General features: G+C 37.8%; 75 protein-coding genes and 11 tRNA genes (1 of these 86 cut by a window edge). 2 read left to right on the forward strand and 84 right to left on the reverse strand.

Going from position 1 to position 56,076, the window contains the following annotated elements; translation table 11 throughout:
• Positions 1–670: 670 nt before the first annotated feature.
• The 62 genes from RUMCAL_RS06470 to RUMCAL_RS06780 all read right to left on the reverse strand — a co-directional run bounded on the left by RUMCAL_RS06470 (position 671) and on the right by RUMCAL_RS06780 (position 33,781).
• Positions 671–757, reverse strand: a tRNA-Ser gene (locus RUMCAL_RS06470).
• A gap of 191 nt (positions 758–948) precedes the next feature.
• A tRNA-Ile gene (locus RUMCAL_RS06475) sits at positions 949–1,025 on the reverse strand.
• Positions 1,026–1,492: 467 nt separating this feature from the next.
• Positions 1,493–1,568, reverse strand: a tRNA-Lys gene (locus tag RUMCAL_RS06480).
• Between the two features lie 47 nt (positions 1,569–1,615).
• Positions 1,616–1,693, reverse strand: a tRNA-Pro gene (locus RUMCAL_RS06485).
• Positions 1,694–1,773: 80 nt separating this feature from the next.
• Positions 1,774–1,849, reverse strand: a tRNA-Gln gene (locus RUMCAL_RS06490).
• 46 nt (positions 1,850–1,895) lie between these two features.
• Positions 1,896–1,971 (reverse strand) — tRNA-Asn (locus RUMCAL_RS06495).
• A gap of 139 nt (positions 1,972–2,110) precedes the next feature.
• Positions 2,111–2,197 (reverse strand) — tRNA-Ser (locus RUMCAL_RS06500).
• A gap of 107 nt (positions 2,198–2,304) precedes the next feature.
• A tRNA-Gly gene (locus RUMCAL_RS06505) sits at positions 2,305–2,379 on the reverse strand.
• A 469-nt stretch (positions 2,380–2,848) separates the two neighbouring features.
• Positions 2,849–2,936, reverse strand: a tRNA-Tyr gene (locus RUMCAL_RS06510).
• A 3-nt stretch (positions 2,937–2,939) separates the two neighbouring features.
• Positions 2,940–3,025, reverse strand: a tRNA-Leu gene (locus tag RUMCAL_RS06515).
• A gap of 77 nt (positions 3,026–3,102) precedes the next feature.
• Positions 3,103–3,693, reverse strand: coding sequence for a sigma-70 family RNA polymerase sigma factor (locus RUMCAL_RS06520; RefSeq protein WP_021681873.1), 591 nt, complete (start codon positions 3,691–3,693; stop codon positions 3,103–3,105).
• 26 nt (positions 3,694–3,719) lie between these two features.
• Positions 3,720–3,790 (reverse strand) — tRNA-Leu (locus tag RUMCAL_RS06525).
• A 136-nt stretch (positions 3,791–3,926) separates the two neighbouring features.
• Positions 3,927–4,232, reverse strand: coding sequence for a hypothetical protein (locus RUMCAL_RS06530; RefSeq protein WP_021681874.1), 306 nt, complete (start codon positions 4,230–4,232; stop codon positions 3,927–3,929).
• Between the two features lie 18 nt (positions 4,233–4,250).
• On the reverse strand, positions 4,251–4,619 hold the full coding sequence (locus tag RUMCAL_RS06535; RefSeq protein ID WP_021681875.1) for a S1 RNA-binding domain-containing protein: 369 nt from the start codon (positions 4,617–4,619) through the stop codon (positions 4,251–4,253).
• A complete protein-coding gene (locus tag RUMCAL_RS06540; protein WP_021681876.1) occupies positions 4,607–6,451 on the reverse strand; it encodes an AAA family ATPase in 1,845 nt (614 codons plus the stop codon). Before RUMCAL_RS06540 ends, RUMCAL_RS06535 begins: the two co-directional genes overlap by 13 nt.
• Positions 6,438–7,076: a DUF1653 domain-containing protein gene (locus RUMCAL_RS16495; RefSeq protein ID WP_021681877.1), complete on the reverse strand. Its 639-nt coding sequence runs from the start codon at positions 7,074–7,076 to the stop codon at positions 6,438–6,440. The genes RUMCAL_RS06540 and RUMCAL_RS16495 overlap by 14 nt, the downstream gene beginning before the upstream one ends.
• Positions 7,077–7,097: 21 nt before the next feature.
• Entirely contained in the window at positions 7,098–7,994 is an 897-nt protein-coding gene (locus RUMCAL_RS06550; RefSeq protein ID WP_021681878.1) for a DNA-methyltransferase, read from the reverse strand.
• Positions 7,991–9,352 carry a helicase-related protein gene (locus tag RUMCAL_RS06555; RefSeq protein WP_021681879.1) on the reverse strand — a complete coding sequence of 454 codons (1,362 nt, stop codon included), beginning with the start codon at positions 9,350–9,352 and terminating at the stop codon, positions 7,991–7,993. Before RUMCAL_RS06555 ends, RUMCAL_RS06550 begins: the two co-directional genes overlap by 4 nt.
• Positions 9,349–9,876: a helix-turn-helix transcriptional regulator gene (locus tag RUMCAL_RS06560; protein WP_021681880.1), complete on the reverse strand. Its 528-nt coding sequence runs from the start codon at positions 9,874–9,876 to the stop codon at positions 9,349–9,351. Before RUMCAL_RS06560 ends, RUMCAL_RS06555 begins: the two co-directional genes overlap by 4 nt.
• 157 nt (positions 9,877–10,033) lie before the next feature.
• Entirely contained in the window at positions 10,034–10,381 is a 348-nt protein-coding gene (locus tag RUMCAL_RS06565) for a nucleoside triphosphate pyrophosphohydrolase family protein (RefSeq protein WP_021681882.1), read from the reverse strand.
• The gene (locus RUMCAL_RS06570) at positions 10,359–10,604 is read right to left on the reverse strand and encodes a hypothetical protein (protein WP_040647329.1); all 246 of its coding nucleotides are present in this window, start codon (positions 10,602–10,604) and stop codon (positions 10,359–10,361) included. The genes RUMCAL_RS06565 and RUMCAL_RS06570 overlap by 23 nt, the downstream gene beginning before the upstream one ends.
• Positions 10,597–10,803 carry a hypothetical protein gene (locus RUMCAL_RS06575; protein WP_021681883.1) on the reverse strand — a complete coding sequence of 69 codons (207 nt, stop codon included), beginning with the start codon at positions 10,801–10,803 and terminating at the stop codon, positions 10,597–10,599. Before RUMCAL_RS06575 ends, RUMCAL_RS06570 begins: the two co-directional genes overlap by 8 nt.
• Positions 10,804–10,916: 113 nt before the next feature.
• Positions 10,917–11,387 carry a YopX family protein gene (locus RUMCAL_RS06580; protein WP_021681884.1) on the reverse strand — a complete coding sequence of 157 codons (471 nt, stop codon included), beginning with the start codon at positions 11,385–11,387 and terminating at the stop codon, positions 10,917–10,919.
• A gap of 2 nt (positions 11,388–11,389) precedes the next feature.
• On the reverse strand, positions 11,390–11,803 hold the full coding sequence (locus RUMCAL_RS06585; protein ID WP_021681885.1) for a YopX family protein: 414 nt from the start codon (positions 11,801–11,803) through the stop codon (positions 11,390–11,392).
• 15 nt (positions 11,804–11,818) lie between these two features.
• On the reverse strand, positions 11,819–12,043 hold the full coding sequence (locus tag RUMCAL_RS06590) for a hypothetical protein (RefSeq protein WP_156902486.1): 225 nt from the start codon (positions 12,041–12,043) through the stop codon (positions 11,819–11,821).
• Positions 12,044–12,077: 34 nt separating this feature from the next.
• Complete coding sequence (locus tag RUMCAL_RS14545) at positions 12,078–12,998, reverse strand: YopX family protein (RefSeq protein ID WP_021681887.1); 921 nt, start codon at positions 12,996–12,998, stop codon at positions 12,078–12,080.
• A gap of 8 nt (positions 12,999–13,006) precedes the next feature.
• Positions 13,007–13,699, reverse strand: coding sequence for a YopX family protein (locus RUMCAL_RS14550; RefSeq protein WP_021681888.1), 693 nt, complete (start codon positions 13,697–13,699; stop codon positions 13,007–13,009).
• 14 nt (positions 13,700–13,713) lie between these two features.
• Positions 13,714–14,169 (reverse strand): hypothetical protein, encoded by a 456-nt coding sequence (locus RUMCAL_RS06605; protein WP_021681889.1) that lies wholly within the window; start codon positions 14,167–14,169, stop codon positions 13,714–13,716.
• A gap of 1 nt (position 14,170) precedes the next feature.
• Positions 14,171–14,878 (reverse strand): hypothetical protein, encoded by a 708-nt coding sequence (locus RUMCAL_RS06610; RefSeq protein ID WP_021681890.1) that lies wholly within the window; start codon positions 14,876–14,878, stop codon positions 14,171–14,173.
• A gap of 16 nt (positions 14,879–14,894) precedes the next feature.
• Positions 14,895–15,539: a DNA cytosine methyltransferase gene (locus RUMCAL_RS06615; protein WP_021681891.1), complete on the reverse strand. Its 645-nt coding sequence runs from the start codon at positions 15,537–15,539 to the stop codon at positions 14,895–14,897.
• A gap of 219 nt (positions 15,540–15,758) precedes the next feature.
• A complete protein-coding gene (locus RUMCAL_RS06620) occupies positions 15,759–16,115 on the reverse strand; it encodes a hypothetical protein (RefSeq protein WP_021681893.1) in 357 nt (118 codons plus the stop codon).
• Positions 16,116–16,133: 18 nt separating this feature from the next.
• Entirely contained in the window at positions 16,134–16,712 is a 579-nt protein-coding gene (locus tag RUMCAL_RS06625; protein WP_156902453.1) for a hypothetical protein, read from the reverse strand.
• Entirely contained in the window at positions 16,702–16,926 is a 225-nt protein-coding gene (locus RUMCAL_RS06630; RefSeq protein WP_040647331.1) for a hypothetical protein, read from the reverse strand. Before RUMCAL_RS06630 ends, RUMCAL_RS06625 begins: the two co-directional genes overlap by 11 nt.
• A gap of 19 nt (positions 16,927–16,945) precedes the next feature.
• Positions 16,946–17,125: a hypothetical protein gene (locus RUMCAL_RS06635; RefSeq protein WP_021681895.1), complete on the reverse strand. Its 180-nt coding sequence runs from the start codon at positions 17,123–17,125 to the stop codon at positions 16,946–16,948.
• A gap of 21 nt (positions 17,126–17,146) precedes the next feature.
• Positions 17,147–17,326, reverse strand: a complete 180-nt coding sequence (locus RUMCAL_RS06640) for a hypothetical protein (RefSeq protein WP_040647332.1) — start codon at positions 17,324–17,326, stop codon at positions 17,147–17,149.
• Positions 17,327–18,201: 875 nt separating this feature from the next.
• Positions 18,202–18,582 (reverse strand): 50S ribosomal protein L32, encoded by a 381-nt coding sequence (locus RUMCAL_RS15025; protein WP_084194365.1) that lies wholly within the window; start codon positions 18,580–18,582, stop codon positions 18,202–18,204.
• A 13-nt stretch (positions 18,583–18,595) separates the two neighbouring features.
• Positions 18,596–18,820, reverse strand: coding sequence for a hypothetical protein (locus RUMCAL_RS06650; RefSeq protein WP_040647333.1), 225 nt, complete (start codon positions 18,818–18,820; stop codon positions 18,596–18,598).
• 348 nt (positions 18,821–19,168) lie between these two features.
• Positions 19,169–19,486 (reverse strand): hypothetical protein, encoded by a 318-nt coding sequence (locus tag RUMCAL_RS06660; RefSeq protein WP_040647337.1) that lies wholly within the window; start codon positions 19,484–19,486, stop codon positions 19,169–19,171.
• Positions 19,487–19,627: 141 nt separating this feature from the next.
• Positions 19,628–19,906 carry a hypothetical protein gene (locus RUMCAL_RS06665; RefSeq protein WP_040647338.1) on the reverse strand — a complete coding sequence of 93 codons (279 nt, stop codon included), beginning with the start codon at positions 19,904–19,906 and terminating at the stop codon, positions 19,628–19,630.
• A 21-nt stretch (positions 19,907–19,927) separates the two neighbouring features.
• Positions 19,928–20,167 (reverse strand): hypothetical protein, encoded by a 240-nt coding sequence (locus RUMCAL_RS06670; protein WP_040647339.1) that lies wholly within the window; start codon positions 20,165–20,167, stop codon positions 19,928–19,930.
• Between the two features lie 239 nt (positions 20,168–20,406).
• Entirely contained in the window at positions 20,407–20,805 is a 399-nt protein-coding gene (locus RUMCAL_RS06680; protein ID WP_021681900.1) for a hypothetical protein, read from the reverse strand.
• Between the two features lie 50 nt (positions 20,806–20,855).
• On the reverse strand, positions 20,856–21,107 hold the full coding sequence (locus RUMCAL_RS06685; protein WP_040647341.1) for a hypothetical protein: 252 nt from the start codon (positions 21,105–21,107) through the stop codon (positions 20,856–20,858).
• Between the two features lie 20 nt (positions 21,108–21,127).
• A complete protein-coding gene (locus RUMCAL_RS06690; protein WP_021681902.1) occupies positions 21,128–22,726 on the reverse strand; it encodes a UvrD-helicase domain-containing protein in 1,599 nt (532 codons plus the stop codon).
• The gene (locus RUMCAL_RS15935) at positions 22,716–22,934 is read right to left on the reverse strand and encodes a hypothetical protein (RefSeq protein WP_040647342.1); all 219 of its coding nucleotides are present in this window, start codon (positions 22,932–22,934) and stop codon (positions 22,716–22,718) included. Before RUMCAL_RS15935 ends, RUMCAL_RS06690 begins: the two co-directional genes overlap by 11 nt.
• A 297-nt stretch (positions 22,935–23,231) precedes the next feature.
• Complete coding sequence (locus RUMCAL_RS06700) at positions 23,232–23,600, reverse strand: hypothetical protein (RefSeq protein ID WP_021681904.1); 369 nt, start codon at positions 23,598–23,600, stop codon at positions 23,232–23,234.
• Between the two features lie 454 nt (positions 23,601–24,054).
• Positions 24,055–24,708, reverse strand: coding sequence for a hypothetical protein (locus tag RUMCAL_RS06705; RefSeq protein WP_021681906.1), 654 nt, complete (start codon positions 24,706–24,708; stop codon positions 24,055–24,057).
• A gap of 12 nt (positions 24,709–24,720) precedes the next feature.
• Positions 24,721–25,506, reverse strand: a complete 786-nt coding sequence (locus RUMCAL_RS06710; RefSeq protein WP_021681907.1) for a hypothetical protein — start codon at positions 25,504–25,506, stop codon at positions 24,721–24,723.
• Positions 25,507–25,555: 49 nt separating this feature from the next.
• The gene (locus tag RUMCAL_RS06715; protein ID WP_021681908.1) at positions 25,556–25,933 is read right to left on the reverse strand and encodes a hypothetical protein; all 378 of its coding nucleotides are present in this window, start codon (positions 25,931–25,933) and stop codon (positions 25,556–25,558) included.
• 14 nt (positions 25,934–25,947) lie between these two features.
• A complete protein-coding gene (locus RUMCAL_RS06720; protein ID WP_040647343.1) occupies positions 25,948–26,403 on the reverse strand; it encodes a hypothetical protein in 456 nt (151 codons plus the stop codon).
• A 10-nt stretch (positions 26,404–26,413) separates the two neighbouring features.
• Positions 26,414–26,773, reverse strand: a complete 360-nt coding sequence (locus RUMCAL_RS06725; RefSeq protein ID WP_021681910.1) for a hypothetical protein — start codon at positions 26,771–26,773, stop codon at positions 26,414–26,416.
• A 37-nt stretch (positions 26,774–26,810) separates the two neighbouring features.
• The gene (locus tag RUMCAL_RS06730) at positions 26,811–27,431 is read right to left on the reverse strand and encodes a hypothetical protein (RefSeq protein WP_156902457.1); all 621 of its coding nucleotides are present in this window, start codon (positions 27,429–27,431) and stop codon (positions 26,811–26,813) included.
• Between the two features lie 189 nt (positions 27,432–27,620).
• The gene (locus tag RUMCAL_RS16500) at positions 27,621–28,490 is read right to left on the reverse strand and encodes a hypothetical protein (RefSeq protein ID WP_021681912.1); all 870 of its coding nucleotides are present in this window, start codon (positions 28,488–28,490) and stop codon (positions 27,621–27,623) included.
• 74 nt (positions 28,491–28,564) lie between these two features.
• On the reverse strand, positions 28,565–29,254 hold the full coding sequence (locus RUMCAL_RS06740) for a hypothetical protein (protein ID WP_021681913.1): 690 nt from the start codon (positions 29,252–29,254) through the stop codon (positions 28,565–28,567).
• 7 nt (positions 29,255–29,261) lie between these two features.
• On the reverse strand, positions 29,262–30,179 hold the full coding sequence (locus RUMCAL_RS06745) for a hypothetical protein (RefSeq protein ID WP_021681914.1): 918 nt from the start codon (positions 30,177–30,179) through the stop codon (positions 29,262–29,264).
• Between the two features lie 92 nt (positions 30,180–30,271).
• Positions 30,272–30,700, reverse strand: coding sequence for a hypothetical protein (locus tag RUMCAL_RS06750; RefSeq protein WP_040647344.1), 429 nt, complete (start codon positions 30,698–30,700; stop codon positions 30,272–30,274).
• A 74-nt stretch (positions 30,701–30,774) separates the two neighbouring features.
• Positions 30,775–31,239, reverse strand: a complete 465-nt coding sequence (locus tag RUMCAL_RS06755) for a hypothetical protein (RefSeq protein WP_021681916.1) — start codon at positions 31,237–31,239, stop codon at positions 30,775–30,777.
• 90 nt (positions 31,240–31,329) lie between these two features.
• Positions 31,330–31,455 carry a hypothetical protein gene (locus tag RUMCAL_RS16690; protein ID WP_278245036.1) on the reverse strand — a complete coding sequence of 42 codons (126 nt, stop codon included), beginning with the start codon at positions 31,453–31,455 and terminating at the stop codon, positions 31,330–31,332.
• Positions 31,456–31,524: 69 nt separating this feature from the next.
• On the reverse strand, positions 31,525–31,758 hold the full coding sequence (locus tag RUMCAL_RS06760; RefSeq protein WP_040647345.1) for a hypothetical protein: 234 nt from the start codon (positions 31,756–31,758) through the stop codon (positions 31,525–31,527).
• Between the two features lie 209 nt (positions 31,759–31,967).
• Complete coding sequence (locus RUMCAL_RS06765; protein ID WP_021681918.1) at positions 31,968–32,411, reverse strand: hypothetical protein; 444 nt, start codon at positions 32,409–32,411, stop codon at positions 31,968–31,970.
• Entirely contained in the window at positions 32,408–32,839 is a 432-nt protein-coding gene (locus tag RUMCAL_RS06770; RefSeq protein WP_021681919.1) for a hypothetical protein, read from the reverse strand. The genes RUMCAL_RS06765 and RUMCAL_RS06770 overlap by 4 nt, the downstream gene beginning before the upstream one ends.
• A 91-nt stretch (positions 32,840–32,930) precedes the next feature.
• Entirely contained in the window at positions 32,931–33,521 is a 591-nt protein-coding gene (locus RUMCAL_RS06775; protein WP_021681920.1) for a hypothetical protein, read from the reverse strand.
• Between the two features lie 26 nt (positions 33,522–33,547).
• Complete coding sequence (locus RUMCAL_RS06780; protein WP_021681921.1) at positions 33,548–33,781, reverse strand: hypothetical protein; 234 nt, start codon at positions 33,779–33,781, stop codon at positions 33,548–33,550.
• A gap of 295 nt (positions 33,782–34,076) precedes the next feature.
• Here RUMCAL_RS06780 and RUMCAL_RS14560 point away from each other — a divergent pair, with 295 nt between their 5' ends.
• Together RUMCAL_RS14560 and RUMCAL_RS14565 are read left to right on the forward strand one after the other, a co-directional pair.
• Positions 34,077–34,427: a helix-turn-helix domain-containing protein gene (locus tag RUMCAL_RS14560; protein WP_051343711.1), complete on the forward strand. Its 351-nt coding sequence runs from the start codon at positions 34,077–34,079 to the stop codon at positions 34,425–34,427.
• Between the two features lie 46 nt (positions 34,428–34,473).
• On the forward strand, positions 34,474–34,812 hold the full coding sequence (locus RUMCAL_RS14565) for a helix-turn-helix domain-containing protein (protein WP_021681923.1): 339 nt from the start codon (positions 34,474–34,476) through the stop codon (positions 34,810–34,812).
• A 71-nt stretch (positions 34,813–34,883) separates the two neighbouring features.
• Here the strand turns inward: RUMCAL_RS14565 and RUMCAL_RS06795 are convergent, their stop codons facing one another.
• The 22 genes from RUMCAL_RS06795 to RUMCAL_RS06910 form a co-directional block, all read right to left on the reverse strand.
• Complete coding sequence (locus tag RUMCAL_RS06795; protein WP_021681924.1) at positions 34,884–35,264, reverse strand: hypothetical protein; 381 nt, start codon at positions 35,262–35,264, stop codon at positions 34,884–34,886.
• Complete coding sequence (locus RUMCAL_RS06800; RefSeq protein ID WP_040647347.1) at positions 35,261–35,728, reverse strand: Holliday junction resolvase RecU; 468 nt, start codon at positions 35,726–35,728, stop codon at positions 35,261–35,263. The genes RUMCAL_RS06795 and RUMCAL_RS06800 overlap by 4 nt, the downstream gene beginning before the upstream one ends.
• Before the next feature lie 93 nt (positions 35,729–35,821).
• Positions 35,822–37,042 (reverse strand): hypothetical protein, encoded by a 1,221-nt coding sequence (locus RUMCAL_RS06805; protein WP_021681926.1) that lies wholly within the window; start codon positions 37,040–37,042, stop codon positions 35,822–35,824.
• A 246-nt stretch (positions 37,043–37,288) separates the two neighbouring features.
• Complete coding sequence (locus tag RUMCAL_RS06810) at positions 37,289–37,567, reverse strand: hypothetical protein (RefSeq protein ID WP_021681927.1); 279 nt, start codon at positions 37,565–37,567, stop codon at positions 37,289–37,291.
• 19 nt (positions 37,568–37,586) lie between these two features.
• Positions 37,587–37,799, reverse strand: a complete 213-nt coding sequence (locus RUMCAL_RS06815) for a hypothetical protein (RefSeq protein ID WP_021681928.1) — start codon at positions 37,797–37,799, stop codon at positions 37,587–37,589.
• 6 nt (positions 37,800–37,805) lie between these two features.
• Entirely contained in the window at positions 37,806–39,611 is a 1,806-nt protein-coding gene (locus RUMCAL_RS06820) for a DEAD/DEAH box helicase (protein ID WP_040647349.1), read from the reverse strand.
• A 126-nt stretch (positions 39,612–39,737) separates the two neighbouring features.
• A complete protein-coding gene (locus tag RUMCAL_RS14570; protein WP_021681930.1) occupies positions 39,738–40,766 on the reverse strand; it encodes a peptidoglycan recognition protein family protein in 1,029 nt (342 codons plus the stop codon).
• Between the two features lie 111 nt (positions 40,767–40,877).
• Positions 40,878–41,330, reverse strand: a complete 453-nt coding sequence (locus RUMCAL_RS06830) for a hypothetical protein (RefSeq protein WP_021681932.1) — start codon at positions 41,328–41,330, stop codon at positions 40,878–40,880.
• A 397-nt stretch (positions 41,331–41,727) separates the two neighbouring features.
• On the reverse strand, positions 41,728–42,666 hold the full coding sequence (locus RUMCAL_RS06840; RefSeq protein ID WP_040647351.1) for a hypothetical protein: 939 nt from the start codon (positions 42,664–42,666) through the stop codon (positions 41,728–41,730).
• 96 nt (positions 42,667–42,762) lie between these two features.
• Positions 42,763–43,104: a hypothetical protein gene (locus tag RUMCAL_RS06845; protein WP_021681935.1), complete on the reverse strand. Its 342-nt coding sequence runs from the start codon at positions 43,102–43,104 to the stop codon at positions 42,763–42,765.
• Between the two features lie 23 nt (positions 43,105–43,127).
• Positions 43,128–43,838, reverse strand: a complete 711-nt coding sequence (locus tag RUMCAL_RS06850; RefSeq protein ID WP_021681936.1) for a hypothetical protein — start codon at positions 43,836–43,838, stop codon at positions 43,128–43,130.
• A 50-nt stretch (positions 43,839–43,888) separates the two neighbouring features.
• Positions 43,889–44,281 carry a hypothetical protein gene (locus RUMCAL_RS06855; RefSeq protein WP_021681937.1) on the reverse strand — a complete coding sequence of 131 codons (393 nt, stop codon included), beginning with the start codon at positions 44,279–44,281 and terminating at the stop codon, positions 43,889–43,891.
• A gap of 47 nt (positions 44,282–44,328) precedes the next feature.
• A complete protein-coding gene (locus tag RUMCAL_RS06860; protein ID WP_021681938.1) occupies positions 44,329–45,765 on the reverse strand; it encodes a hypothetical protein in 1,437 nt (478 codons plus the stop codon).
• A gap of 34 nt (positions 45,766–45,799) precedes the next feature.
• Entirely contained in the window at positions 45,800–47,191 is a 1,392-nt protein-coding gene (locus tag RUMCAL_RS06865) for a hypothetical protein (protein ID WP_169725995.1), read from the reverse strand.
• A gap of 11 nt (positions 47,192–47,202) precedes the next feature.
• Positions 47,203–47,541, reverse strand: coding sequence for a hypothetical protein (locus RUMCAL_RS06870; RefSeq protein ID WP_021681940.1), 339 nt, complete (start codon positions 47,539–47,541; stop codon positions 47,203–47,205).
• Positions 47,542–48,939, reverse strand: coding sequence for a hypothetical protein (locus tag RUMCAL_RS15455; protein ID WP_156902459.1), 1,398 nt, complete (start codon positions 48,937–48,939; stop codon positions 47,542–47,544).
• A 15-nt stretch (positions 48,940–48,954) separates the two neighbouring features.
• Positions 48,955–50,481 (reverse strand): hypothetical protein, encoded by a 1,527-nt coding sequence (locus RUMCAL_RS06880; RefSeq protein ID WP_040647355.1) that lies wholly within the window; start codon positions 50,479–50,481, stop codon positions 48,955–48,957.
• 26 nt (positions 50,482–50,507) lie between these two features.
• A complete protein-coding gene (locus tag RUMCAL_RS06885; RefSeq protein WP_156902461.1) occupies positions 50,508–51,485 on the reverse strand; it encodes a Rossmann-fold NAD(P)-binding domain-containing protein in 978 nt (325 codons plus the stop codon).
• Positions 51,486–51,501: 16 nt separating this feature from the next.
• A complete protein-coding gene (locus tag RUMCAL_RS15460) occupies positions 51,502–52,911 on the reverse strand; it encodes a serine-rich family protein (protein WP_021681944.1) in 1,410 nt (469 codons plus the stop codon).
• Positions 52,912–52,925: 14 nt separating this feature from the next.
• Positions 52,926–53,156 carry a hypothetical protein gene (locus RUMCAL_RS06900; protein ID WP_156902462.1) on the reverse strand — a complete coding sequence of 77 codons (231 nt, stop codon included), beginning with the start codon at positions 53,154–53,156 and terminating at the stop codon, positions 52,926–52,928.
• Between the two features lie 94 nt (positions 53,157–53,250).
• Positions 53,251–54,459 carry a phage tail protein gene (locus tag RUMCAL_RS15940; protein ID WP_021681946.1) on the reverse strand — a complete coding sequence of 403 codons (1,209 nt, stop codon included), beginning with the start codon at positions 54,457–54,459 and terminating at the stop codon, positions 53,251–53,253.
• Between the two features lie 16 nt (positions 54,460–54,475).
• Positions 54,476–56,076, reverse strand: the 3' portion of a protein-coding gene (locus RUMCAL_RS06910; RefSeq protein ID WP_021681947.1) for a hypothetical protein. Its footprint extends 436 nt past the window's final position; the window shows 1,601 of its 2,037 coding nt (coding positions 437–2,037); its start codon lies beyond the right edge, outside the window — the gene reads right to left on this strand; it ends in the stop codon at positions 54,476–54,478.

Raw genomic sequence — 56,076 nt, forward strand, 5'->3', positions numbered from 1 at the left:
CGAACCAGCGGAATGACGGAGTCAAAGTCCGTTGTCTTACCACTTGACTATAGTCCAATCTCAATATCTCAACAATCAAATACTGTATTGTGTATATGCAACCGACCTTCGCCATACCAACTGTTTTACCGCACACATATTCATCCACTAGGGAGATAAGTCTGAGCGTTTGGGAGCTACCCTTAGCTTCTTATCCCAGCACATGCCAAATCCTATGCAAGTCTGGTTACTTGCAACTTTCACTCAGACCATTCAGAAAATTTTATTTCTTATAATTCCTTGCACATTGAGCTACTCGAACCAGAATCTCGTCTTATACCCTAGTTTCCTAGGTTCAGTGCAAGTGAAACTGTGTTTTGATATTTCCTAGGTTTGCATAAGTAATCAGCTTACACCTAACTAGGATTCCACTTGTAGTGTTTTACAAGTATCTATTTCCACAGCGACAAGATTCCGTGATTTTGTGTACAGTAATGTCAGCACATTTGTCACCAAGGGACTGTTTTCAATCCTCAACAATATGTCATCATACTGCCGATTATAGCAACGAGCTTATCAGTTAATATGCTATCTACTTGATTTACAGACAAATTCTCAGCAAGTTGGTTAAACTATCTGCACTGAGTTGCTACATACACACAATACAATATTCGATTGTCAAAATACTGTGTGGCACAAGGTCAGGGACTCGAACCCTGAATCCGTTACCGGACAACGGTTTTCAAGACCGCTCGACTACCAATTATCACAACCTTGCGTATTTAGAACTCTGATTCAGAATCGAACTGAATTGACTGCTAACCTGCTCAGAGTATATATTGAGAATTACCATTGTATGTCAAGCAAGACGGTTATGGTTGTAATTCTCAATATACGAAAGGATTTCACCATGAAATTGTACAATCAAGCACAATCACACAAGTGGTTTTGCAGGTGGGCAAGACCTGCTGGTGGGATATATAGGACTTGAACCTATAACCATCCGGTTATGAGCCGGGAGCTCTGACCAATTGAGCTAATATCCCTTATGCATGCCTTTATCGTGGCATGCTATGGAGTATACCATCTAGTACAATATGGTTTTCTTCAAACGTCCAACTTTCATGGATGGATCTGTACAATCCAGCGTCTATCCGATTCGTAATGATCCCGATATATAGATCATCCAAACCAAGATATTAGTTGATAGATTACGTATACGCAATTGTGTAAGGTCTCACCCTAACCTCTACCTTACCTATCAGAGTCCATTGCACCACTACTGATTCCCAATTACCCATTAGAACTTTGTTCTAACCGCTTGGATTTTAGCTGTTATTTAGATACTACATACTTAATTAAAACATCACGGCATACATCATTTCATTCGTTTCTTCTGTCATTTGTTTCAATTTATATGGCATATATAGCATCCATGCTGCCCTGTATTGTGTAGGCTTACTACAAGGTACCCAGACTTCGGCAATAGAGCATGATCTCAAACCTACGCTCATGGTGTGACTTATGGGACTTGAACCCATGACTCTCGCATTAAAAGTGTGATACTCTACCAACTGAGTTAAAGCCACAAATTATTCATATTAAATGAATAATAATAGATACATTAAGTATCTAATGGTCCGGATGACAGGACTCGAACCTGCGGCATCTTGTTCCCAAAACAAGCATTCTAACCAAACTGAATTACATCCGGATTTAAGTAATAACTAACCACTTTTATTACTAGTTATAGCCCATATAAACCATACTTCTAAATTTCTATAACTTCCCAAATGGTTGAGGTAGCTGGATTCGAACCAACGGAATGGCAGGATCAAAACCTGCTGGCTTACCACTTGCCGATACCTCAATATAATAAAGATAAGACTTATGAACTAAGAATTTCTTATCTTTAATGGCTCTTCCAATTGGACTCGAACCAATGACCGTGCGGTTAACAGCCGCATGCTCTACCGACTGAGCTATGGAAGATTATATTTGAGAATTTAGTTAAAACAGCTAAACGACATGAACGTATTCTCATATAGCCATTTTATCATTGATTAAATTAATAAACAATGATAGGAATTTCAACCAATAACAAATAGTTTGAAAGGATGCCATCAATGGCTGGCGGAGAGCCAGGGACTCGAACCCTGAATTCATTTCTGAACAATGGTTTTCAAGACCATCTGACTACCAATTATCACAACTCTCCATACTACCTTGAGTATATTTTAATCAGTCTAAAAGACTTGCCTTCATTAATCATAAAACAGAGAATTTCTTACAGAAGAAGTAACTGATTAATCTGCATCAAGGTTTTGGAGCACCATAAGAGAATCGAACTCTCATTCCAAGATTGGAAGTCTTGTGTATTATCCATTATACGAATGGTGCTTATATTCACTAGATAAGATCTACAAAATCTATTCTGCAGCATAGATTCGATTATCAATCTTATCTAGAGCCAAGTTTTCTTGGGCGAGATGAACTTGGTAACTCAGGTATTAATCGAAATTCGAATTCAATATACATTTACTAATTCATTCCTTTCTACAGATTTCACAATAAACTCGTTAAAGAAATTTTATTGACTCCTTAATTTCTAAAAGAATTTATTAATGGTGCAGACAACAGGATTCGAACCTGCACTCTTTCAGGCTTGATGGTGCTTTACCGTTAAGCTACATGTGATTAACATCATGATATGGTTTCGATCCATATATCTTCCTGTCGGACCTGTGCTTTCACCCGTTAAGCTATGTCCGCATATGACTACTTTTCGTCGTAGTCCCAACGGAAAGTTTTCTGTCGTTTTGTTATAGTCTTTCAATAACGTAAACAAGGTACTTTCAATCTACCTAAATGGTGAGTGAAGTAGGAATCGAACCTACGATGTTTCTAATGTAACAGATTTACAGTCTGCCGACTTCGCCAACTGGTCACATTCACCCATTTGGTGCTACTAGCCAGACTCGAACTGGCACGGGTTGCCCCATCGGTTTTTAAGACCGAAGCGTGCTGCCTATTTCGCCATAGTAGCATTTGCAATTTCTTATTTTCTGCTCTACTATATATAACGAGTGGAAAAACTTAAATTGCACTTGATGATTCAGAAGTTCATTCAATGAACTCTCTAAATTCTGAATTGTACTTATCAATTATGCGTGCTACAGTAGATCGGCATACCTGAAACTTTGTTGAAATCTGTTTCTGTGTCACCTTGTCTCCGTTTGCAACTGCATAATAATAAACTCTCATGATTTCTCTATCTCGTCTATTTCTAATAGTACGTAGAAACGTATCGATGAGATCCTTAGTTAATTTCCTGTAGTCATCTGGGTCTGATTCAATCTTTTCAATAAGTGTAATTGAATCAGATGTACCGCCGATTGTCCTATCAAGTGAGTCTACATTTGATATTAGGTTAATTAGCTTTTCATTGTTCGACAAAAATACTGTTCTTGGTATTCGTATTAAGTTACATTTATCTCTTGCATACTGACGCATATATCCACTTATGTAATGTGTAGCATACGTAGAAAACGCAATTCCCTTGGATTCATCATATTGTAGAGCGGCTTTCCAAAGTGCCAGCATTCCTTGCTGCATGATATCTTCTGTATCTGATATGCTACGGTGCTTTATGTACTTATTATAGCAGAATTTTACGAGATTCTGATTATCTTGAAATAGTTGATTTGGTGTCATATAAGCACATCCTTACGTATCAGACTTGGTGCCGAAAGCTGGATTTGAACCAACAACATCCCATTACGGGTGCTTTATCCAGTTAAGCTATTTCGACTGGTCTACCGCCAACCCACAGACGGTAGTACTCTCCTCATTGGAGATTCCCTACACACATTTAACATCGAAATTACGATGTTGGATGAATCAGTGTCGTTTTCATCCTCTATTATATATAACGATGATTGTCAAGTTTAGTTTGACACACGTCTGATTTTTACCTTGACTGCATTACTATAAGATCTGGAATCCTGCTCTTCTGAAATTATACTACGAATTTCATGTAATTCCCGATACAGAGCATCTAGTGTTGGCTGAAACTGTACTTTGAGAGCATCCAGCTTTTCATCGTATTGAGTTTCAATTCTATCTATAAGTGCTAGCAAATCTTTTTCGTACTCTTTGTTAGCAGCAGCATCTGCCAGTTCTGCTTCTTCTCTTGTTTCAAAGAATTTATCAATGATATTATCAGATTTCCAAAGTCGAACTTCTTTAATCATTATTATACCTACTTTCTGTCATCGTCTGCGACGTTTCATTCTTGAATCGGCACTTTTCTGTTTATCTGAAAATGCGTTTTGAGCTGCTTTTATCATTTTGTCTAAGTCTGACATTGTTTTTGACTGTGACTTCTGACGCGATGACATCGGATTTATAGTTTTCGGCAGCATCATAAGTTCCAGTTTATTTAGCTTTGTATTCATCACACACTTAGCTTTATATGTCGTTCCGATTGAAACCACATCTTCAACTGCTCGAACATATCCGCTGGACAATTTTGAAATATGGATAAACTGCGTTTCATTCTCTCCTTCTACGGATACAATTGCACCCTTATCCATGATCTTTGCAACTGTTACATTGTAGCAGTTTCCTAATTTAAGCATTTATTCAATCCCTCCGGAATTACAGTGATTACAATATTATCGTGATGCTTAGATATACAAGGTTTTACACCTGCAAGGATAATCTGTACAGCGTCCTGACTGTAGATATAATCAAATACATTTGCCACTTTTGAATCATCAAGATGATCTAACATATCATCAATCATAAGCATATGCAGTTTTGTATTTGACTGCTCTATAATACCCAGTAGCATCGCAAATGTAAATAAGCACTTCTCACCGCTAGACAGTAAATCATACTGTACATATGTACCAGAGCGGATAACACCAAAGCTAAAACTATTTGCTTTCTCCGTGATATAAAATGCGGCACTAGTATCAATATCATGGTACAGCCCTTGCAGGTGTTTTGTGATGCATTCTGCGAATGCTGTAAACGGTGTAGTGGTTAATTCAGACTGCATTCCATTGACATCTGTTAATTTTACAAGTTTCTTCAGAATGTCAATTTCCTGCTCAGTTTGATATTTTTCTGTGGTGATCTTATCAATTGTAGAATCATACAGCCGATTTGCTGTAAGCTTTGCAATCAAATCAGAATTATGCCTCATTTGGTTGTTCAACTCATCAATTGTAGATTCAATCGTACCAAGCACACCAACCGCAGCTTCTGATATATGTATATCGCCAATTTGTGCGACAAGCATATCATGTGTATTAGATAGCTTATCTGCATCTGTCAGTTCAGCATTCAATTTTCTACAAGTGCTTGCAGTAGAATTTCGCTCAGCTTGAATCTTTGGAATAACATTATCCAAGTTACTGATCTGATCTGCAATGTCATTCAACTGTGATTTATAGCTACCAACTTGCTGCTGAATAGCATCACATATAGTTTTTGTGTATGGGCATGTACCATTGCCAAATACAAATTCATTCATTGCATTTTGTTTTTCGATTAAGTTCATGCGATCCAGAGTTAACCTGGTTAGCTGATTATCATAGTCTTTGATCTTATTAGTCATATCATCAATGTCAGAACTCATATCTTCTTTTGATCTGCCATCTAGAATCTGATTAATTTTTACATCTACAGATTTCAGTTCAGCAATCAGCTTAGACTTTGATTTTATTTCTGTCACAGACCGCATAAGAGCGTCACGCTGCTTTTGCAACTCAAAATTTCGCTGTTTCAGATCTTCAATTGAAATAGAGTTATCACAGTCTGAGTACATAACCATGCTTTGAATTGTACTCTGAATTCTGGAAAGTTCACCTTTTTTGAATGATGCCTGTTCTTTCAGGTATACATTCAGGTCACGAACCATCTGAATGCTTGCTCCAGAAAGCGTATTTGCGTATGCTTCAATTTCATCCAGATAGCTATTAGATTCTGTAGTAAGTTCCATACCTACAACAGCATTATGCAGACGCTCGTACCAATCGATAGCTGTATCTGCATCAGGTAGGAAATTAATAAACCAGTCTTTTAGTTTATTTGCAGTCATACCTGCAAATTCTGAGAAATTCAAAATCGGTAATTCAATGCTACCAAGCAGATCTGACGTATCATCTACTGACGATTCTGTCACAATATCTCTGCCTTTACGCTGCCAGGATCTCATAATTGTTGTATCATCGTCCAGTGTCAATTCTACAACCATTTTAGAGCAATTTGCATGACGGAATATACCCTCTTTGGTCTTATTATAACCCGGAATATGTCCAAGCAATGCAAGCTGAATTGCTTGCAATACAGTTGACTTACCTGCTCCGTTTTCTCCATAGAAGTATGTAGCATTTGATAGCTGATATGTCTTATCTTCTACATTGTGCATACCATGAATATGAACTGACTTAATCCTCATCATTTACCTCCTGATCTGTAACCAATTCAAACCGATATCGCTGTTTTATATCTGGGTACCTATCGTGATCCACCTCTGACAGAAACATATCAAGAGGTCTTGCATATGTACCGCTCTCACAGTTATATATAACGAGCGGTTCTGATGATTCAGAATGATTTGCTACAGTGATAATCTTAACAAGACCGCCTTTGAAGTGTCTCCATGTCTGACCTGAGCATACTTTTCGAGCCATACGCTTTAGTGTATCAATCATAAATTGTAATCCTTCGATTAAATCATACAGTTCAGAATCTCCACCAAACTGAATGGATACACCAGTATAATCATCTTGAAAAGCTCGAAGTAAGTTAGCTACGTTAGTTTCAGATACCACATATTCCCCTAGGTCTTTATCAAATATGCCTGACGCTCTAATCAGCTGTGATAGTCTAGCAGGATGCAGTGTTGGTACGATTCGCATACCTGTGCTTCCATCATCATCTAACTCTATTACAGTTCTACACCCATGTCCGGAATCTCCGCCTCTTGGACCGGTTGTACCAGCTACAAAATACATAATTCCTGCACCTTGGATTTCCTCCTCTTCTATAGGTACCTTGATGTCATCTATATATTTATGACTCATATTTATACCTCCATGGTATGATTATAATTTGATTGTTTTCGATCCAACCTGGAGCAGGTCCAATTTTGGAATTTTCACGCCTTGGACATTCTGCACCATTTGTGCATAGTAAGAATCTTTTAATTCAGACGCAATTGCACGTCTACGTAGTTTCATTGCAACATATGGAGTAGATCCGATACCGCCAAATGGATCATATACGATATCATTAGGATTTGTCCACAGTTCAATGCAACGTCTGATAACCTCCAACTGTAGAGGTGCAATGTGCCGTTCATCTTTTTCATCACGTGCAGATTCACGCTGCAATGTGTCAGACTGGTTAATATCCATCCATACAGGTGACGCATACTGCTGCCATACATCGCATGGAAATGTTCTATCTGTGTGTGTAACTGCCTCTGGATTGTCACCTGGTTTACGCATCGTGATAATGTAGTCAGGTAGCCCCTGCCGATTCATGGTGCTATCTTTCTTAATCTGTTTCCACAATAGACCGATTGCTTTTGTTCTCTGCATTTCTGTAACGGGATTCTTCCAGATAGTCACCTTGCTATGATAGATGAATCCGCAATCTTCAAAAATTTTACGAACCAAAGACGGAAAGTCCTTTAATCCGATAACACCATCACGTTCTTTCATCATAGGAATATCCATACAATGAAATGAAAGTAGTCTACCAGGCATTGTAACGCGATATAAATCAGCTGCTAGATATTTGAAGTGCTCATAGAACTCTTCGTCAGAATGGCTGTTACCCATATCTCTGTCGCTGTTTGAGTAAGTATACAAGCTGGAGAACGGCGGAGAAAAGATTGTATAATGAATGCTGTTATCTGGAATGCCCTTGATGATTTCACAGCTATCTCCGTGATATAGGACATATTTGTCGGTAACTACTTGATTATTGACGTTCATTGCATTTCCCTCCAATTTGGCAGAACCATTTCAATGCTAGGTTGGTACGGCGTAGAAATTCTGCATGTTTTCTGCAATTCATTCTTTGTAATTTCTTTTGTAAGTGCAACCATATTGGCTTTCATAATCTCATCTTTTTTCTGTTTTGCAGTGATGCTTTCCAACACACACCCTTCTTTTTCAGAAATGATGATGTATACGTCTACTGGATATGTTTGTCCAAATCTCCAGCAGCGTCTTACTGCCTGATAGTATGCCTCATAACTATCCGAAAGCCCGACGAAAATCACCTTATGACATACTTGCCAATTCAACCCCATGCCACCAATGCTAGGCTTTGTAATAAGACATTTCAGATCACCGTTCGCAAAATCTAGCATCGACTTTGTTTTATATTCAGCGGCATCTGAACCCTTTACTTCCACTGCATCGTAAATGAGCGATTCTAGCTTAGTGCTTTCATCATTAAGATCACACCATACTATCCAAGTATCATCTGAGTTATTCACGAGATCTGCCGCAGCACTGCATCTTACATCTAGACTATCTCGTCTAGCTTGTCTGCGTTCTGACAGTGTAAGTGACTTGTTTGTTGGTCTTACCCCATCTGCAATGATTTGATGTACTCGCAGAGCAGGTAAATCAAATCCCTGTTCTGTATATCCGAGATCTGCTGGATTTGATATAAACGCACACCATGATGCCATCCATTTCCAGAATAGTGATTCAGCATGACCTTTCAATCTCCACTTTGAAGTTTCTCCACCGTCATGAACAAAGAACATGGATAGCATTTCAGATCTTGTCATAACTCCTAAGAATTCGGAATGATTTCCAAGTTCCATATAGTCATTCGGTGACGGAGTAGCTGTGCATGCAAGCTTATATGGTGTATGCAGAAATCTAGATATAATGTCATTTCTGATTTTTCCAGTAAATGATTTCAGTATACTGGATTCATCCAGTACAATCCCAGTAAATTCATTGGAAACAAAATGATCCAGCTTTTCGTAGTTTGTAATGCTGATAGCAGTTGTTTGAGATTGTTCATTTACAACTGTTACATCAATCCCAAACTTTTCACCCTCACGAGCTGTCTGTGACGCTACGGCTAGAGGTGCAAGTATAAGGACCTTACCGCCAGTATGTTTTGCCACCTGATGTGCCCATTCAAGCTGAATGAATGATTTTCCGAGTCCACAATCTGCAAAAATAGCGGCTTTACCTTTACACAAAGCCCACCGGACAATATCTTTTTGATAGTCAAATAGATTTGGATTCAGCTCAGATGTATTTACATCAAATCCAGTACTTTTTACGGAAAGCTGTTTAGATTCAATAAATTCTTCGTAAGTCAAGTATTATCACCTCCAAATCTCAACTGATTTAATTTCTTTTGTGTATATGTGATACTTTCGCATAGAATATCTAACCCATTCACAATATCATCTAGTTCCGCCTGTATAGATGATACTGATGTATTAATTACAATGCTATCGCAAGCTCCGTCATATCCAAGGAGAAAATTTGGGGTGATTTGAAAATAATCGCATATACGATATATCTGTGTACATGTCGGAGAATTTTTACCTGCCAGCCAGCCACGAATCGATGTTTCAGATATACCAGAATCCTCCGAAAATTTACGTACACTTGTGTGTTTATACGCTAGAAGAACTTCCAGTGTTTCCGGAAATCGCATATGCATTTTTGGAAGTTGGGAATCCAGATCATACTTGTCTATGAGATATTTTTCTTTTTCAATACAACTGTACTTATCCGAGCAGTATGTGGATAGTTCACAGTCTTTACATCGATTTGCGATGAATCTACATGCATCCTCTCGATTTAATGATTTTTCATTTATGTACTTACCAATCATCCACGAAACCTCATATCGACTTGTGCAGCGAGTTTCTGCTGTGCTTCCTTTTTACGATTTGATGCAATCTGTTGCTTGTAGATACTGTATTTTCCACATACACTATGGCATCCAACATGCCGATCTGTGCAGCCTTTACATGGTACATATGTGCCCATTAGATATCGCCTTCCTTTCTATGCAAAGACTTGTACGGGTCAAATCCATCTGGGTATCGAGCTTTTAGCTTTTCAATATTTGTAGTGGCAACATCTGCCATGTCAAGATGTAACGCTTCGCAAGCCTCTGCAATCATCCACAGACAATCTCCAAGTTCCTTCTTGATATGATTCACATCGAATTCATGACCTTGATATGACTTTTGCAGGATACCTGCAACCTCTCCAGCTTCACTTGTAAGGCCAAATACTGCATGACACAGCATGTCATTCCTCAGATTGTATGGGATGCTGCAGGTTCTCATAGCTCGCTCCTGATAAATCTTAAATGTGTCGATTCGCTCCATTTTTATAACCTCCAATGTTTTTATCTAAGATGCTTTTGGCAGAATTGCAATTAGCAAGCATGCAAGATGCGAATTCAGCCATTTTGTTTAAGGAATTGACTGACAGCTTATGTAGCTCTAAAACTTCAGATTGAATACCGTTGTATGGAGTCATTGTTTTCTCTAAAGCCTTGAATCTACGTAAAGCAGTTACAATCAGTTCTATAGATTCCTGTTCAGTCACTGGAATCACCTCCGTCTATATTATATAACGATGAAAATTTTTGAGGCTCTACATAATTTCCAGTTACTATAGAGCTTTGATCTTCCACAGCATTACCTGAATGACGACGTTTTAGCCACGCTTCTTCCTCTTCAGGCATATAGCCTTCTGCTTTGATAAACTTACTCATTTCAAAAGCTTGATAATCATTCCACCACATATCACATCATCCTTTCGCAGAAATTATAGTTCAGATATATAATTCTGTATTGACGCTCCGCAATTTGAGCAAAATCGATCGGAAATTGAATGTCCTACTTTCCAACAATTTGATCATTTGAACATACAACTATTAAGCCAGTCCCAATATGCCGAACCATCTATATCGTAAATGTTCCCAATGACTTTATATGTATAGTCATCGTCTGTAAGCGAACTCATGAATGTCTCCTCACCAGATATGATATCTTCTATGTAAAATTCCCCGGAACTATATGCTACATAGCCTATATGTGTTAAATCTGAATTAGTTGCATATGTATACTGAATAATATCACCCTCGAAGATTTTAGTGCCATTAGAGTCATTAACGTCTGTATACTGCCCTACAGTTTCAGGGTTAACTTCAAAACACTCAAATCCTATACGACCCTTGTAATTATGCTGAGTGAGATCGAGTTTCCCAGTAAAAATATAGTGACGACCTAGATTGAGATGTACATATGAACCTTCAATCCATTCATCATTGCCTTCAATCAATTCATCATTGTCTGTTCGTTTTGCTCTGAATAATAGATCTCTCATGTTTACACACACCTTAATAATTCAGGATTGTCATAGACGTTGCCGATAACGTCTATATATTTAAAATCATTATCATACAGAAAATATACTTTATTTTTCATTTCACTGTACAGCATAAATGTAGAATGCTCCTCATACCAGCGAACTACAGCCGTGCTATGATCAGTTATATTTTCTATAATGTCCCCCTCAAAAATCTTTTTACTGTTTCTGTCAAACAATCCTGTAAACTGTCCAACTGTTTCAGGAATAACAGAATAGATCATACAGTTTCCCTTTCCTGTTTCTGCATCATATGATGGTATAAAAATATAAGACTGTAAAACCCCACTAAACAGGTGAGGATGGTTACAATAGTATCCCTCAATCCATTCCTTTGTCCTATAACTCTTACCTCTAAATAAAATTTCTCTCATGATAATCCTCCAGTATTACAACTTATTATGCTTATTACTCTTTTCTATCATTGCTTTTATAACAAACACAATAATCAGTGGAAGAATAGTTCCTATCACACCTACCACGAGTGGATAAAGTAACCAAATCCAACTCCATTTGATTACACCACATAGCTTTAGTATGACAAACACCACACCAATTACAGTAAGTAATCCAATTCCTTTGGGCTTTTTAGAATTATAATCATTTGTACTCATATAACAGACACTATCCTCTTTTTTAAGTTTAGTTTTAATCATTGATGCTGCATTCCAAAAGTTCTGGATTATCGTAAATATTGCCGATGACTGTCAGTCCAAAATCAAGACACTGATCATTTAAGCTTTCCGTATCATCTATATCACTACCAGAAATCAGCTCACACCAATATGTACCGTTATCAAATTTAATATAAGACGTATGTAGGAAATTCTTATTCTGTGTAGCCTCGATAATATCTCCTTCAAAGATTCTAGTATGATTACCATCTAAGACATTTGTATACTGACCAATTGATTCTGGATAAACTTCATACATTTCTGAGCCTGAAATACCTATGGTCTCAGCACATCTTTCAGTCTCAAACGTACTGATAATATAGCAATGAAGATCGGGCGTTTCTTTTCTTAGTGGGAATCCTACAACCCATTGTCCATTATCAATCCGTTTTCCTCTAAATAGGATTTCGTGATCCATTGGATTGTATATTGGATTGTATATATGTGAAGTATCAAGACACTGTTTCTGATTTTCAGCAATGTCTATAATTGTTTCTGAGCTTTCAGCAATTTTGTAATCTAAAGTAAAAGCGTTATTAAGTATACCTTTTTTGATGCGATTTACATGAAGGAATAGTTCAGAATATAATCCATATAGTCTTTTGTATGCAAGACGTTTTGCTTTTTCAAATGCAATTCTTTTTGCGGACGCAATGTCGCTTAAATCTCCAGGTTTTAAGCGTGCCTCTCCAATATATGGCTCGTTCAGTATAAGAAAACGTTTGAGTCGGTTCTCTAAGGATTTTGGATGAATTCCTCCCAGCGAAAATGACATACTTAGAATTTTCTGCATTTCTTTTACCTGCTCTGTATAGATATTCTTAAAACGTAGCAAGCAAATAACTGAGCCCTTAGTTATGTTGAATTTTGGTGTGTCAAACTTTAGTTTTCCCATAGTGTATATTACCTCCTTTGCCAGATAACATCTTTGTAATCACTTGGGCACTCTTCGTATATATACTTTGCATGCCCAAAGCTGATAGTATTTATAAGTCGAATAATCTTATTACCATCTATGCATTCACCATATCTATTAAAGTCGTGTTCTGACTCATCGAATACCTCAGATACCGTTCCTACATCATATCCACCATCCTCATATACCATTAGGTATTCATCTGAGTTTGGCTGTCGAATAATAACAAACCATTGATCATCACTCGTTTTACCGAACCAGCCATTTTGTGGTTCTGGCATTTGAGCGCGTAATAAAGATTCATCGACTGCGGATGGTACAAGCCGAGGATTATCAAATACATTGCCAATAATCTCTACATCTTTTCCATTGATGTTTGACATGAAGTCAACCACGAATGTAGATGCCTTCACGACAAAACCACCATCCTCATATGTTACGACACCATATTCATCGTTTTCAGTAAGGATGTCTACAATGTCACCTTCATATATATTAGTACCATTTACATCAGTTAATCCTGTATATTGTCCTATCGATTCTTCATGAACTGGGTATGCAAAAGATGATTTTTGACTAATTATGGCATGTATATTTGGTGCATACTCATCTTTCAAAACTAACATTCCTTCTACCCAGAAACCATTTAGTGATTTCCCTCTGTATGGCCGAATTGTCATATTAATCTACCTCCCTAAAATTTTGATACTCTTTTGTTTCTCAATTCGTATGCGAAAGCATATGCAAGTGGTTCTACTCGCTCTTCCCATTTACTTTCACGTATATCATCAGGCATTCTTGCGAATGCAACAATAATTGTTTCAGATTTTGGTACTAGCGTACTGTCATTGTAGTGGCTATATCTGTTTTCGTGTACGATTTCAGCAAATTCTCTAAAAGGCATTCTAATTTGATTTAGACAATCCTGGACTGAGTGGTTAAAACTTAAACCAATTCGTTCAAACTTTTTGATATTGTCTACAGAACCAGAAAACTGCTTCGATACTAAGTATAACGATGCAAGTGCATCTTGAATGTCATCTTTCATGTATCTAGAATATATGTGCAACTCATAGTACAATGTATCTGCTATTTCATACTTGTAAATTCTATCCGTTGTTTCTACCCAATCTTCAATGTTTCTTATCATGTCACTTACCTCTGTTGCGAAGATTGAAATCGGAAATCAATTCATTCCACTCTCGATACGCTTTGTTATATGCATCACTATGTATTTCACCAACACTCTGTACATAGAAATGTATACAACTTAACTCGCATGCAACACCTGAATCAACAAAATCATATTTAATACTTGGACCGTGTCCACAATATGGACACTTGCACAAATTGATTTTCGATTTGAAAAAGATGCTGGATTTCTGAAAAATAATCTCATAGATAATATCATCATGATAGTTACCTGCTCTATCTCGGATAGCATCTGTAAGCACAAATTTCTTACCGCCATACTTGTCACAGAATTTGTCATAGTGACGTTCGACTGGATTACCACTTACCATTCTCCAGGAAATTCTATGAACATTGTACTCTTTAATAATCTTCTTCATTTCCCTACGGACATCTAATCCGATGATCTTATTCCCTCTATCAAACGAAAATAAACCAAAGCAGCTTGCACATGATGTGTACCAGTCCATCATATATGTAAAATAACCGATCAGATTATCACCGTCCACAATTGCATATTGTACTGTGCAATTATCTTCACTGTCATCATCAATATTTGGGATAGAATCCCCTAGCCATCCAGAGTAGTACATCATATCATTTGTGTACTTATACTCTAACATTTTCCTTTTGATTTCGTCATTATACAGGACTGCTGGAACTAACATTGTTTATCACTCCTAATCAGATATATTCCTCGCAAATTCTCACAATATGCTCGCATAATTCAACTGGGATTACAGAGCGTTCTTTGCTTCCTCTTAGTCCTTGTGTTCCAGTTTTTGAACCTCGTGGAGCAGGTACATGACAAGGATCACCATTTTTACACATAGGCTTAAATCGGGGATTAGGATGATTTGTCCAAATATCAGTATGTTTCATCCGTGTATCACCATACTGACAGTATGTAACTGTGTACCTTGGAATCCCATGCATCCATGTCATTTTACGCATACCACCTCTAGGATTCTCAATGAAATAGAACTTAGGATTTAATTCACGAATTAGTTTTATGACATTCTGATCTACAGCGTCACAGAATTTTGCATAATCACTTACTGCGTCAAGATTCCCAGTTTTTGCATTTTTTCGACGATGATGACTAATTGCTGCGATAGAAAATGTAGTACAATCTGGACTTGCCCAGATCACATCTGGTGTTCCATTACAAAGTAAAATAATATCATCCTTTGTCAACTTCCCAATATCAGCATATAAGTTGATATTTTTAAAGTTTTTATCCCACTCAACTGAGTATACTTTATGTCCCGATTTCTCAAATGCTTTCCCGATTGATCGTGTTCCGGCAAATAACTCTAGCACTTTCATAATTCACATCACTCCTAAAATAGCTTCTTCTGAGCAGGTTGTCCATGCTCTTTTTTAGTCACTCTTCTTTATATCAATCATTTTCGCTTTACATCGTCTGCACTGGAATATAGCATACTCAAATGGTGTGCCGTCAAAACAAGTAAATTCATAACTGCAATTGCTGCATATGTAATTACGTCCTGTACAGTTACCATGATTCCCGTTTGGTATTTCTAGTCAGCCGTTTGGCTCTGCATCAACAGGCGGTTCTGCATCAGCCACGCCCTGCATTGCCTGCTCCATCTTCTGCCGCAGATAATATCGCATATCTTCTCTGATTGCCTTTGTTGCAACGATATGCTTTACGTCTGATGCAACCTCAGTCATCATGCTGTCCACGATTTTCTTTGCAATCAGCTGTTCGATATTTTCAGTCAGATACCGCTTGATTTTTTCCATATCAACGTGTCTGTAAACATCTTCGATAACATCATCCGGCAGTATAAACTTTTTGAACTGCACAGTGTTATACCGTCCGATGTCATGGATAACAGCATTCTCCACTGCTTCTACGATTCTTTCTTCAAATGTCATAATTATCGCTCCTTTGTTTTACTTTGCAATTTGTACTTCACCTTTTATGTCAATACGAATAATGTCTTTTACTCGGTAAATTGTGATATTATTTTTTGTAAGCTTATCAGCAATCCCACTTTGGATTGTTTGAATAGCCTGCTCCATCCATTTCATAACATCTGTTTTCATGTTTAACACACACTCACTTTCATATAGTTCTGATGGGTTTGACCACGCTACTGCTTTCTGGTTAGTATCAGCTATTTTATAGCATGTATCACCAGATATATAGTATCGAAGTCTCTTTTGCTTGTATAGTGTCATCAGTGTGTCTACACCATCTATTACTTTATATCTTGCGCCTACTTCAAATTCCATCTGTGTATCCTGCTTAAATTGATCACAAGGCGATAGACTTAGGCATTCAGCAAAAATAGAATCAGCATCACTACTACTAAAAGTGTCAAACCAGTACTCATTATCACATCCACCAGGCATTACTTCGTAAATATAACGTATTCTACCACACACTTCATATTTATCTGTAACCTCAATCACACTGCCCTTGTCTATGCCGCTAGTCACTTGATACTTTTGACCTACTTCAATCCTCATTATTATCACCATTGAATTTCTCACGAAGATACTTTTCTCCATAGTGTTCTATACATTCATCACTATTATATTTACCATGAAGTTTTATCCATCCTTCTTCGGCGACCATAGATTCAAGATCTTCTCTGCTCATGCAGTCAGCTATCAGAAATCCATCAGATGAACAACCATAACCACACTGATCACATTTTAACGTAGTTGAATACTCAAACATTTATCTCACCTCTTTAGTATTAGTAATCTGAAATGTAGACAACATTCTCCATGTTAACTGCACTCACGTTCAAACAAACATCTTTAATTTCATGACTTCCGTCCTTTAATGTATCATTTGATTTGAACATGATACGAACATCAGCTTCATTAAAAGCCTTATATTCTTGTAAATACTTAATTAGCTCATTCACTTTCATTAAAATCTATCTCCAATGTCATTACATCGCTGGGATAATACATACAAGCGATTCGCCAGTCGAACCATTAGTAATCATAAATGTATTTGAACATTCCCATCCTGTAGCGCCATCTAACGGATCAGAATCTATGTCAATGATTCGTACTTCAGTATTTCTATCAAATCTCTGTAACTGTTCAATAAGTTCTTTTACTTTCATTATGGATAACGTCCTCCTCATTAAAAATTTGTTTCATAGTGCCTATGTGCAACCTCTAATGCTTCCTGAAGCGGTCTTGAATCAACTAGGCGATGTCTGTTATAACATTTACCTGATTCTAGTCTTTTATCCTCCATAGTATCCTGAGATGTACAGTGTCACAATAGCATTGAGTACATTTGTATACTGTTCATGAAATTCAACAAGTATCTCGTATCTAAGATGATCGTTTATTTCGTACACATAATACTCTTGTGAAAACATCTTCCAGTCTCGAAAATTTGTAATCATATGAAAATTCTCCTTAGTTTATTTATGATCGCAATGACGATTCATCAGGTTTACGTGTTTCATAGGAGTATGATACCATTGTCTCCATTATAAATGTCTTTCCACACTCATTACATTCTAGTTCATGATCTCCTTCTTCATATAGCTCTGGGAAGTCCTCATACCCATACTTAGTATCTAACGCATTACCACAATATGGACAAATGATATAGCTATTTGAGAATGTATCAATGTCACTTTCTTTATTTTTTTTATTTTCTGCTGCATTTCTGCTAGGTCTTTCTTCTGCTTACAAGTGTAGCAAATATCTTCCCATGAAAACATAAACCTAGATTTACCACATATCTTACAAATCTTTCCCATAAGTTACCACTCCTTCGAGCATATTGGACAAACATGATAACCTTCAGGAATCTCTGCACCGCAGCTTACGCAAGTATTTGTATTTAAGTGTATAGGTGCTGTTTTGTGATTATCTATGATAGATCTCATAGCTTCTTGAATCTCTTTGTATTCAGACCAGATGCTTGTTTTGAAAGTGATTTCATATTCATTCCTGTTAATTTTTGAAACAAATTCAGTCATTATTTATCTTCCACCTTCATATCCATCTTTGCACCACAGTTCGGACAGAATCGATGTGAAATTATATATCCGATTTCTCCACAATTTGAGCATTTGAAACTATAACTTGTACGAAAAGCCCAATGTGCATGGACTATAGGTCTATGTTCAAGTTCTGATACTCGTTTGTTCCAAGCTTCCGTTACTTGTGATTCACACAGTTCACGCTCATTGTGTTGATTCTTGTCCAGATTGATTCCAACAACCGGACTTCTTGCATGACATTTCATACATCTTACTGTAACAGAGCAATGTCTTTTACTGTAGTTGAAAGTACGCTTGCTTTCAATCTTTAGTTTTGTGCTACCGCAAAACGGACAAGGTTTTAATTTCTTATCCATATTTCTTCATCTCCTATAATAGTGCTAACTTCATCCTTAGAAATAGATTATCGGCTTGCAATGAAACATTGTCTGCACATCTTTTACATAAATCATACTCATAAAACAGTGCATCAATTTGCCATTCAGAACTTCTTACTACTCCTCTATCAAGTACCGTTTCTTCAATTCCAAAGGGATTTCTCTTTTTGACATATGGAATTGGTTTTCCGCATTTATCACATACAACACAAGTCATTATTCTCCTATCTCCATGTTCCAACAGTCAACACAACTTGACACTATATTGCATTGTTTAGGACAGATGCCACCATAAATAAGACTTCTACAAACTTTAGGTATTTTATCTCTATCCATCTGTGGTGCATTTGGAAGTTTCGTGAGAAAATCCAAAGCGTACGTCTTTACAGGGTTTTCTTGAACCCAATTGTCAACAAGTTCATCAACATTATCAGGAAACTCACTTGGTGTACATTGTGAAAAACCCTTAATAAATAAAGGGCAACCATTGCACTCCTCGTGGTTTCTGCACATGCGATTTAAGTCCTTGATGCTACTCATTTGCACTCATCCTTTCTAATTCAAATCATTTATCTTCAGGAATAGGTTGATTCCAACAATCCTTGCACGTGTATTCTAAGCAAGACTTGTCCATAGCTTCAGGATATATCAACCTAATACATGGCATTGGACATCCAGACGGATCTTTTGGAGCTTTCGGAAACTTCTCGAAGAAGTCCATAGCATATGTCTTTACAGGATGCTCTGATACCCACTTGTCAACAATTTCATCAGCGTTGTCATAGAACTTATTAGGCGAAGCACAACCTGCTTCACTCATTGGGCAATAAATACAAGCGTCATAAGCTTTACACATTCTCTTTAAGTCTTTAAGTCTTGCCATTAGTATAACCTCCATATATAAAAAGATAGTAGGAATGACTTTGAATCATCCCTACTATCTATAACGATTGATTTTTACTAACTTGTATGACTGATAGATGACTATCTATTTACAAGTTGCTAGTTATATATCAAATCATGTCTAGAATTGCTGTAATGCTTGACGTACATCAATACAAATGCTAATTGCTTCTGGATCTGGCTGATACAACCTGATGACATCACAACTGAGGTATTTCTGCATTCTACCACCATACAATATTGCATCCTTTGTTACGGTGTTTGCTTCAAAATAATCAAGTTCTGCGTCAGCATCTATATATCCATCACTGAGCAATTGCCATCCGTCATCTGCATCATATCCAAACAAACGAATATCTCCGTACAGAACATATTGCTTCACAAACATTTCAACTGTCACTGTTTGCACCTCCTAAAGTTTTCAGAAGTAGCCCCAGTATAACCAAGGCTTTCTTTTATAGTGACTTTCAATTTCATATACAATCGCAGTATTGACCTGCTCTTGACAAGATGTACCTGATGTATCATACCAATCATCACCTAAAAGATATCTGCACAACTCATTTAGTGCAACTTGAGCTTTCATAGGTGGTGCAAAAATCCCGTAGTCTCCAGGTTCGCACAGACTTAATATGTGTTCTTTGTCTACTTTATGTCGCATAGTGACATCTCCCTTCTACAATTGCATGAGTTATTTCGAGCTCTGACATGCTATATACTTTATCTGCAATCTTACAATGATACCAGTAACCTCGTGTTGGACTAAGGTAATCAATTCCTAGTATTTGCATGAATTCATATTTAGGTGGATCATTGAATCCAATTGACATATCCATCTTGAACACATCGAATATCTTGTATTTTGATTCAGACTTTGGGGTAATCATATATGTATATCCTTTATTGTTTTGGAACATCAGTAAGTGCAGCACAGAATGCTCTAAAAGCTAGTTCGGTATCTATCATAGAATCCCCAATTAGATTAGTGCTGGATGACAGAGAATGCAACTCGTGTCTTAGAGCATGCAATCTTGATAGTGGAATCTGAAATACAAGATCTTTTGCAGATTCACTATCTGTTTCTGTATCTGGATGATCATCAAACCAATACTTGTCATACTTGATTAAGTTTGAATCATCTGACAGATAGACATCGTTTGTGTTCACATCCTGTAAAACGTAAACAACCGGATATGTATCTGCTATAGTTCTGCACAATGATACTACACGCCTAGTTTTAGTATCAATTAACCAGCCGCAGTGGGTTGCAATATTGAAATCTTTCTCTTCATTATTCATGATTTTGTCCTCCTAGTAGTGTTGTGGATACTGGCGTTAGTACATATCTTTTAGGTGAGGGTTATAGTTCCATCTGTAATGGGACTCCAAAATTGATTAGTACCACCATGTACAATCATAGCGTTTGCATTGCACATATCTGTGTAATCTTTAACACATACGATTTCTGGACATTGTGATACATGCAGAGTGTCATTAATTGCACTAGCAATCAATTGAGACACTGCATCTTCCTTACTAGTAGCTTCAACGTATACAGCATCCCTATACTCGATTCGGTAAATATGTTTAGCTTCTTTCATATGATTTACGTTCCTTTCTATTACATTGATTTCCACACATACAGTTTACTTTTTGCCCTTGTGCAGCCGACATAGTAAATATTATGTTGTTCTTCGTCTTTCAAATTAAATGATTTTGAACCTACTCCGAGCAAGTGCACTACATCATACTCTAGCCCCTTTACCGAATGAATTGTCCCGATATAGATCGGTGCTTTTACCTGTGCTGTACTGGATTTTAGATATTCAATACATTTCAGAATAACTTCATCGGAGTTTATCTGCTCCAGTGCAACATCCTTTGGTGTGCGAATTTTCAAAATGTTGCAGATTGCAATTACCTTTCCATTTGTAAAACATTCAGAATTTAAGATTTTCCGGATAGCATATATAGTGTCAAATTCCTCAGAAAATCTTTTATAATACACCTCTGAAAACTTCATCTCATCATCTCTATACTTCGGAATTAAAGTACACATACGGATGTATTCTGTATACTCTGATGCTGTAAGATTTCCAGACAACCATGGAATCAGATGTTCTGAACGAATTGCACTGAGCAGGATATGTTCTTTATCGGACATCTTATCTACCTGCTTTGTGATATATGGGATTTGATTCAATTCAAACGAATTGATTACATTTTTCACTTCTGCATTGGACCTACACAGAACTGCTGCTGTTTCTCCAGCATGAATAGAATCTTGAATCACTTTCAATTCTTTGTCTGTCAGAATGCCACCATCATATGATCTATGATACATTACAACATCACATCCAGGTCTATCACTATGAATTACAAGATTGTATGGAGAGTCTCCCCAATTATGTATCTTATTTGAAAAGTCACAGATCTGAGAAGTAGATCTGTAGTTTTGACTTAACTTAATTGTTTTCCAATTACTATCCTGAGATAGCTGCTTTATGATAGCACTTGTACTTCCTCTGAAACTGTATAGGTTCTGTTTTGCATCTCCTACCACGAGCAGGTTTGCATCTGCAAAGGAACTTACAAAGTCCCACTGTTTCTGATCTGTATCCTGAAATTCATCGACAAAAATGTATTTGTACGTATCTTTATACTGACGGATACATGGTATATTGTCTACAAACAGCTTACCAACTTCGTAGCACATAATGTCAAATGTGATTAGGTTTTCTTGCTTTAGCTTCTTTTCATACTGTTTTCGGAAAACACGATACTGCATCGCACCTTTAAGAGATGCTGGTTCCGTATTTCGCATAAGTGCGTCATGTGACAATTTCACTCCACACTGTGCTTTCACTGACATCTCAATGCGTTTCAAATCAGCATCTTTCGCAATATCTGGAATACCCTTATATCCAATTGCATTTCTTACGGCAGTATCCTGGATAATCAAAGAGTAGCAAAACGCATGAAATGTGCAGAACATCGGAGTATCTGTAGTTTTGCATATTCGCTTGTATCGTTCACGCATTTCAGATGCAGCTGCATTTGTAAAGGTAAGTCCTAATATACTTGTCGGCTTTACGCCTGATGCTACAAGCCGTGCTACTCTTGATATAAGTACTGTTGTCTTTCCAGTACCTGCTCCGGCAAGTACTAATATCTGTTTTGCATTTGAATCAACCACATGCTGTTGTTCTTTATTCAGCATACTTATCATCCTCCATAAAGAAATATTTGCATATATCTGATTCTGACGCTGGTTTGAACATATAGGAAGTTTCATCCTCTCGAAGTTCAACACCAGATTTGAAGAATGTTACAGCAGTTTCAATTGCATCCTCTTTTGTTGATTTATCTTTAAGAATAAGCAATCGGTGCACCTTTGGATAATAGTGATAATCTGATTTAATTGCCAATCTCACGCACCTCCGGATGTTCATTAAGGAAATCAAGCCATCTTGTTGCAGCACATCGTTTGTGCATTGTATAACTCACTATCACTTGGCATCGAGATCCGCAACTCGTAGCTTCAAATACAACAGTCTTATTAACTACGTTTCTCTCAAACCATATTTGTTTATGACAAAACATGCAAGCTCCATAACCAGTTGACCGCTTATGTGTAGTCATACTATACCTCCTGAAAACAAAAAAAATACCATGTAAGCATTAACTGCCTACATGGTATATAACGATTGGTTTTTGGTTACTTGTCAGTCTGGAACCCATCCGTCATCTAAGTAACATTTGTAATGCTGACTGTAATCGTATCGAATCACAGGTATTTCATGAATCCCAAATTCCTGACGAATGTATGGAATCCAATCATCTGAAATATCAGGGTTCATGTAAATGATTGCTTTACTTTTATTTGAAATATCAACACGCCCTCTTGGGTAGTAGTTGTATGACTTATTGCAACCTCGTGGTTTTATATCATTCCAGAGGCGTTTGTGATTATATGTATTACCAGATTTAGCCACACCGATTCCGTCATTCATGAATGGAAATGCTAAGATTTTGTCATCTACAATCCAAAACACACCTCTTGACAGTTCTTTTGACATAGCTGTAATTTTCATAGAACCACCACCTTCAATTGACACTTGTCATCTACAATTATGACAAGTATAGTGTGTGCCGTCCACAGAGAACTTTCCCTCAAACGAAACCTCACATGATTTCAAATATAGTCGAAATTCATCAATAATTGTATCTCGTAAATCTGAATTATTCAAGATACAAGAATCTCCGTAAATCAAACAATCATAGTATTGAAATTCACCGGAACTGTTCCTTACAGGGTATATCATCACCCGACCTCTTGGGTAAAAATCATAAGGAACTACTTTGTTATTGCACTTGTAATTATGCTTTAGCATGTTCCAGATTTCTTTGTGGAGCAGGTCATCCTGCTCCAGTGGATTATAAGAAGTGTTAACTTCGTCGTAAACAGACACAATCTGATTGTCAATAATCCAAAAGATTCCTGCTTTTGGTGTTTCTACAGAGCATTTAATATATCGTTTCACAATACTATTCCTCGATATCTACTAGTTCAGGGTATTTGCATTTGAAATCTCGTGCAGCCATTACTCTTCCGCTAACACTGTAAATTTGACGGCTTTCTGTAGCATGAATATCCGTAGATGATAGTACAAAGTCTTTACCGTATAGATTAGTAAAGAATTCTTCTGCATCTTTCACTGACGCATTATGAAATTCCATCTCTACATTACCATGCTTGTCATAATACCGTCCAATGATATCGATCGGCTTTCCTGCATCTGGATGACCATCAGATCTGCGAATTGGATTTGGTTCTGTGACCAGTACAGCATCCTGGTCAAACATACCACACCAGTGAATCGCAAGTTTTATAAAATCATTTGGAGCGTATCTATTGTTAATAACACAGAATGTCTCCTCTTCGACTCTCACAGCATTGGTGGTCCCGGCATTCTCAATAAATCCGCCTTTTGCTTTGACATATGTTAGACCAGATGACTTAATTTCTCTTTCTAACTCTTTGTTTCTCTGTCGTTTTTCTTTCAGTGAATATGGATTTCCAGATTCATCAGAATCCCGAAACGCTGTAATGAATGCACACAGTTCTCTGTTCATATGGGCTCTTGCACGATTGAAACTAGATGCAAGAATCGATTCAGACGATTTAACATAGATCTTCATACTATATCTCCTTCACATATTACCAATTAGCGTAAACACAAAAATATTTGCATTTCGATTCACTCTATTCAAAACTCTAAGAATTTCATCCAGGGTAGAACCGGACGTGTTAATGTCATCTACAACAAGAATATTTTGTCCCTGTGCTCTAGCATAACTATCCAGCTGATCTTGAGAAATGAACCCAAGGTAATCTTTGATGTACTTTCTGTACTTCGGTTTTACATTTGCTGCTAGTGAAAAATAATCAAGTTCATGAATTGCTGGCAGTAATGTTGTTTCTACATACTTCTTCATCTGATTGTATTTGTTAGTGTCATATCCATTATCAATTTCAAATGATTCCCAGTCAAATTCAATTTTTGTTGGAATAGATTTCACCAATTGGTAGCTTGCAGAATGCTTATCATGTGATGTATAAGAATTGATAACAGAAATGATTTTGTTCACTAGCTTACTCCGGTTAGATACTGGGTACACAAGACAATCTATGTTATACATTCCAAATTGCTTATCCAGCTCTCCGAGAGGTAATTCTATGAACTGTCTTAATTCATGATCTGCAATTTTAGAATTACCAATCCCCTTAATAGCATGAATGAAGTCACTTCTCTGTTTTGAAGATGCAGTGTCTTTGAATAGATAACCAAACCAGTAAACACTATTTCTTATAGATGATCTGTATAGCTTTGGTGGTACAATGTTTATGATATCGTCTGGTAAATCAATTGTAAAGTCAAATGTATATTGTTGATTGTCAGAATCAAATTGGATTCCACTTTTGATATATCTTTTCATCTTATACCTCCATCTGCATTATACCTTGTGTCAGCAGAAAAGTCAAGCATTACTGGTTCTTTTTTGATTGAATGTATGCCTCAATGTATCTTTCTACAGTAGCGTGAATATTTCCAGCTTCCAGGGTTCGCTTTGTGGCGTTTGTCAGCCCAGTAATAACCTGCTCAATAGCCATATTCAAAACTTCTTTCTGTGTTTCAGAATTCCATTTGTTTTGTGCTTTTAGTTCAGTTACAACCGTCTGCTCTAAATAGTCTACACAGGTCCCTGTAGTCTGTGCAAGATCATCGATTCCAGATTTGATAACTTCACTGTCCGACTTAGATTTCAGCCATCTAGCTAGAGCAGGCAGTACAATCGTAGTGGTTGCAGCTGATACTACAGTAAACGCAAATGCTACAAGATATTTAAAAAATTCATCCCACATAACTCGTCTCTCCTTTACGGTTGATAATCAGAAAAATACTGATTCATCAATTCATGTACTAATATATTATTATCTTCTGCCGCTTTCTCGATTGTGTCATTGAAATACAGCTTTCCTTGGTTATTGAATCCACAGGCATGATATTCTCGATATAGGATGATAAGTTGTTTCAGTTTCTCTGAGTAATCAATATCACCATACTCAATATCTTTTTGTATTCCGTGACACAAATCTAATATACTTGTTTGCAGCAAAGTCCGCTCTGCTGAGGATATGTTAGTAAGCTGATCTCCAAGCTTTTTAACATCACCCTGTGTAGCATCAGCGGACTTTTTTAATGCTGTTACAAGTTGGAGCAGGTCAGTTACACGCTTTTTATTGGGATTGATCTTATCCCAATTGTTCAGCAATGCAACTGATACTGCGGATAACAGAGATGCGACAGGAACAATTAAGATTGTCCAATCCACGCATCGCACCTCATTTTTCAAGTTCTTTGATGATCCACTTTAGGTACTGATCTGTTGGCTTATCACACAGTGGACAGGTACCAGTAATCTTTTCAATCTCCTGATCAGTTTCTTCCATGGCAGAAATAAACACACCATGACATGATTCACACTCAGCGATATAGTGATTTGCAATGTTGTTATCCATTTCAATATCGACTGGATCTTCATCAACTACTGCATCATCTACAGATTCCTGCATATCGTCTACACTGTCAGATAAATCATCCAGTGAGTCTGATACATTATCATATGTTTCGTCAGGATCATAATTTGAACTTGTGAATTCATCATCGTCTGCGGCATAAATCCGCATCTTTTTAATTTTCACAGGCACTCATCCTCGCATGTCATGATTAAATGTACCATTACTCATAGTCCTCATCATCGTATTCATCTTCATCTTCGTCAAATGGTTCATCTGATACTTCATCAGTATCCGGATTGTAGTATAGACCTACATATTCATAGATATGTTCTGGTTCAAACCGGAGCAGGTCATTCAGTTCAGTTTCACCAATGACACCTTCACCACGGGATTCATCATAGAACATTTCATCAATGTAATTTTCCAGTTCGTCCAGCTTTCCAAACTTCTCCAGGATTTCCCATGTGTCTTTTGCACCAGACCACGGCTTATATTCACTCAGACCATTCTGGATCACACTAGCAGCTTCAACGGACTTCTTTCCCTTTGCACGATACTTCTTTGTAGATGCAGATACAGTTTTCTTTTCAATCTTAGTAGCAGATGAAATACTGTCTGGATCTTGTACCAGACCATCATAGTAATCCTTCAGTTCTTCTGCAATGGCGATTCGAGTATTCTTGTTTACCCAAGCAACACTGTTGCCGCCATTGCCGAATTCCTTACCATATCGACGAACACCTTCGTCAGCAACATACTGCCAAGCCTTGACTGCCTGAGAGTCATCATATTTACCTGACTTAATCTTACGCTGCATGTTCTTGATTGTAGGTACAATCATTTGACGGTAAAGATTTCCGTCGTTTTCGATATACAGTGCAAGCTCGTATACAGTGTCGGGTTCAACTGGACCAGACACAGATGCAGTAATAGGACTGTGTTTTACATATCTCAGCATAATTAATATCACCTTTCCTGTTGTACACACAGTGCTTGTGTGTATTAGTCACAGGTATATAAGGTTTACCAATTAGTACTCTTTAATAGACAGTTGATCAGCAAACTGGAGCATATATACAAGCGGATATTTCTTTACTGCTACATGATATTCCCCAACTTCACCATCACACATGTTCCATCTGCCCATATGCCACCGAATTGCAAGGGCTTCTTCTAAACTCAGATGGAAAAACTTCTGAGTAATATACAAGGATGCTGCACCATGCCCAAGAGGAATATTTGCGTCATTGTATGTATATGCACGTTCTTTTTCCCACTGTCCTGTTTCTTCACTCTTGACATTCTTCAGATAAGGCTTGTACAATCCAATCTTGCAAAGATCATGTGTCAATGCTACTAATATACAAGATGCAATATTCACAGTTGAAAATGATTCTAACTGGAGCAGGTCAGTGATATGATAGGCTACATCCAGAGAGTGTTTCAAAAGACCACCTTCGAATGCGTCATGATACTTTGCAGATGCAGGTGCTTGATAAAAATCGGTATTCCGAATCCATCTTAGGAAACTATCTGCACGCTTTAATCCATACTCTTCACCATACAGCATAATTGCACATCCAGCAATCAATGTGTCATACAAATCTGATGCATCATCTAATGTGCTAAAGCTATCAGTGTTAAGACCATGAATCAGCTTATGTGCTCTGTAAACACTGTACTCTGGTCTATCCTGAAACATCTGAAATGCACCAATGATTTCATTCTTATCATCTGGTGTAGAATCAGCATAGGTATATACAGTAGCATCCGGTTCATAGTACTCACCTACTTCTGTATCAGTAGTAGGATCAATGATTCTCCATGTATCCGGCTTGCTATCTGGTAGAAACACAAATCCAATCTGATCCATAGTCCAGAGATTATCCTTGTTAAACATACATATCACCTCATCAAGTTATTGTGTAGCACTTCCCTACACAATGTATAACGATTGTGCGATATTTGCATAAGCTAAATAATTGTACAATAATCGTGAATTTCAGTCCCAGGCTTTAGCTCCAGGATATCTACACAAGGTTGAGGATTTAGATAGCCTTTAAACAATTCCCATCTTTGTATCGCTTCATGCGGAGATGTCGCATATACGATATAAGAGTTGCCTAAATAGATTAGTTTGTATGAATGATATACAGTGTGGCAGACCTTATTTGACTGTCTGTTACGCAATTTTGTTGTTAATGCGTCTTTGACGGACCATCCAATCCTAATCCGATTTTGATATACAGAGTAATCCATTCCATAATATCTGCACATGTCAGCGGTTGATTTAAATTGATTTCCTAGATGATCCTCGCATGGTCTATGGGTTTGTTTCGGAACTGCAAGTGCCTCCTTTTTAGACATACCAGATTCTCTTCTTTTTACATATGTAGTGTAATCCATGTCGTAATGTTTACACATTGCACTTACGGAAGAAAAGCCATTATCATCTGCGTCAGTAACTCGATTCACATTTTGACACAAGACTACTCTTGATCTGACAGGTTCTGTAAGAGCCTGCTCTAGTGTTTTACCTCTTTGAATACGCTTTGAAAACGTAACAGGGTTAATCCCATATGCTTCACACATAGAAGTTATAGAATCATATGAATTACCAAGATGATCTGTGCATGGCTTCTTCAGCATATCGCCACGTGACATAAATCTATCACTCCTCTAAATCTTTAAGAATACTTACAACCTTGTCCAGAGCGTACTTACCGGCTGTTGTGATTTGTCGCTGCCATGCACTCTGAGAAGGTGCCCACTTGAATCCATTGCTTTTCAGAACAGATCTTACATCAGCATCCGGCTTCTCATCAAATAAAATCTGGTACCGCATGGCCTCCGTATTCTCCACAACACGAAATCCATTATACTCAGTTTCAGCAGTTCCCTGCTCTTTCACAGATTTTAGGGATTCCAAACGTTCTTCCAATCTATGAATGTTTGCATTGTTGTTCGTGAGTAAGAAACTAGGGTATCCTACTCTACCACAGAAATCTGGCTCTCTCAGTTGACGGATTGCATCTTCACTGAATCCCATTTCTCTGAGCAGGTCATCGCCATGCTCTGTATCTTTCAATCGAATTGCCTTGTTTGCCGATTTCATTCGCTCTTGCAGTTCTTTCAAATCAGCAATTTTGTACTCTAACTTCTCAATTGCCTTTTCGTCATTAGATCGGATTACCTCAGAACCATTTAGCATGTGATTCAGCTTATCGATCAATTTCTGAGTGGCAGTATAAAATTCTTGATTTCGATCCCATGCGGCAATTTGTCGTTCTTTCTTCTTTACAGGAAAATTGCTTCCTCCAGAAATCATAACAGATGGACACATTTTCCCAATACTGATATCTCGATTATAATAGTCAGCCATTTTCTTAGAATAGCGTTCTGCTATGATATAAGCTCTTTCAGCGTCATCTGGACGCTTATCAACCACATTATCTGCAATGTCATATGCTGCATCTACAGCAGCATGATATGCGGCAGTAACACTTCCAGATTTGTACTCACTGAAAGACATGAGTTCATGGGCTACCCTAGCTCCGTCCTCATTGATTGTAAAGTATTTTCTGTCCATAATAGTTTACCCTCCACTGTTAATTTACTTAGAATACTTGTCAAATAGCCATCAATATTATCCGTTCATCACCATACGTTTTAATATATCTCTTATTCGTCACTTAACAAACGCTCAGCCATATATCCATAGTATATACTGTCAAGAACCGTGATGAATCTTACGTATTCTGTTAGATTTTCAATATTTTCAAATACTTCGTAATTCAGCCTAGTCCCTCTTACAATGTGATTAGCCGAATCATATTCAATATTACTTACACGTCCAATTTTATCAACAAATTTTAGTGCTTTAAATTCTAATTCTGTAATCTCTCTGATGTGTACATTACCACCTGAAAGAAAATAACGGTTCGGATAGAATGGCGATTTTACTTTTATAGCTCTTGTATGTACACGTCTACCATCACTTGCCTCGATAGAAAACCAGAAGAAATCTTCAAGCGCATACTTTGATCCAGCTGGATAAATGGAATTAAATATTGCCAACAGGGTGTTATTGTAAGAGAAATCTTCAAGCATACTATACCTCCAAAGAAAATGTACTATAAAGCACTCATAGCTATTGTAGAACATATAATTTTTTAGTTAGGACTTTAGTCTTTGCAGCTATCAGCCGCATCCTCCACACTCTCAATAACAGCACAATCCGCACGGCAGTATTCACGGACTGGATCTAAAAGAAACTTACCATCTTCAAGAACTTTAAGACAGCACTTAATATGCCGATAATCATTGATATCAAATTGAAGTTTATTTCCAGCACCTAATGTTTTTAAATCTTTAGTTAGCGTATTGGTACTAGATGTGATGTTAACCATACCATCATACAGATCTGTGTATCCATTTCGGATAAAAAGACCTAGATCTGCGGAACAAACTCCATTTGCGTACAGCATGTACGCTACAGCATCATCGATCTCCAACAAGCTGTCAGCTACAGTATCAACAGCTGAACGAAAGAATGGCAACGTGTTTTTTCGATATAAGAATAATTCACCATACCGGGTTGCATATGTACTTTGCAGTAGAGTGTCTGTGCGAATTTCAGTTTTTTCCATTGTGTTGTATACCTCCAAATATAAAAGTCTTGACATACTTAAATTGCTAACCTGCTCTAAGTATAAAGCAAGTTTGTATTATCAATCTGGTTATTCAATGCCATATACATCAAAATCACAGTATCTTGTGAAAAATGCGTCAAGTGTGTCATCATAGGTTTCAAACGTTTCTACGGTTTTGATTTCGCCACTATTGACAGCATCATCCAACGTCATATGCTTATCCTTTGCTGTGTCAGTAAGCGTAAATATTCTGTGCGACATAGCTAGATTTCACCTCCAATGTTATACTGTAGGACCATACCATGTACGGTATTGATTGCTAGCATTCATAGCAGTTCTCAAAGCATCAACTCTGTTTTCTGCATCTTCATAATGAGTAAAGCATTCTCTGCCAATCATGTGCTCACCCGAATAGTACTGTACGAACGGAAAGCGTCCTGTTGAATCAATACGAATATCTGTCAGCATATCAGAATTTATAATTTGGTTCTTTGGATTTATAAGTGCAATCCACATAAGCTACCTCCTATCTACTTTGCCATAAATATCGGTTCTAACCAATCTCCACTACAAGTATGCAATTGGTAAATTGTTTCTGCATTATAATATTTCAATCCACTCCCTCCGAGTGAATGGGGCATCAAGTGTACTGAGCATAATGCTTACCAAGTTCGAATGATGATAGGAATGTTGTTTCAAATCATCTCATGGAATCACATCCGGTTTTACACATTTAGAATCAAGTTTGCACCTTTAGACTTTAGATCCTCACATCTTTTCTTGAAGTCATCCAATGTCGCTTGTGCTCTCAGTCTACGAGAACTACCAATCGGCATGATGCACATTGATTTTGCTAATAGCAGAATTGCTTTCTGAAGATTTGTATATTCTACATTGAGCTGATGCTGTTCTAGATCTTCTGGCACTATCTTTTGAGAATCTGCTCTCAGTTTAGGGCACATGGCATAATTCCCAAGTGGGAATATAGTTTCTGCATCACATGCATTAGATTCCGATGTATGCACTCTGCACTTTTTGATGGTACTATTGTGTGTACTCTGAATTGTGATAGTCTTTGCAGTTCTATCTGCCACAACATACTCCCAGATGCAATCTGCGTTGCAGATGCTCGACATCTGATAGGTTTTGCCAACTTCAAATTGTTTCATATGTCATACCTCCAATGTGTATCAAACACGCTTAATTCTCGATACACAAATTTCAGAGCAATCTCAATTGCACTAAGTTCTGATTCATCGTCATATGCTGACCTTTCTTCATCCGACATCTCAAACCAGCTTGCCAGTTCATCTGCCGCTGAGTAATCACAACAAAGTGACAGTATATCTGAAAGAATGCTTGGAAATCCCTCCATCCAATCAACAAATGCAGGTTCTATACCGCTACGACGAATTTCCTCAAAACCCTTCTCTGAATAGAACACTTGTGTAATTGATGATGCAACTGCCGGAAAATCTTCCAAAGTATAGTTCTTATTGGCTTTCATGAACACGCCTGTGTACCCATCTGGAGTATAGTGCTCCAGAATCCACAGACGGATGTGATCTTTAACTTTTCTACTATTAGCATTCAGCATAGTAGTATACCTCCATAGATATTCTAGATTTATACTTGTGTAGGATACCGCTTTTTGTTCTGTGAAGCGGTTCAGAAACACAATATGATGCTTATTTTGAACGTAAATGATTTGATTCCAAGTACTCGATTTCGCTTTTGATGGAAACTGGCAAGCCATTTTGTTTAATCCAAATAAATGCCTCTAGACTATAACCATACCAAATATCGATATATCCATTTTCCATAAACATTAAAAAGGTGCTGGCATCCAAATAACTTTCAACGTTTGTGATCAGTATATACTGATCATTTAGCTGGTTCAGACAATCTGAGCAATGGAATACAAAACTATTAGAACCTGTATGAACAAAACAACTGTTTTCTCCGTTAAGATCATAAGCTTTATAAGTCTTTAAAGCGACCTTGTTGTCCATAAAAAACGTAAGTGAAATCTTATGCGTTGCGTAAATTATCGGAGAATCGGAATCCGCACCATAAGGATACGCAATTTCTGCATTTCTAAATGAATCATAATCCTTACGAAGCTTGTATGTGATAATATCCTGAGATTCTACATCCTTAAATGTAATAGTGCATGTGCTCTTAGAAATCGCTTCGTACATTCTTTTGTATGTATGGTAGTATCTATCATACCATACTGCTTCATAGAAGCTACCTACATTAAATTTAATCAAGTTCATATTTATACATCCTATCTGCGTAATGATCAGAAGTTCTCCTCGATTCCGTAGTATCCTTCATAGGTGTAACCACAAAGGTTTGACATAGACCGGAGCAGGTTCTCAAACATATGAAGAACCTCTCGCTCTCCCAGATGTGATCTTCCCATAAGCACATCAACCACATGCGTATTAACAGGCAGATCTACCTGCTTATCTACGATTTCCATGGTGTTCATATCGAACATTTTGAGTGATACACGAATTGTAGTCATATTCATAAGTCATTCCTCCAAAATAGTATTCGTAAACATCAAGCTACGTTCTCACTATCATTCCCTGCTACATATGTTCTCGGTACTGATTCATTGCTACGTTTTAATGTTTACCCATTTGTGTTTCTTTCCATATTCATTATACACCCGTATGTGTAAATTGTCAAGCGATTTTGATAGAAAAATCACCCAAATGTACAACTGCATATTTGTATAAATTGTACAAATGGGTATGAAATAAAGAATTGCATTGACACATTAACCCAATCGTGGTATAATACATAGTAGGATGGTGATTTTCATGGAACTAAAAGATCAACTAATCAAAATACGACTGTCGAATAATATGAGCAAAAAGGATGTTTCCATCGGAGCAGGTATCCCGTATACTACGTACATCAAGTATGAATATGGAGAGCGTGAGTTAGGTCTAAATGCACTTCAAAAGCTAGCAGACTTTTATGGTATGACTACAGATGATATACTTGGTAGAACTAATACATCTAGAGAATCTGCTAAATCTACTGACTATGATTTAAATCCTCTGGAGCAGGTCCTGCTGAAGAAGTATGTGCAATTATCTGAAGATCATAGAGATGCTGTATTAGAACTAATCACAGATGCCGTACATAGCATTGACAAGCAACAATAATGTGAGTACATAATACTATAACGATTGGTTAGGAAGTGACATACATATGTCGTTCACAAGTAAGATTCGAGATCTCAGAAAAGCAAGAGGAATTACGCAACAGCAAGCTGCAGAACTGTTTGGAGTATCATGGAGTGCATACCAGAAATATGAAAGAGAAAATAACAGTGTTATGCCATCACTAGGTGTCATTATAAAAATGGCAAATGAATTTCATGTGTCACTAGACTATTTGCTTGGTCTATCTGAATGCAAAACCCATGATGACACTGCGAATACAATAAAAATGCTATATGAGAAATTACTTTCTGGCTTATCTAGCATTCCGGAACCTGAAAAGTTGGATAAGCTGAAAGCAATGTGTGATTTGCTGGATTCTAAATAACAAAAAAAATAGCCTGCTCCGAGTTGTCAATCTCAAAGCAGGCTATTTCTTTGCATTGAATTTGTAGTATCTTAATCGGTGTAAGGTATCTTAATCTTATTCAAACCTGTTGCAATGTGAGTAATAGCCTCCCATACACGCAGCATGTAGCTTACAGCCGCCGGATCAGATCCATGTACTTGCCATAAATCCGGAAAGCTAAACTTTAAATCCAGTACCCACCACAGACCATTGTTGTCTTTCATAATTCGTGTGTTTACATGAATGATTGGCATAATTTCCGGAGTCGAAGAATTTGTAACAGACACAATCGGCTTACTGTGTGCACCCTTGCAGACAGTGATACTGTAGTGGTGATCATTAAGCTTCGAAGCAATATCAGCAAATGCTCCACCATAGATAGTGTCCGTAATACCTGCGGAATAAACATTGTTTTCATGATTTGCAATCATAGTTGAAACCCTCCTGTGTAATCAAGCAATTCCTTTCTGCTAGGGATTGTTTCGATCTCATGATACTGTAAGCCTATCTTATCCATAGTTTTGATATTGATAGACTTTCTGCCAGACTGTATCAGTCGATTGATCTCCCTAATATCTATAACGATTGCTCTCTTGTAGGTTGCAAACAATACAATGACTACCCCGTATACGCCATAGATCTTAGACTTTTCTGTAAGACCAGTATGCTGTTTTTCTGTAAGCATGGAAAAGTCAAATCGATCTTGCCATGTAGCTTTGGATTCAATATAATACTTATTTGGATATATGTATAGTGTGAAATCACAGATATTCTTAGAGCCATAGAATCCTGTCATCTGATCTGGTATACGGTCAAAACAGTATCCGTCTTGTGGTCTATCCAACCATTCTTTGATTTTGGCTTCTGCCTTCTTTCCAAGAAGAGAATCATCCATAACAATCACTTCCATTTGACAAAAAGAAGCCAGACGCATCTGACTTCTTTAGGTGTAGTCCGAGGACATCCACCGCAATTCTGTTGAAGGATATTACATAGTTACAATATCAGTAGAAGCTTGTACGTCATTGCTCCATCCAATAGGCTGAATATCAAGGATACCGTTTGTAATTAGTGCACGACCATGGTTTCCGCCAACAACATACTCATCTTCTGGATATGTATCAATTTCATTATCAGGAACAAAGCATCCCTCAGAGCCTTCTGATTCAAGCTGATCGATTAGAGTATCTACAATTTCTTGATAGTCAGATGTTTCATCATCCATTTCTACGGTTTCAACCCAACTACCAAAAGATACTTGATACAGATATTTCGGTGTGGAATCCACCTGCTCCAGGAACAAAAGAACGCCATCTGGAGTAGTTTCATCTACTGTTGCAGTGTATCCGTTGTTTTCCAATGTAAACAGCAGATCATTTAGTTCATGCTCATCGGTGTCATAATTTACAATAAACTCTGTTCCAAGGTGAGTTCTTGTCTTTTCTACATACACTGGGAAGAATCCAGCATCATTCAGAATAGATTCAATGTCATCTGTGTAGATATCATCTGCACTGGTAGATGCGGTAACTGATTTCTTTGCAGATGTAGATGCGGAATTTACAGATTCCTGAGATTCTGGGAAGCACTCAAAATTAATACCAGTACCAGATCCATCTACGTAGAAGTCATCCTGCTGTTCATGAAAGTCCTGCTCGATAAGCTGTGCAAATACACTTGCAGTGTCTATTGGTGTACCATCAAAATCAAATGGATCACCAAACTGATTGCACCAGTCTTGCAGTGCAGCATTCACCTTTTCATTCTTACATAGCTTTTCGATTACTCGTGCAAATCCTGTACCATCTCCAGAATACATACGCTTTCTGTTATAGTAGAAAACAAAGTTATCTGACTTAGATGACGCACTGATATTACTAGATGATTCTACTGTATCCGCATCTGCAATAGCAATCTCAACCATTTTAAGATTTTCCATGCTGCTGATGTATTTAGCAGATATGCCGTATCTCTCTAATCCAGAAATAAGTGTCTTCTTTCGTTTCCATGCGTAGTCGCTTCGTGCTGGTTTGTCATAAATCACAACATATGAATTGAGATCGTCATCAAAATAATCAACATTGACAATGTGGTTTGAAATTTTGCCACACGCATCCTTTAATTCTTCTAAGTAATCATGTTCTGTAGTGGAATCTGCATAAATGTCATATGATGCAGAAACTGTTTTGCTTTTCCTATAAATCTTCATAGTAGTATCTCCTTTGTAAATATTCAGCGAGTTATTTTGAAATCACCATAGTATAGATGATTTTTCGAATATAATCAGATTCTTTAATTGTTACCAATTCTTATTTTCCGAGAGGATAAGAATGTGTATTACCATCATCCCATTCAGATGATTCCCCAGCTACCATTAGTTGTTTTACTTTCCATGTAGATCTACTAGATGCAATTACACATTGTTTATGACGGTATATATATCCATGATAACGCCTCAAAGCTGAATTCCGGTATCTTCTTCAAAAATTTCGTAAATAGCATCTTCTAATACAAGATAGGGTGTAGAACCGTATTTACTTGCGTCCTTTCCGTAATTCAGATCATCTGCAAGATCCATAATGTCACCATATGCTTCATTAGAAATGCTGACATTATAGTCATTCTCCAGATCTTCGATGAGTTTGTCAGCAAAATTCTTTCGTTTTACTACTTCGTTAATATTATAACTATTAGAATTAGATGCGAACACTCTTTTATGTCTGTAAATCTTCATAATAATATCTCCTATTCTATTACTTCAAAATTTGACTGGATACCTGCTCTATATGATTTTCAATTGCATCACTAAGACTTAAAGCAATAGACAATGCAGCCTTAGAAGAATCACCACCAGTCCGGCTTAGCTTGTCTAAGCCATCCATGATGTAATTAAAATCGTCTTTTAGACCATCTAAGCTTTCTTCCAGTGCAGATGGTTCTTCAGCGGCTTTAATATATCGGTACACTATAAATCACCTACCATGACCAACCAGCATATCAAACAATTCCGGATTGTTTCGGATATCCAATCCATTGTCTACAATATAACTGGACATATCTTGCTTGTTCTTCAAAATATTGTTGACAACTTCGTCGATGGTATCTTTTACAATAACCGTGTAGATATTTACGGATTTTGTAGTACCAATACGATACACTCTATCCTCTGCTTGATGCTTTGTTGCAGGATTCCATGGATCATCATAAAAGATAACATTGTTTGCAGATGTCAGTGTGTGGTTTACCCCTAATGCACCAATTGTACCAAGCATCACCTTGTACTCTGGATTGTTCAAAAATACAGTTTTATGCTTCTGCCTGGATTCTTCAGGCATCGTACCAGTAAAGCAGCACACTTTATATTTTGTAGCTATGAATCTATATAAGGTTTTTAATGGTGCAGTCCAGTTGGAAAATACGACAACTTTTTCTCCACGATCTATGATATCATCAATCAGTTCCATGACTCTTACAAGCTTTGCATTCTTTGATAGATAAGATTTATCAATTGATATGGTATCATCAATAAGTTCTGGACTCCCATTTACTTGTCGAAGCTTTAACATACGTACCAATGGATTTACAGAATGCACAATCTCATCCCTGTCAGACACAAGCTCATTTGTCACTTTTGTATAGAGTTTGCATTGAGCAGGTGTATTTTCAACGTATTCTGTATAATATGTCTTTTCTGGAAGTTCCAAAACGTCGTTTTTTAATCTCCGAAGCATATTACGCTTCAGCATGAGCTTCATTTGCGGTATATTCCGGTATCCTATAATATCATGATCTCCATAACCACCGTACAGACAGAAATGTTGACACCAACTCCAGTAGTCTTTATAGGTATGACCATCAATCAGTTTTAATGGAAGATATACATCTGTTGGTTTATTTACAATTGGTGTACCGGTCATAGGAACCCATTCAGCTGCAATTCCGGTTTTCTTTTTCATATTGAGCAGGCGTTTGCCCTGAATTGATTTTGGGGATGCATTTTTGTGAATTTCGTCAATTGCAATCATTCCGATTTGACCTTGCTGAATCATTTCAATCAGTTGCTGTTCAATTGTGTACACACGACCTTCTCGTGTTCTGAGTGCTTCTATATTCATGATTAAGAAATATGGCAGCTTGGAGCAGGATGCATCGCCGTACATACACCCTGTAGTTAGATCTGAGAGCTTTTCTGCACCACCACCATAAGAGTACCCACCATTGCGTTTCTTTCGTGTACCGAGGATATATGCTGTCTCACAGCCGTTTGTGTGTGTTTCAATATCTTCTTTCCAGGAAAACTTCGCAGTATTCACACAGCATATAATTAAGCAATGCTGATAATGATATGCATCTCTGTGGTATAATGCCATATTTATAATTTCAAGCGTTTTACCTAATCCCATTTCATCAGCAAGTATAAATCCATTCCGTTGACGATGCTTCATATATTTCAGAAAGTCAATTTGGTGTGGATACAAATGACCGCCTGCTCTGACATAATGTGTAATATCAGAAATATCTTCATCTGGAATCTTATCTGTTACCTCAACATGTGCGTTTTCATTTATGTGTTCTCCAGAGTATGTTTGAACCTGAGATTCATATGCAGTTCCCTTAATTTCATTGAGGAATCTTCCTAAGTTGTCTACTGGAATCTCCCATCGTTTTGTTTGTGGGATATAGCGTCTGCCTGGTACGTTTTTCACAAGTTCTATCAATTTTGGATCATATCGAAAGTCTAGTTCATACACATTTCCATTTTGTACTATTTTAATCATAAAAACAACCTCCTGCTCCACACATAATGTATAACGAGTGAAAAACAAAAAAAAATCACCATGCAGGTCAGTGAATGACTTACACAGTGATTTTGTATAAGGAAGGAAAATTTTGCCTAGAAGATGTCAACTAAAATTGTCTGCGGATACAAATCCAGTTACGTATTTCCCAACTGGTGTCTTTCCACAGTTTTCAGCTTTTGTGGTAATACGAAATCTACCAAGACCACACTTGATACCATCATAGATATAATACGTACCAGGGGATAACATAGCTGCCGGAGTAGCAGTAGAATCATTTGCAAATAGCTGTGTTTTCTGCTTTGTCAATTTTACTGCCTGCCCCTTTTTCCAATCATATCGGATTGAAGTCTGAGGTTTCGAACTAGTAGATGCTGTTACATTTTTAGACTTAGCAATCCATGCACCTGGAGAACTCTTTGTCTTTGTAACATTTACTGCCGTAGATGTTTCATTATAGATATAGTAGGTACCAGGTTTTACAGTTACCCTTCTGTTCTTATCAGAAACCGCATCAGAAGCACTTATATAGCCGTATACGCTAGTTACAACATGATATTGCTTACCTGTACTGGTACTTGCTGTAGATGACGCTGAGGGCTTTGTGGACGCTGTAGTTGTACTCTTTGCACCAATCAGTTTATTAACCTCATGACAAATGTAGTTTGCCTTGGACTTGATGTATGGTCCTGGGCAATTTGTATTTGCAAACATCTCGTGAAATGTCAATGTGCCATTCTTTGTACCATCGTAGTACAATTTTGAAATGCCATTTCGCTTGCATACGTCTGCACACCATTTAATGAGCATATTCAGATCTGCGTCAGAGATGGGCCAGTTGCCGCCCTTAGATGAGTTTGCAACTTCGATTGTAACTGCTCTCTGGTCATTCCAAGCACTGGAAGATGTCCACGCACGATTTTTCTCTTCGACTACCAATCCAAGCTTACCGCCGCTCAGAACATAGTTTGCAGACATATCACGACCTACTGTAGCTACATAGTTGAGCAGGTTTTCAAATGAGATGACTCCAGCAGCATGGTGGATTGTGATCTTAGAGATCTTTTCAGTTCGGACATTATACTTTGTAGACAGATGTACTTTGGATACTAATGGACTATTTGTAAATGCCATTACTCATCATCACCTTTTCCGTTGTTTAGTTCAACTTCCATTTCGTCAGATACGGTGTCAACCTGCTCCGACAGACTAGTTTCCGATGTCAGTGTTTCCAAATCCTTTTCATCAGACATTGATCTCATCCCCTAATTCATCGATGTTTACCCAGCCAATAAGCTTGCTGTGAATACCAGCATGGATACAAGCATCTGTAATTCGTACTCGATTGTTGATTGTATCATCAGACCAGATAGCAACTGAGCCCATATAGCGATATGCTGGATTTGTTGCTACACATGATGCATACAGCCGGATGCCATTTTCATTTGTGTAAGTCTTTCCTGCTTTTAAGTCAGATCCAGTTGCAGGTGCTACCGGAACTGGCTTTTCAGGTTCTGTTTCCACAGCAATTTCTGTAGTAGTGGTTGTTGCATTTTCTGAAACAACATGTTCAGCATCTGCTTTCTTACGTCCGCGCTTTGGCTTTTGCTTTGGAGCAGGCTCTGTGATTGTTGTATCAGTAACCTGCTCTGTCATATTAGAAACTTCCAATGTCTCTGTGATTTTATTTTCAGTCATATGAAATGACCACCTTTCCTATGCTTGCAATTTGTACCATAGCATCCTTGTTAAGATGCGTACTCTTGCTTGACGTGGTTTATCCTTTATCTCATTGTATACATATATAAGGTGACGTGCATCTTTGCTGTCATAGTAGGAATCATATACAGCGTCACAAACTGCCTTATCCTCAATAGAACAAAACATATCTCGAATGACAGTAGCTTCATATTCATCTTCAGCATCTCGCCACATCTCACACTCAGGGCTTGTACCATGCACAGCACATGTAATTGCGTCAGAATGTAGCAATTTGTTATTCATATCGTTTGCAAGAGATCTTGCTTCCCTCGCAATTCTGGAAACATCTGCGTACACGTTTTCAGATGATTCCAAATATCTCCGAAACTCTACATCATTCCCAAACGACATTATCATCACCACAATCATCTAGTGTAATGGATTCCCACTTTTCTGCAAGATTATCTAATATAGACTCTACTGGATCTGCACACTCAGATGATACGTTACAACTATAGTATTGCAGTGCTGAAATGTAATCCTGAATTGCTGGATATGCTTGTGTGCACGAAAGGTCTGCTGAATTATATGAGATTGCAGTATCTGTATACTTACTAAGATCATCTAGATCAGCTATCAGCATATCTCTGTAAGTGGTCAAAGTTGCATTATCTGATCCACCAGACCAGATTTCATTCATTACGGCAATCAGAGCAGTTAGTGCACAGCTAGTTACCACACTTAGATCAATATCACACTCAAAATCATCTGTTACATCGATGACGTAATCATCTCCAAGATCTGTAATCTCAAACATTGCAAGATCTTCGGGTATCATGTCAAGAAAAGCATCATCATTCAGCACATTGCACAAATCATCTAGTGTCTGGGCAGGGGTGTAATTGGCATTTATACCAACACACCGAACTGAAATTTCTTTCGCAGACACGATCTTTTGTAGTTTTACCTTCATAGAATGTGCTGATTTTACCTCTTGAAACTCTGCATCAGGGTAAACTTCACGAAGCGTCTTTAATAATTCATCCTGAAAATTCTTTTCTGGGATATTTGTCAGTGTGATTTTCTTCTTACCCTTTGGAATGATTTCCACATCCCATGCACCCTTATGCTTTTCATTTGGTTTCATTGTACACTCTGCTACATCTCCACCAATATGCAGTTTACTGGTAACTTCACCATCTTTACCCTGCTTGACATCTGACATCAAACCAGAATCACAGATCTTATCGATCAGCTTGAAAAATGTTTCTGATAACTGTTTTAGAAACTTAGCAGCATCAGATAAAATACTACAGTTAATTGATTCACTCATAATTGATTCCTCCATATAAACAAAAAAAGCACCTGAACAGGTGTGCATATCCTGCTCAGGTGCCTATTCATTCATATATAAGGTGCAACTGTAAGATTACTTACGACGTGCTACACGCTTAATCTGCCGACCTGCTCTGCGATTAGTAGATGCAGATACGGCTTTCTTCTTACTGGTAATGGTGGTGCAAGACTCTACAGCATCTTCAGTACCCTCTGCCTCGACAACGTAAGAATCCTCACCAATATCGAATGTTACAGATGTATCATCTGCGGTTACATCTACATCTTCGCCAGTAACTTCTGACACCAGATCTGCGACATCTTCTGCCTCAAACAGCAGTTCAGATGCCTCCGGTGCTACGTCAGTATCAGCCATTACTCTGCGACCTTTAACAGCGGACTTTGCCGCTACCTTACGATTCATCTTGATCTTCATAGGAATTGTGCCTCCTGTATATTTTAGTTTAAAACAACTAGATTGCTGCTAATTTGACTCAGTTCATTTCGGATTGTTTCTAGTTCAGTGTTTGCCTCATCTAAAAGCGTTTCACCATCAAGAGTTACGTTTGAACCCTCTACTCGGTATTTTGATCTTGTCCGACCTAATGCTTTTTTCATGTTTGCTTCACTTAACCGGAGCAGGTAATCGATCCATGTTTGGCTTTTTATCTCTGATACATCATGTAATACTGGAATGTATCGGATTGTTACCGCAGGTGGTACTGGATCTTTATGAGCACAATACACAACCTGATTCTGATTATCATAATGCCACTGAAAATCTGTTGCCAGGCAATTTCGTACTTGAGCTAATGCCATCTCTCTCATGATGGGATCAATATTTACAATGTTGCCTTGTCCGACCGGATTATAAACATTGACTGCCGCACCAACTTGAAATACATTACCACTTTCAATGGATGTCAGATTTAAGCCTAGTCTTGGATATGCAGCTTGTACATACTGCACCCTTACCGTTTCTATTCCTACTTTGAGCAGGTCTATTCTTGGAGAATATGGGACTGTTTTCTCAACCGGAGTTTTCATATACCGTTGCAATTCTCGGAATGCAATGTTTACTGCTTCCTCTACTTGAAGTCCCTCTACATTTTTATTAGCTGGGAATCCCAGCATAAATGACACCTGAGATACAACCTCTTGCATTGTCATGTTGTAGGACTCCCTTCACTAATAAAACTTGATCATTTTATATGAGATTATTATTCCTTACTGGTTGCCGCTTCTTTTTCTTTCACTTCTACGGTAAAGCCCTGATTCTTCAGAGCCGCACCAGCTTCCATGTACCAGAATGCTTCCATGTAGCTTTCTACAGTGAACTCTACTTCCTTAGCACCCTTAGCGTTATCCTTACCAACAACAGCCAGCTTGAACTGTGCAAGCGGTACTGGGTACGGGAATCCAGTAGTTGCATATGGTTCCATCAGATCAATGAAACCAAATCCAGTTACATGCGTATCATATACGGTACCCTTATATGCCGGAGTATCTATGTAAGCGTTTGTTGGTGCAAATGTCGGACAGATCGGAGATGCAAACTTAATTGCTTCCGGATTTGCCGGACCAGTGTATGTGATCTTGACTGTATATGCCATTTCTATATCACCTCATGTGTTATTTTCTGTTTTCTGTATTGGTCTGATTAATAAGTACCAACAATTCTACCACTAGCAATAGTAGCCGGATTTACGATTTCCATAGCGTACATTGTAGCGTAACCTTGCTGTACAGATGCGTTTGCCAGACCAATAGCGTCAGTGTTTGTAAACGGCATGTACTCACCAAACAGAGCAGAGTTTCTGCGGATGTCGTTAGACTTGCAGCACATTACCCATTCATTCGGATCATATGTCGGATCTACATAGATTTCAAACTGATCCAGCTTACCAGACTTGTACGGACCTACAGTGTCATCAATAGATGCAGAAGAGAATCCGTTTACCATCCGCAGGTAAGATTCTACGTTAGTACCTACAATCAGACGGTTTGGTCTAGTCAGGTTGGTTCTCTGGTAGATGCTGTTGGATGCTTGATTCAGCTTCAGCTTAAACTGATTGATGTAGTCAGACGGTACAACAGAACCAGACATGACCGGAGAAGCATCCCAATTATATGCAGGATTGTATGCAGCCGCATTCTTCAGCTTCTTGAAACCAGCAGTGTTGATTTCAGCAGTTAGCTCAGAGAATGCTGCGTCCTTGGACATATCGCCAATATTAGCACCATATTCCTGCTGTGCTGCGAATGCACTGTAGATTGACCAGTAGCAAGCCAGCTCGTGTGCGTCTGCTACCAGGTTGATTTCATCCAGATCCAGATAACCCTTAGCCATCTGTGCACCATATTCATCCTGTGCGTTCGGACCTACAGTTTCATTATCATACTGGTAAGTTGCCTTTACGGTGTCACCAGCAGCGATAGTAATCGGAGTTGTGAACTTAATTGCACCAGTGCTGTAGTCGATAGAACCCTTAGATGCACCCTCGCTGTCTAGGATAGAACCTGCTCCGTCATCGGTATACTCAGTGGTTACGCCTACTAGATTGGTAGAAATTGTTACAGAGTTCGGAAGTACCGGAAGATATGCCAGAGTACCAGTTGTGAAAGAACCAGTTGCAGACTCTACAATTTCGTTCTTTACTACTCGACCAGTGAAGTTCGGATCAAATCCCTGTTTGTTTACAAACGGAGTAGACAGAATAGAACCTCTCTGAGTTTCACCCTTGGTGTTCTCTGCTACAAACTTGAAATACGGGATCAGCTGCTGACGAGATTTCATTGCTACAGAACCGAATACATCCAGTACAAGCAACTGCTGTACGAACATCGGCAGGAGCTCCATGAAATCTGGACGAGCTGCAATGTTAGAGGTGTTTGTTGCACCCATAATGGATGTACGCTTACCCATACGATTGTAGTTTGCCATGATCTGCTGTGCGAATGCTCTACGCTGTGGATCTAGCTTTGCCATTGTTGCATTTCGAGTTGCACCTTGTTTTGTGCGTGCATTTGCAGTAATGCTTGTACCAGCGGTGATCTTACGCTGTGCTGGTGTCTTATGTGTTGCCTTAATAGTCATGTATTATCTCACTCCTATAATTGGAATATTGGAATTACATTGTTACAAGATCATTTGTTTCGTAGTCGTCTGTATCATCACATTCATCAATGATATACAATGGCTCTACCATATCTGCGGTTGCCATGTTTGATGTGCTTGTAGCACTATTTACCATTTTCTGTAAATCGTCTACAGTTGTGCTTGCTGTGATACTAAGACTACCTGGATTTACACCTAATGCAGAAGCATATATATCTGCATATGCTGCTTGGAATGACTGCAAAGTTTGCTTACAAGTACGAAGTTCAGAACGTAGCTTTCGATTTGTTTCATCAAGGTTTGATGTGCGTGTCTCTAAGTCTGTACTAGCTGTGACGGTTTCACGCATTTGTGACTTTAGACTTGCAATGATCTTTTGCTTTTCTTGAAGTTCGTCTGCACTCGCTTCAACCCTCTGTTTATATATAAGGTTTTTCTTTTTCACGTCAGATAACTGTGTCTTAATTCGTTTATTTTCTTTTTGCAGTGCTGTATAGTCTGACTGCTCAGATTTGAGCTGTCCCATAATATCGCACATCTGACTGCTTGTAATTCGTTTTAATGTTCTGATCTTTCTGCTTGCAGAGATTGTCTCTTTTGCATGATTGTGCATCATCTTATCTTTTTCCTGAGACAGTGTCTTTGTAGACTCCATAAGGCGAATGCATAAATCTGTCATTGCTTGAATCTTTTCTTTTGCAAATTCAGGATCTATATCTGATGTGGTTTCTGTAGATGCAGTAAGCTTATCCTTTTGTGTTTGAAGCATTTTATATGTATCAGATTGTTTTGCAAATTGAGATTGAATTACGTCAATTGCAGTACTGGATGTGATTGCAGAAATGTTATCCCGAACCACCTTGCAGACAGATTGATACTTCTTTCGGTCATCTGTATTTGTAGATGCTGCAATTGCTGTAAACTTTGGGATTGATTCCGGATATGCTGGGAAAGATACTAAGTCATATCCACGGAATACAAATGTTTCAGGATCTACAGAGTTATCGACAATATCCCCTGCTCCACGAATGGAAATGCCAAACTTTACTCCAGCGTCAATAAACGTCTTTACAATTTGTCCTACAGGTGTACCTACCAGGTTAAATTCACCATAGACTTTTCCGTTATCATCAATGGACATATCGGTCATGACGATACATCCGTTTTTGAAATCCATGCAGTTTGGATCTTCTGGGTGTCCTAGAAATCCAATGAACCATCCATTTTCAATACCCTGTTTATAATCATCAGACTCTAAGACAGTATGGATTACTTCATCAGTAATATCTAAGCCGTTGTTATTTGTAATTCTTGCATCTAATACTTCTCCAGAATATGTTCCGATTATCGTAGTAGGGATGCCTGTATCTGCATTTACAGATTTATTTTTTATTTGTACGTTCACGCTGAAATCCCTCATTTCTTTAGAACTTTGTTTGTTAGTCGAACTAATCCGCCGACAAGTAGTGTCTTTGCAAATTCCTTTATTATTCCGGATTCGATTGGTTCTAGGCTGTCGTCAGAATTAGATAAGGTTTCACAAGTGGAATCTGCAATGTCAGATACTTCTTGTACAACGTCAGTTTTTACTTGAATCTGATCTGCATGGTTTGAATTGATGTTATAGACGGAATCTCCGATTACAATTTGTATATTGTTATCGTCCTCATGTAGTTCCAATGGATAAGGTCCTAATTCATCTATCTGAGAAAGAAAATCTAACAGTGCAGGTGTAGTGAATACAATTTCATCCATTTATGAATCCACCTCTTTCAGAGTATATGTGATTTTCATAGTCTTATCGGATGTTTTGGTGATTGGTGTTTCTAGGTTGTTTATTGTTGCTAGGTAGTTTGATAAAATGTTATAATATGATTTACCGTTTATATTGGGATCCCCGGCTAAGTATCCGAGCTTACATTTAGATATTGGTATTGGTTTACTACTCATTGTGCTATACGTTTCTACAGCACATAATTTATTTAGCTCTGTATCAAATACCGCATTATGATAGTCAGATACAGAAGACTCTAGGACATAGTATATTTTACCGGATTTAATTATGCGTGGATACAAAATATAAGTGTTAATTTGCTCGATTGTATCATAGGCTTCTCCGTTTATTGCATTGTCATCTAACTTAAACCAGCAAACTCGTCTAGCATAATAGGTTTTGGCTACAAGGTCAAATGCATAGAAACGCCCCAAATAGATACATCCAGTAACCAAACTAATATTTGAATTAAACGGATTTTTAACTTCATAGGATTTTATGATTTCACATGTATGTATATCTACATTGTAAATTTGAAGTGTATCCCCAGAACGTAACGTTGAACTATCACGGGATTTATTACAATATAGCCACAAGGTTTCAGACTCCGGATCAAACCACTTATATATATAACTATTTGGAAATGATATGTTTAAAGTTTTCATAGCCGTAGGAGAAGAACTATAAGAATTATTTAAGTTAGAATCAAATATGCTTATACTTGAAGCATATAGTTTTCGCACTATTATCTGTATGCTAGATGGACTAGTAGCTTTTATAGAATATGAAACATCAGACGTTAGGTCCGCATAAAATGTACATTCGCTAGATCCAACATACGCACTATCTTTATCAAATCTGGGAAAAACTGTACCAATGTTATAGAACAGCGAACCATACGATGTATTTGTTCCAGACGTATCTGAATTATTGAAAAATCCATATCCACCGTTTTGTGATGTTAAACACACACTAGAAATCGTACCATTTCCTTGAGATGTCTTAAAATCATATACAAATTTTGCTGTCTTAGTTGTACTAGAAATACTAGTTTCTAAAAGGTTACAGTCACCTCTGACTTTATTAGTCCCTGAATTCAAAGTGTTATATACACCGCATGCGGTTAAGGTTGTTCCAGCAGGTGCAAATAGTGTGTTTTTATCTTCTGGTATTGTTTTGTCAAAGCACAATAAGCCACCACAGTATTTTTTAACTAATGGATCACTACCACTCAAAAATATGTCAGAAGAAGTCCAATACCCGATCGGTCTGAATATCTCAGACAGTGCATTTGTGACAATGTTGTGTTTCTCATAGACTTCTGTATTGTTTGTTTCTACATCAGTCAATTCTATTTTTGTATAGCCTTTTAATGCCATAATTTACATCACCTACTATTCGTCTTTTAGTTCAAAATCTACAGAACCAGATATGCCGTTTACTGTCATCGATCTGGACGGAATATTGATAATTGATACAGTGTCTCCTATTCCAGATAATGTCGGACTATCGAATCCTGCAAATATAATCTCGTCGATACATGGATTTATGTTCATTTTTCTGTTTCCATCAAATGTAATCGGTTTCATCCCGGATTCCGTAACTCTGATTTCACCAGACCAGTCCGTGATTGCATTGATCTGGGCAGACAGTTTTCGTACTGGAACAGACAATGTACAATTTACAGGTGTGAGTATCACTTTCAAATTGTTCTTTATGATGTCATACTTATATAAGGGCTGTGCTAGATTTAATATCTGAGAACCGTTTGTTAGAGTTTGTTCCGCTTCCCATGTGGTTAAATAAGAATCATTCAGAACGTACTTTACTTTTATTTTTGGATTTGAGCCAGTAACCAGTATATCTGCAAGTATGATTGCCTGAAATGCAGTTTGTACATAGATTGCATTATCTGATTCTGGCAACGTGAAATCAATATCACATATGGTTGTTTCAGATTGTATATCCAATGGAATTGCATTCGACTGAGAATAATATCGAATATCTTTCGTTTTGATATTTGTCAAATTCAAATCCAGCTTGCCGGATGGATTATATCCAGTAAGTTGTTTGATTGCACCAAGTTGTATTTTCCAGATAACCTGGACAACTTGATTTTTCTTGACTTTCAAGATTTGATGTTTCAGAAGTTCACGATTGTATGCAGCTTGTGCAGGTGTTACATCAGAATTGGATTTCATAATCCAGTTTTCTTCATTTGGTGGTACAATTCGATACCCTGCCAGAAGTCCATTACTTTCACTGTCATTCCAATCAGGACATGTCCACAAACCGCATTCTGTGATGAACACATAGTCTTTTCCTGGTTCTCGAAACTGCTCTAATGCTCCTGTTGAAATCATTGCGCTAAAAACTACATCGAGTGTTTCTGCCAACTCTGCTGTTACTTCTGGAACAACTTGACGGTATGATATTTCAGCTCTTGGAAATGTATTGGAAATCAATTCGCATCGAACTGTTTTTGGTGTTTCATCATCTAATGTATCACGATCTGAAAACACTGGACCTAATCCCAGATATGCACGGTGATTATTTTGATTTGGATCATACCCGTCTGCGCCATATCCAGGGACTTGTTCCATGTACTCTGTAAATCGTTTTTCTTCTGTTCCACCAGTTACACCAATTCCGGCAGGTAATCCGTCAGCGTCTTCCTCTTGGTTTATCAATCCCATAGTTCCCAAAGATATGTATCTTGGGATGAAATGGTTCAGCATATATGCTCCCTGATTTAAAATACCATCACCAATCAGATAATGAGCTAAACCTGTCAGCATTGTATTTGTTGCTTGATTATGTCCAACATGTTCAGATACAACTTTATGAGATCCAGCTTCTAAAACTCGAATTGTGACATTGTTCTTAACTCCGGTGTCTTTTAAGATTTGTGTTATGTCCAATCTGAATCTCACCTACCATTTCTGTATTAGAATTGATGCTTGCATGGTGTTCCGTTTAGATACTCATCGAAACAGTCATCAATTTCTTGATTTGTAATACTAGTTATCTGGTCAGAACTCGCAGTCAATTGTTTGATTGCTCCGATTTGAATTTTCCACACAACTTGTACAACTTGATTGATTCCGACTTTCAGAATTTCATGTTTCAAAATATTTCGATTCTTCTGAGCTTGCTCTTCTGTTACTGTGTTGTTTGCAACCATATCCCAGTTTATTTCATCTGGCGGTGCAATACGGTATCCTGCAAGCAATCCATTGTTTTTGCTATATCCTGACGGACTTTCTGGATTCATACTCAGCAAATCTCGTTTTGACCATAATCCGGCTTCCGTAATAAACACATAGTCTTTTCCGGGTTCTCTGAACTGTGCAAGTGCTCCTGTAGAGATCATTGCACTGAAAATGACATCCACTGTTTCTGGCAGCTCTGCTTTTATTTCAGGAATAACCGTTCGATATGATATTTCAGCCCTAGGAAATGTTGGAGATACAAGTTCGCATCGGATAGTTTTCGGTGATTCATCTTGTGCGGTATCTCTGTCTGCAAATGCTGGTCCTATTCCTAGATAAGTTCGATTGTTATTCTGATTTGCATCATAGCCATCTGCCCCGAATCCCGGAACCTGATTCATATAGTCATCAAATCGCTGCGGTTCTTCTCCGTCAATCTCTCCGATTCCAGCAGGCAATCCATCTGCATCCTCTTCTTGATTGATAAGCCCCATTGTTCCCAGGGAAATATATCTTGGAACATACTTATTCAGCATATGAGTTCCTTGATTTAAGACTCCATCGCCTTTCAGAAAGCTTGCAATTCCAGTCAGAAGTGTGTTGGTTGCTTGATTGTGCCCTGTATGAGTAGACACTACTTTGTTTGTTGCTAGATCAATTACTCGAAATGATACATTATGTCTTACGCCCATATCCTTACTTGCTAATAACAATGTGTATCACCTCGATTTAAGATGTTAATGCAGCTACTTTTTCTTCTAGTGCTGTAATCCTGTTTAGTAAATCTAAGACATCTACTCCGGTTTCTGAATTGTTGACGTAGATTTTTCCATAGTTGTCTACAGAAAACGCATTTGATCTATTACCATCTGTACCATTACCAATTACAAATATATGTGTAGATAGTTTGTTATGAATACCTTGTACATGCTGATATTCTGATGTAGCAATACAACCATACCCTTCAACATGTGTAAATCCTGCTTCTGCTCTGCATGACGCTCCCTCAACATGACATGCTGTAAAATTATTTTCTGGCTTAGGATTTTCATCAGTTGGAGAAATACCAGCAACGCATGACATACCTTCAACATGTGAGTTAGAAACATAGCATATACAGTTATAACCTTCAACATGACATCCAATTCCGATAGCTTTTGAACTTTGACCTTCAGAATGCGAAAAATTTCCAGTTGAAGTAGAACCATATCCCTCAGAGTGTGTGTAATCACCTTTGGATCTCGAACCACGTCCCTCTGAATGAGAAGATTCACCAATTGCATATGTTTCATTACCCTCGGCATGTGAATTCGCACCCTCAGCATGAGTTGTTTTTCCCTCAGCATGAGCAGCGGAACCCGTTGCACCAGTAGTGAGACCTTCTGAGTGTGCACCGTTTCCACCAGACGCTTGTGTTGTAAACCCCTCAGCGTGATTATAATTTGTTTGGATCGGAACTTCGCCTAATGATGTCGATGGTGAAACTCCGGCAATACAAGCATTTCCCTCGGCATGATCACATAACCCATATGCAATACTGCTGGATCCCTCTGCGTGAGAGCTTGCACCAATTGACTTAGAACCTGCACCTTCTGCATGAGATTGTGCACCGCTAGATACTGACTCCCAACCTTCTGCATGAGCTGCCGCTCCACTGGATTTAGACCCATATCCCTCAGCATGAGAATTTCCACCATTCGATACAGTTAATAGACCCTCAGCATGAGAATTTTCACCATTAGCCCGTGTACTTTGACCTTCTGAATGTGAACATTCCCCATTTGTTTCTGTTGCAAAACCCTCTGCATGTGATGCACGCTTTATAGCACGAGAATTTAATCCCTCAGCGTGTGATCCGACATCAAGCGACTGTGATCCTACACCTTCTGCATGTGATCCTACACCAGCAGCAAGAGTTCCGTTATTTTCGGAATGAGCGTGATATCCAATCGCACGAGTTCCATAACCTTCTGCATGAGAGTATGTACCAGATGCAACACATTTGTTATTACCTACGTAGCTGTTGAAAATTTCAGCACCTTCAACACCTTCTACCCGTAGTCCGCACCGTTGATTATATAGATTGACTGTTGTATTGACCAGATAATGAAGTCCTGTTAAATCTAAATATTTTCGCACTTACCACACCACCATTACGGAATTTCACATGTTCTTGATTCTTCATCATGTACCACGGTTTCTGTAACTCGGTAAGAATCATACCCATAAATACCAAGTTTGTATGTGGTTGAAGTATCGTCTGGTGATGTGTATATACGTCTATGAAGATTTGGATTTGTAAATCCATTATCATCTTTTACCTGCTCTGTTGTTGTCGCAGGTTTTGCAGGACCTTGTCCCATTGGAGTTACTGTATCTGACATATCACACTCACCACCTTTATTCACCTTGTATAAAAGGTTTTGAATGTGAACAAATACAAAAAGACCGATAGTTTTACGCTATCGGTCTGTGTTTTTAGGTATGAGTAATATTTCCGTCTTTGTCTACTTTTGTGTAAGATGAATTAGAATCGTTTAGAGAAATTGCATCGCCCATTTGAGACATTACTGGATTTACCGCAGGTCTGGGATTCAAAATATCTGTAGATCTGTCTGGATCTAATGTCATGACATCATATACACCAGAATCCTGTTTATGTGTCTGAGACTCATCGTAATCTCGATCATACCTCAGATTCCATGGCTTAGATTCTGTATATGGATTATAGGATGTCTGACTTACTACGCCATTCTCATTTCTAGTTCTAGTTAAATAGTCATCTGGGAATGTTGTACTTACATCTTGTGGTTCATATCCAATACTGAATATTGGATCAGATACCAAGGATTTTACAATTTCCTCATTATTACTGATCTGCATAGAATACAGTGCCCGATATGCAGGATTTATAGTATCTTGTGACTTTGTACCACTTTCGTATGTACCATCACCGTTTGCTCTATCCTCGTAATCGCTATTCCTAGACCATACATTGTGTTTCTTATGAGAAATATCCACTTTTGTACCATCAGAATCCAGTGTCTTTTGTAATCTAGCATAATCTTCTCTGCGATAATGTCCAACTTGCACTGGACCAAATGACATTCCAATGTCATTTACATTTGTAAGTCGCGCATCAATTCCAATTTTTGTTCTAGCGTCATATCTTACACCTGCATGCTGGAATAAAAACATCCCAACTGGTCTTGCATATTCGATACAAGCATCCAAGGGCTTTTTATCTGCGAAGTAGACCACGTCAATATATCCGTCAGCAGTATGTGGTGTGACATACACAGTATTTACTGGGATAGAAACATCCTCTAGTCGGTTGTTCAGTATGTCATTTTCTTTTGCAGCATCTTCAATACGAAATTGTGCAAGATTCAACTCAGCAGCAAGTGTCACACCATCTTTGCTGCCACGATTCTTGATAACTGACATAAAATACAGCAAAACAAGTCGATTAAACGCTGTATTCAATCGATCATCGAATTTATATCCCATAGTATCTGCAAGCATCCACAACAAATCTTCTGGGCATTTCAGCGGATCATATAAATCCATGAAATTTTCAATATCATACTGAATTTTTGAGAGTGATGCTGTAAACCAATCTATAAAAAATCGAAAGTCGGCACTAGATTTATAGATTTCTGGAAGTGATACTGATTTTATATTCATAATGTATCACCACCAATCATTCTAGTATCCAATCCGGAGCAATTCGTAAGTTGTTTCTGGATTCTCCGATATTTGCACCTAAATCCTGATACCGTGCAAATGAAATTGGATTAAAATACTCAATATCGTAAGTATCAATATGTTCTTGTGCACCAACTTTAGATAGTTCTCCCCAGTTTATCACAGGAAATTTAAGATTTCCGGCATCAAAGTATCGAATGTTAGAATCTGCACTCTCAATAATCTCAACAACTTCCATTACCGTCGGCTTTTGTCCTAGTTTTCGATTTGCAGGAGAAAAATACAGAGCGAGTTTTTCTTTGACATTTGCAATGATCGTTTTTGCTTTATCCTTATCGACTGTAGTCTTAGGATAAATTTCACCAACAACATACCACGGGAAAACACGAACAAATCCAAATTGCAGCTCTACAGACATTGCTTGCAATGGTCTATAATCATCTATTACACTGTTTATGATATTCATAGGCGGCTGATACCCGATAAACGCATAATCATAATCATTACTAGATGATGCATACTTCACTGTGCTTATCGTATTCTTCTTTACTGGTGTATAAGTTGTATCCGTATACTCGGATTCATTGAAATCATTATAGATTGCAAAGCACATCGCTGTGTATCTTTGAAAATTTGTAGAAAATACAAATCGATTTGGATCTGTTGGATCAAAACCAATGTCCAGAATATTATCCCACTTAAACTGTGTATAGGTATCAGATGATTCTGGGAAATCATGATAAGTGATATACATTTTACTCTTTTGAGCATCTGTCAAATTTGTGTTTTTGTAAATTGCAAGATTTATCTCTAATGCCTTTTGACAATCAAGTACAGTTCCGCAGTCAATTCCGGCTTCTCGTGTCAAAAAACGTGTAAAATCTGGAAGTGTGATCAAACTATCCCATGTATTGATATAATTTCGGCTATTTCGATATGCTTCTTTTGCAGTTTCTGGGCTTTTTCCAGTTACCGTATAAGTGTGTGGCATTTCAGATGTATTTGCAAGGTTTGATACAGAAATATCACCAGATTCTGTTGTGTACTTTGCATTATCACACGCATTTGGTTTTGCGGGCTGGAAATTGGATAGTACATTTGCATTGACACATCCGATTGCACCAGAGCATTCAATCCAGTAAATTACAAGATAGTTGTTAGAGTAATTCTCCAGTTGGTTGATATAATTTGAAATCTGTAACTGTGCATTGCTGTAATTATCGTAGGTAACTGCAAACATCGGTTCTGGTTCAATAAATTCAGACGGAGAACTTACCTGAACCCACTGGGTATCTAAATAAGTATCATGCAAGCTTGCCTTTGCTTTTACCCATACAGCAGTTGTATCAATGTGTTGAGATGGCAGCTTAATAACACAGTTATTCTTTTTTATTTCTTCTACAGACTTTGCAACAGACCGCAGAGAACCTTCTACCGCTACACGGGTGCAGGTTTTACCTGGTGCAAGGTGAACAATATCGGTATCTGCAAACACATTTGTACCATCTGCAATAATCTGGCGCTTACTTCTAGTTTCTGCAGCACCATAAGTATTTGTCATTGGCAAGATATTGTATGTAATAACTCTGGACTGAT

Source organism: Ruminococcus callidus ATCC 27760 (genome assembly GCF_000468015.1).
GTDB lineage: Bacteria > Bacillota > Clostridia > Oscillospirales > Ruminococcaceae > Ruminococcus_C > Ruminococcus_C callidus.

Bases quoted from the DNA above. Each gene is read 5' to 3' on its own strand.
- RUMCAL_RS06520 (WP_021681873.1), bottom strand. From the start codon at position 3,693: ATGACACCAAATCAACTATTTCAAGATAATCAGAATCTCGTAAAATTC.
- RUMCAL_RS06530 (WP_021681874.1), bottom strand. From the start codon at position 4,232: ATGATTAAAGAAGTTCGACTTTGGAAATCTGATAATATCATTGATAAA.
- RUMCAL_RS06535 (WP_021681875.1), bottom strand. From the start codon at position 4,619: ATGCTTAAATTAGGAAACTGCTACAATGTAACAGTTGCAAAGATCATG.
- RUMCAL_RS06540 (WP_021681876.1), bottom strand. From the start codon at position 6,451: ATGATGAGGATTAAGTCAGTTCATATTCATGGTATGCACAATGTAGAA.
- RUMCAL_RS16495 (WP_021681877.1), bottom strand. From the start codon at position 7,076: ATGAGTCATAAATATATAGATGACATCAAGGTACCTATAGAAGAGGAG.
- RUMCAL_RS06550 (WP_021681878.1), bottom strand. From the start codon at position 7,994: ATGAACGTCAATAATCAAGTAGTTACCGACAAATATGTCCTATATCAC.
- RUMCAL_RS06560 (WP_021681880.1), bottom strand. From the start codon at position 9,876: ATGATTGGTAAGTACATAAATGAAAAATCATTAAATCGAGAGGATGCA.
- RUMCAL_RS06565 (WP_021681882.1), bottom strand. From the start codon at position 10,381: ATGGAGCGAATCGACACATTTAAGATTTATCAGGAGCGAGCTATGAGA.
- RUMCAL_RS06575 (WP_021681883.1), bottom strand. From the start codon at position 10,803: ATGTGGTGGAATGATTATCAAGCTTTTGAAATGAGTAAGTTTATCAAA.
- RUMCAL_RS06580 (WP_021681884.1), bottom strand. From the start codon at position 11,387: ATGAGAGATCTATTATTCAGAGCAAAACGAACAGACAATGATGAATTG.
- RUMCAL_RS06585 (WP_021681885.1), bottom strand. From the start codon at position 11,803: ATGAGAGAAATTTTATTTAGAGGTAAGAGTTATAGGACAAAGGAATGG.
- RUMCAL_RS06590 (WP_156902486.1), bottom strand. From the start codon at position 12,043: ATGAGTACAAATGATTATAATTCTAAAAAGCCCAAAGGAATTGGATTA.
- RUMCAL_RS14545 (WP_021681887.1), bottom strand. From the start codon at position 12,998: ATGGGAAAACTAAAGTTTGACACACCAAAATTCAACATAACTAAGGGC.
- RUMCAL_RS14550 (WP_021681888.1), bottom strand. From the start codon at position 13,699: ATGACAATTCGGCCATACAGAGGGAAATCACTAAATGGTTTCTGGGTA.
- RUMCAL_RS06605 (WP_021681889.1), bottom strand. From the start codon at position 14,169: ATGATAAGAAACATTGAAGATTGGGTAGAAACAACGGATAGAATTTAC.
- RUMCAL_RS06610 (WP_021681890.1), bottom strand. From the start codon at position 14,878: ATGTTAGTTCCAGCAGTCCTGTATAATGACGAAATCAAAAGGAAAATG.
- RUMCAL_RS06615 (WP_021681891.1), bottom strand. From the start codon at position 15,539: ATGAAAGTGCTAGAGTTATTTGCCGGAACACGATCAATCGGGAAAGCA.
- RUMCAL_RS06620 (WP_021681893.1), bottom strand. From the start codon at position 16,115: ATGACATTTGAAGAAAGAATCGTAGAAGCAGTGGAGAATGCTGTTATC.
- RUMCAL_RS06625 (WP_156902453.1), bottom strand. From the start codon at position 16,712: ATGAGGATTGAAGTAGGTCAAAAGTATCAAGTGACTAGCGGCATAGAC.
- RUMCAL_RS06630 (WP_040647331.1), bottom strand. From the start codon at position 16,926: ATGTTTGAGTATTCAACTACGTTAAAATGTGATCAGTGTGGTTATGGT.
- RUMCAL_RS06635 (WP_021681895.1), bottom strand. From the start codon at position 17,125: ATGAAAGTGAATGAGCTAATTAAGTATTTACAAGAATATAAGGCTTTT.
- RUMCAL_RS06640 (WP_040647332.1), bottom strand. From the start codon at position 17,326: ATGAAAGTAAAAGAACTTATTGAACAGTTACAGAGATTTGATAGAAAT.
- RUMCAL_RS15025 (WP_084194365.1), bottom strand. From the start codon at position 18,582: ATGGATAAGAAATTAAAACCTTGTCCGTTTTGCGGTAGCACAAAACTA.
- RUMCAL_RS06650 (WP_040647333.1), bottom strand. From the start codon at position 18,820: ATGACTTGTGTTGTATGTGATAAATGCGGAAAACCAATTCCATATGTC.
- RUMCAL_RS06660 (WP_040647337.1), bottom strand. From the start codon at position 19,486: ATGGCAAGACTTAAAGACTTAAAGAGAATGTGTAAAGCTTATGACGCT.
- RUMCAL_RS06670 (WP_040647339.1), bottom strand. From the start codon at position 20,167: ATGCGACATAAAGTAGACAAAGAACACATATTAAGTCTGTGCGAACCT.
- RUMCAL_RS06680 (WP_021681900.1), bottom strand. From the start codon at position 20,805: ATGAATAATGAAGAGAAAGATTTCAATATTGCAACCCACTGCGGCTGG.
- RUMCAL_RS06685 (WP_040647341.1), bottom strand. From the start codon at position 21,107: ATGAAAGAAGCTAAACATATTTACCGAATCGAGTATAGGGATGCTGTA.
- RUMCAL_RS06690 (WP_021681902.1), bottom strand. From the start codon at position 22,726: ATGCTGAATAAAGAACAACAGCATGTGGTTGATTCAAATGCAAAACAG.
- RUMCAL_RS06700 (WP_021681904.1), bottom strand. From the start codon at position 23,600: ATGAAAATTACAGCTATGTCAAAAGAACTGTCAAGAGGTGTGTTTTGG.
- RUMCAL_RS06705 (WP_021681906.1), bottom strand. From the start codon at position 24,708: ATGAAGATCTATGTTAAATCGTCTGAATCGATTCTTGCATCTAGTTTC.
- RUMCAL_RS06710 (WP_021681907.1), bottom strand. From the start codon at position 25,506: ATGAAAAGATATATCAAAAGTGGAATCCAATTTGATTCTGACAATCAA.
- RUMCAL_RS06715 (WP_021681908.1), bottom strand. From the start codon at position 25,933: ATGTGGGATGAATTTTTTAAATATCTTGTAGCATTTGCGTTTACTGTA.
- RUMCAL_RS06730 (WP_156902457.1), bottom strand. From the start codon at position 27,431: ATGATTGTACCTACAATCAAGAACATGCAGCGTAAGATTAAGTCAGGT.
- RUMCAL_RS16500 (WP_021681912.1), bottom strand. From the start codon at position 28,490: ATGTTTAACAAGGATAATCTCTGGACTATGGATCAGATTGGATTTGTG.
- RUMCAL_RS06740 (WP_021681913.1), bottom strand. From the start codon at position 29,254: ATGTCACGTGGCGATATGCTGAAGAAGCCATGCACAGATCATCTTGGT.
- RUMCAL_RS06745 (WP_021681914.1), bottom strand. From the start codon at position 30,179: ATGGACAGAAAATACTTTACAATCAATGAGGACGGAGCTAGGGTAGCC.
- RUMCAL_RS06750 (WP_040647344.1), bottom strand. From the start codon at position 30,700: ATGCTTGAAGATTTCTCTTACAATAACACCCTGTTGGCAATATTTAAT.
- RUMCAL_RS06755 (WP_021681916.1), bottom strand. From the start codon at position 31,239: ATGGAAAAAACTGAAATTCGCACAGACACTCTACTGCAAAGTACATAT.
- RUMCAL_RS16690 (WP_278245036.1), bottom strand. From the start codon at position 31,455: ATGACGTTGGATGATGCTGTCAATAGTGGCGAAATCAAAACCGTAGAA.
- RUMCAL_RS06760 (WP_040647345.1), bottom strand. From the start codon at position 31,758: ATGTGGATTGCACTTATAAATCCAAAGAACCAAATTATAAATTCTGAT.
- RUMCAL_RS06765 (WP_021681918.1), bottom strand. From the start codon at position 32,411: ATGAAACAATTTGAAGTTGGCAAAACCTATCAGATGTCGAGCATCTGC.
- RUMCAL_RS06770 (WP_021681919.1), bottom strand. From the start codon at position 32,839: ATGCTGAATGCTAATAGTAGAAAAGTTAAAGATCACATCCGTCTGTGG.
- RUMCAL_RS06775 (WP_021681920.1), bottom strand. From the start codon at position 33,521: ATGAACTTGATTAAATTTAATGTAGGTAGCTTCTATGAAGCAGTATGG.
- RUMCAL_RS06780 (WP_021681921.1), bottom strand. From the start codon at position 33,781: ATGAATATGACTACAATTCGTGTATCACTCAAAATGTTCGATATGAAC.
- RUMCAL_RS14560 (WP_051343711.1), top strand. From the start codon at position 34,077: ATGGAACTAAAAGATCAACTAATCAAAATACGACTGTCGAATAATATG.
- RUMCAL_RS14565 (WP_021681923.1), top strand. From the start codon at position 34,474: ATGTCGTTCACAAGTAAGATTCGAGATCTCAGAAAAGCAAGAGGAATT.
- RUMCAL_RS06795 (WP_021681924.1), bottom strand. From the start codon at position 35,264: ATGATTGCAAATCATGAAAACAATGTTTATTCCGCAGGTATTACGGAC.
- RUMCAL_RS06800 (WP_040647347.1), bottom strand. From the start codon at position 35,728: ATGGATGATTCTCTTCTTGGAAAGAAGGCAGAAGCCAAAATCAAAGAA.
- RUMCAL_RS06805 (WP_021681926.1), bottom strand. From the start codon at position 37,042: ATGAAGATTTATAGGAAAAGCAAAACAGTTTCTGCATCATATGACATT.
- RUMCAL_RS06810 (WP_021681927.1), bottom strand. From the start codon at position 37,567: ATGAAGATTTACAGACATAAAAGAGTGTTCGCATCTAATTCTAATAGT.
- RUMCAL_RS06820 (WP_040647349.1), bottom strand. From the start codon at position 39,611: ATGATTAAAATAGTACAAAATGGAAATGTGTATGAACTAGACTTTCGA.
- RUMCAL_RS14570 (WP_021681930.1), bottom strand. From the start codon at position 40,766: ATGGCATTTACAAATAGTCCATTAGTATCCAAAGTACATCTGTCTACA.
- RUMCAL_RS06830 (WP_021681932.1), bottom strand. From the start codon at position 41,330: ATGACTGAAAATAAAATCACAGAGACATTGGAAGTTTCTAATATGACA.
- RUMCAL_RS06840 (WP_040647351.1), bottom strand. From the start codon at position 42,666: ATGAGTGAATCAATTAACTGTAGTATTTTATCTGATGCTGCTAAGTTT.
- RUMCAL_RS06845 (WP_021681935.1), bottom strand. From the start codon at position 43,104: ATGAAGATCAAGATGAATCGTAAGGTAGCGGCAAAGTCCGCTGTTAAA.
- RUMCAL_RS06850 (WP_021681936.1), bottom strand. From the start codon at position 43,838: ATGACAATGCAAGAGGTTGTATCTCAGGTGTCATTTATGCTGGGATTC.
- RUMCAL_RS06855 (WP_021681937.1), bottom strand. From the start codon at position 44,281: ATGGCATATACAGTCAAGATCACATACACTGGTCCGGCAAATCCGGAA.
- RUMCAL_RS06860 (WP_021681938.1), bottom strand. From the start codon at position 45,765: ATGACTATTAAGGCAACACATAAGACACCAGCACAGCGTAAGATCACC.
- RUMCAL_RS06870 (WP_021681940.1), bottom strand. From the start codon at position 47,541: ATGGATGAAATTGTATTCACTACACCTGCACTGTTAGATTTTCTTTCT.
- RUMCAL_RS15455 (WP_156902459.1), bottom strand. From the start codon at position 48,939: ATGGCATTAAAAGGCTATACAAAAATAGAATTGACTGATGTAGAAACA.
- RUMCAL_RS06900 (WP_156902462.1), bottom strand. From the start codon at position 53,156: ATGTCAGATACAGTAACTCCAATGGGACAAGGTCCTGCAAAACCTGCG.
- RUMCAL_RS15940 (WP_021681946.1), bottom strand. From the start codon at position 54,459: ATGAATATAAAATCAGTATCACTTCCAGAAATCTATAAATCTAGTGCC.